The following is a 55931-nucleotide window of genomic DNA, read 5'->3' on the forward strand; positions in this document are numbered from 1 at the left end:
CCTCGAATGACACACTCGGCGTGTGCCCCTGACCTTCGACGATCTTGTGACCCGTGCGCGTTCCCTCGCCGAGCCCGAGAGACGGGCCGTTCTCGGTATCGCCGGCTCCCCCGGCGCGGGCAAGACGACCCTTGCCGAGCATCTGGTGCGGGCGCTGAACGGCCCGGGCGAGCCCTGGGTGGCACACGTCCCCATGGACGGGTTCCACCTGGCCGATGTGGAGCTGGACCGGCTCGGGCTGCGCGACCGCAAGGGGGCGCCCGAGACCTTCGACGCGGCGGGCTACGCGGCCCTGCTGCGGCGGCTGCGCGAGGAGAGGGACGGGGACATCGTGTACGCGCCGGGCTTCGAGCGGGTCCTCGAACAGCCGATCGCCGGGGCGATCCCGGTGCCGCCGACGGCCCGTCTGGTCGTGACGGAGGGGAACTACCTGCTGCTCGGCACGGGCGCGTGGACACGGGTGCGGCCCGCCCTGGACGAGGTGTGGTTCTGCGCGCCGGACGAGGACGAGCGGGTGCGCCGGCTGGTCGCCCGGCACGAGGAGTTCGGCAAGTCCCACGACGAGGCGGTGGCGTGGGTGCTGCGCTCGGACCAGCACAACGCGGAGTTGGTGGCGGCGACGCGGGAGCGGGCCGACCTCGTGGTGCCGGTGTCGGCGCTGCCGCGCGTGGACGGGTGAGGCACGGGGGCGAGGCCCCCGTGCCTCAGCAGGCGGACAGCGTCAGTTCCGGCTCGCCGTGGGCGTCACCCGCCGGGTCGCCGATCCTTGCCGTGAACGCCTCGGTCCGTACGGTCAGTTCGGCGCCGACGCGTGCGAAGGTCGCCGTCAGGGCGGCTCCGGGGCCGTAGCGCACGGCGAAGGCGTGCAGGTCGTCCGGGGCGTCCGGGACGGGGTCCGCCTCCAGGGCCGTGGAGCTGACCAGGTGGCGCCAGCCCTCGTCGGGGTTGCCGTAGCCGCGGGGGTCGGCGGCCAGCGCGAAGGCCGCCTGCTCCTGGGTCGTCTCCGAGCGGGCGTCGAAGTGGTCCACGCCCTCCGCCTCGGGGTGCGTCAGCCGCAGGGCGCCCACCGAGGTCACCTCGCCCTCGGCCGTCCGGCGCACCTTGTCGCCGTCGTCCTCGGCGTACGGCAGCCCGGCCAGGAGGTAGGGCGTGCCGGGGAGGCGTTCCACGGTGACCGTGGTCCACAGGCTGGTGCCGTCGGTGACGTACAGGGACTGGATGTGCCGCAGGACGTGGTCGCGGCCGACGACCGGCTTGGTGACCAGCTTGGCCGCGAGGCCGTCGGCGCGCACGTCACGGACCCGGACCTCGCCCATGGGACGGCACAGCAGGAAGCCGTCGACGACGGGGCCGAAGCCGTGCTGGCGGTTGACGGCCGCGGGCAGGTAGTAGGTGCCTCCGGCCTCGACGACTGCCGGAGTCATCTTCGTGTCGAAGGCCACCGACACCGTGCCCGCACGCAGTTGGTGGCGGGCGATCGCCGTGGACGGTTCCCGGTGCCAGCGGGTGGTGTCCTGGATCTGCCAGACCAGCATCCAGGCGAAGTGACCGTCCACTCCCCCGTCCTCCTTGACCGCGTGCCGGCCCCAGCGGCTGTCGCCCCGGTAGCGGCCCAGGTCGGCGCCGATGCGGGCGCCGAAGTAGCGCAGGCCGAGCACCGACTCGAAGGCGGAGTGCTGCTCGCTGTAGCGCGGGCCGCCGTTGTCGAAGCCGCCGCCCGTCACGCGGGCGTCGATGTAGCGGGCCAGGGTGTCGCCGTCCTCGGCGAAGATCTCCTCCCCGCTGATCCGGTGGGCCTGGGCGAGGAAGGACAGGGAGATCGGGCCGTAGTTGTTGTCGTAGGCGCCGCCGTGCTCGGGCGGCAGGGCCGCGCCGCGGTCGGTGACCCGGTGGGCGCGGATCTCGTCGGTGTACAGCTGGAGTGCCCGCGCGCGGACCGGCTCCCGTTCCCCGTCCGGCAGATGGTTCGCGAGCATCAGACCGCCGACCACACAGCCGATCGCCTGGTTGCCGGCTTCCTGCGGGTTGAAGAAGGTGGCCTCGGTCAGCCAGCGCCAGTACCCGCGCGCCACGTCGAGGAGTTCGGCGCGCTGTCCGTCCTCGACCAGCCCCTCCGCCGCGTCGAGTACGTTCACCGCCTGGAGCAGCGCCCACACCGTGCTGGGCCAGTCGCCGATGGGGTGCGCGCCCGGCGCCAGGGTGTAACGGGCGTACGCCAGGCCCGAGTTGCGCACCTTCAGGTTCGGGTAGCCCGGGTTGTCGTCGGTGTAGACCCGCTCGCGCAGATGGAAGGTGAGGCTGCGGCTCACCGCCTCCGGCAGCCTCGGGTCCTTGGCGCGCTGCCAGGCGAACGCGAGCAGGGAGGTGATGCCGAGGGAGGTGTCGCCGATGTCGTGGACGCAGTCGGGGTGTTCGAGGCTGCCCTCGGGCGTGAGGCGCGCGAGGGCCTGCTCGGTGACGTCGGCGAGGACGGCGTCGTAGGCCTCCGGAGTGTCCGGCAGGTCGTGCAGCGGCCCGAGCTGGCGTGGGAGGTGCAAGGAGATCAGCCCTTCATGCCTGAGATGTGGCGCGCAGTGTGAGGGTCAGTGCCTGCGGTCCGTGCCCACCGAGGTAGACCCGGTTCCCGGTCGTCGCGTCGGTGCCGCCGACCACGGTGTGGTCCTGCCCCGGGTCGTAGCGCAGGACGTCGCTCCGGTCCGGTCCGGCGAGCGGTTCGCCCGTCTCGACGGCGGCCTCGACCCGGATCTCGTCGTCGCCGACGCGGTAGGTCAACGGCTCGGTCGTCAGACACCAGCTTCCGTCGCCGAGCGGTACGGCGCCCTGCGGCTCGCCGCCCGGCCGGAAGGTCAGTTCGAGGGCCCAGGGCACCGGTGGGCCGCTGATGTCGATCCGCAGGTCGGCCCCGTCCTCCCGCACGTCGACCTCTACTCGGGTCATGTGGGAGACCTCGTCCTGAGGGCGGTCGGGGAAGGCCATCGCCGCGGAGAAGCGGCCCTCGTCCACCAGGCGGTAGGCGCCGTCGTCGCGCCTTTGGTCCTTCGGTAGCGGCTGGTAGTAGGCGGTGGTGAGGGTGTGGGTGAGCCGGTACCGGTGGCTGGCGAGCTGTTCCATGTCTGCGGCACGGAACGGGCCCAGGTCGAAGAACGCCCGCGAGAGGCGGACCGCGTCGAGGACGGCGGCACCGGCGAACAGGCGCAAGAAGGTGGGGTTGCAGGCGAGGCCCGAGCGGATGCGCCGGTGCTCGGGCACGTCGGAGCCGCCGTACACCACGGTGTGCGCGGTGGCCGAGACGTGTGCGGCGAGACGTGCGGTGGGGAGGTACCGGTCGCGCGGGAGCTTCTCCGCGTCCGGGGCCGGCAGGGCGCGGCACAGATCCGGGGTGAGGAGGGTCTGGGCGAGCAGGTCGGGGTCGTCGATGCCGTCGGTGGCCGCCAGACGGGCGGCGCGGGCGAAGTCGCCCCGGCCGGTGCGGATCGCGAGCAGCCGGTAGTGCGGCAGGTAGGGCCACAGCGGGAACGAGAGCTTCTGGTCCTGGCGGCGCGAGTGGAGGGTCTCCACCGTGCCGTCCGGCCTGATCAGGTCCAGGGTCGTGGCGAGGTTGCGTTCGACGGCGTCCTGCAGGTCGGTACGCCCGAGCACCTCGGCCAGCAACAGCAGCGACGGGTTGGTCACGAGGGACGCGTAGACGGCACTGCGTTCCGAGTACAGGCCCTCCGCGTCGATGTCGACGCCCTCGGCGAGCCATTCCGCGGCGCGGTCGAGGAGACGGTCGTCGGGGAAGGACCGGTGCAGCCTGGCCAGCGCCGCGCTCAGCTCCCAGCGGTGGTTCGGGGTGTGTACCCCGCCGGTCAGGAGACTGCCGGTGGCGGCGCCGGCGATCTGGGCGAGCGCGGCCGTCACCTCGCGCAGTTCCGGCCCCGCGCCGGCGGCGAGGACGTGGGCGTCGCACACGTCGTTGACGGTGAACGCGGAGTCCGGTGGTGACTGCACGTTGTCGCCGCCGGCGAACAGCCCGGAGGGCGTCTGCGCGGCCCGCAGGGCGCGCAGCTGGGTCGCGGCGGCGGCGACGGCCCGCTCGCTGCCGTGCAGTTCCGAGTCCGGGGAACGGTACGCCGCGACCAGGGTCTTCACCCGCCGCGCCAGACCCCGGTGCGGCACACCGGCGGGTTCCTCGTCGGGGCCGTCCGCCAGGGGGACAGCCGTCCGGTCGGCGGCGCGGGCCACCGACCGGACGAACTCGTGGTCGAGCGGGCTGGACAAGGTCAGTCCTTCAGTCCGGCGTTGATGTCGGCGTTCATGACGTACCGCTGGAACACCAGGAAGACGAGGATCAACGGGATCATCGAGATGACGGAACCACCGAGCAGCACCGACCAGTTGATGTTCTGCGCGCCGACGAGGCTCTGGATGCCGATCTGCACGGTGAACTTGTCGGGGTCGTTGAGCATCAGCAGCGGCCAGATGTAGTCGTTCCACCGCCACTGGAACGACAGGATGGCGAGCGTCAGCATGATGGGCCGGGAGATCGGCACCATGATCCGCAGGAAGATCGACAGCTCGCGGGCGCCGTCGATACGGGCGGCCTCGATCAGTTCGTCGGGAACCGTCAGGAAGAACTGGCGGAACATGAAGCATCCGGTCGCGGTGAGGACGGCCGGGAGGATGATGCCCGCGAACGAGTTGTAGAGCCCGAGGTTGCGGACCACCAGGAACTCCGGGGCGAGCATGACCTCGGACGGCAGCATCGTGGTGGCCAGGATGCAGAGGAAGAACGCCTTGAGCCACTTGTTGTCGTACTTGGCCAGCGCGTACCCGGTGCAGCAGCTGACTCCCACCGTGAGGATCGTCGTGATCACGCACACGAGGGCGGTGTTGATGAAGTACTGGGAGAAGTTGGCGCTGTCCCACGCCGCCGTGTAACCCGACAGGGTGGGGTTGTGCGGAAGCACCGTCAGTGGAAGGGAGAACAGGTCTCCCGCCGGCTTGAAGGAGCTGAGGACGAACCACAGCACCGGCAGCCCGTACAGGCACGCCAGGACCCACAGCAGCGTCGTCGCGGACACCGCCGACCGAAGCCCGCCGTTGCCCGCTCTGCGGGGCCGCTTCTTGGAGACGGCTCGTCCGCTACCGGCGTCGACCGGGCGGGGAAGGTCTGTGGTGGTCATCGGTTCTCCATCCGCCGGTTGACGATCAGCTGGATGATCGCGACGGCCATCAGGATGAGCATGAGCACGAACGACGCGGCGCTCGCGTAGCCGATCTGGCCCGTTTTGAAGCCGGTTTGGTAGATGTACTGGACGAGCAGGTTGTTCGAGGTGCCCGGTCCGCCGTTGTTGAGGGCGAGGAAGAGCGGGTATTCCTTCATCGCGTTGATCGTGTTGAGCAGGATGACGATGAAGGAGGTGGGCGCGATGCTCGGCAGGGTGATGCTCATGAACTGGCGCCAGGGGCCCGCGCCGTCGAGCGAGGCCGCCTCGTAGTACGACACCGGTACGTTCTTGATCGCCGCGATGAACAGCAGCATCGAGAAGGCCGTTCCCCACCAGGCGCCCGCCATGACCACCACGCCCAGCGACAGGTCGGCGTTCGACTGCCAGGCGATCGCGTTCCCGCCGAGCTTCTCTATGACGTAGTTGATCAGTCCGAAGTTCTCACCGAACAGCCAGCGCCACAGGACACCCACGACGATGGGCGAGATGAGCCACGGGACGAAGAAGACGACACGGGCGATCGACGCGCCCTTGGCCTGCTTGCTGACCACCAGGTTGGCGACGAGCAGCGAGAGCACGAAGTTCAGCGGGACGACGAGCACGGTGTACAGCAGCGTCCGGGACAGCGCGTCGTAGAACGTGGAGTCCCCGAACAGGTGCTGGTAGTTGTCCAGGCCGACGAACTGGAACGCCCCCACACCCGTGTAGTTCGTGAAGGAGTAGACGAGCCCGATCACCGCCGGCCAGACGAAGAACAGCGAGAAGAGCACGACATTGGCCGCGATGAGGACGAGCGGCGCAAGGGTGTACTTACTGCGTCTCCTGGGCGGGCTCACGGACACGTCCGAGGCGCGTTTTGTCATCTTCCTGACTCCGTGCTGGTGGAATGGATTGCGGTGGGCTCACCCCATGAGCCCGGCATTCACATGGGCGGCCGGGGCCGGGCGGCGGGGTGGAGGCACCGCCGCCCGGCACTGTGGCCTACGATCAGCCGCCGACCTGCTGGTTGTAGCCGTCCACGATGTTCTGCAGGGCCTTGTCGGCCGACTGCTGGCCGTTGATCGCCTTGCCGAGCTCCGTCTTGGTCGGGTCCTCTGTGAGGCTCTTGCCCTTCAGCACCCAGTTCGTCTGCGCGGTGTTGAAGTAGCCGGAGATCGGGGCGTAGAGCGGGATCGACTCGTTGTACAGCTTGAACGCCGCCTGTGCCGCCTCGGACTTGAAGGGGTACTTCGGGTTCAGACCGCTCTCGACCGGCAGGAACCCGGACGCCTCGCACAGCGCCTGGTAGTGGGCCGGCTCGTACAGCCAGGACAGGAACTTCGTCGCGGCCTTGGCCGCGTCGCCGTTGTTGTTGAAGCCCACCGTCAGACCGCCGCTGTTGACGTCGCTGGCCTGCACCGGCTGGGCGGGGGTCGGGACGCTCGCCCACTCGAACTTCTTGATGCTGTCCGCGAAGGCGGGCACCTGCCACACACCGGACCAGTAGGCGACGACGTCACCGCTCTGGAACATCGCGGACGGGTCAGCGCCGCTGGTCCACACCGACTTCGGCATGGTCTTGTCGTCGTTCCAGCCGACGAAGGTGTTCACGGCCTTCTTGGTCGCCGCGTCCGCCGAGAACTTGCCGGAGGAGTCCGCGTGGACGTACTTGCCGCCCATCTCGTACACCATGGCGCGCAGCCGGGACGGCGACTGGTCGAAGGTCAGGGAGTACTTGGCGCCGGTCTTCTCGCGGACCTTGTTCGCCGCGGCGATGAAGTCGGTCCAGGTCCAGGTCTTCGACGGCGAGGCCGGGAAGGAGACGCCGGCCTTCTCGAACAGCGACTTGTTGATGAACAGGCCGGACGCGGTGACGTCCGAGGGGATGGCCAGCACCTTCCCGGACGAGTCCTTGGCGACGAAGTTGCCGTTGATCTTGTTGGTCTTGTTGTCGGCGATGGACTTGAGGTCGATCAGCTTGCTCGACCAGATCGGGTCCAGCGCCGGCACGGTCGCCACGTCGGGCAGGGAGTTCGCCTGTGCGGCGTTGTGCAGCTTCGTGGAGTAGCCGTCGTAGGGGATGTTGACGAGCTTGACGTTGACGCCGGTTTCCTTCTTGTACTGCGCCACCATCTTCTTCCAGCCCGCGTCCTGCCCCGGAACCGTGGAGATCCAGAACGTCAGGGACTTGGAGGTCCCGCCGGAGTCGCCACCGCCCCCGCAGGCGGTGAGCAGCAGGGCACCCGCCGAGGCGGCGGCAGCGAGGGAAACCAGGCGGCGCATGCCGCCGCGGCCGAGACGGCTAGAGCGCCGCACACCCACAGTGGTCATCTTCGATCCCTTTTTTTCGTCGTAGGGGACGGAGCACGGCGCCGACCGAGGCGGCACGGGTGCATTTTGCAGGAAGGTTTGCTTTCCGAGGGCGCGGCCTCGCCCGGCCGCGTCATCCTGACGGGCGAGGGTCCCCGGCCGCTGTGGCCGTCACCGCACGGGCACGCCCTCGTGCGGCTGCCGTACGTCGAGTACGGGCGGGACGCTCACCCAAGTCGGCGTCCCGGCCGACTTAGAAAGCGCTTGTCCGGACATTGGCAGACCGAGTCCGAAACCGTCAATCCTTCGTCCGCGCCGCCTGGGTCACGGTTTGGACTCCTCTTGCGACCGCAAGGCGGGCGGCGCCCACGACGGTACCCAGATCACCGACCTGGCTGCTGACCACCTCGGTGGGCCAGCTGAGCCGCTCCAGTTCGGCCCGCACACCGGGCAGGAGCTGCGGAAACGCGCCGGTGCTACCGCCGAGCACGAGCAGTCCCGGGTCGAGTACGGCCGTCACTGCGGCGGCCAGCCGGCCCACGTCGACGGCGTGTCTGGCGACGACCTCGCGGGCCGTGGCGCTGCCCTGTCCGGCGAGGGCGAAGAGCCGCTCGGCGGTGCGGGGGCAGGCGCCGTCGGATTCCGGCCAGGCCGCCGCGGCCCGGCGCAGCAGGGAGCGGGATCCGATGTACTCCTCCAGGGCCTCGTGGCGGGGCTCCAGGTCGTCGTCCCAGGGGTAGGGCAGCCTGGCGAGCTCTCCGGCGGCGCCGTTGGCCCCGGCCAGCACCTGGCCTCCCACGACGATGCCGAGACCGATACCGACGCCGATCCGCAGGTAGCCGAAGGTGTGCCGGCCGCGGGCCGCGCCCTCGTGCAGTTCGGCGAGGGCGGCGCAGTTGACGTTGTTCTCCAGGTGGACGGGGACTCCGGGCGGCAGCGCGACGGTCACCGCGTCGAAGACGGGTCCGGCCTTGGCCGTGGCGGGGCGCATCCGCTGCGGCGCGGTGACGTCACCGACGGCCACGACGATGGTGCGCAGCGGGGCGTCGGGGGGCAGCGCGGAGAGGGCGTCGCGCACCACGTCGGCGGCGTCTTCCCGGGGGCCGGTGGCCTCGGCGAGCAGGGTCCCGTCCAGGGCGCAGCCGCGGACCCGGGTGAGGGCGGGGCCTAGGTCGACGGCGAGCACGGCACCCGCGGCCGGGCCGAGGCGGTAGACGGCGGCGCTGCGGCCCGTGGCGCCGGAGGAGGTGCCGGAGTGGGCCGCGAGATGGACGCCCTCCAGTTCGGCGACGGCGGAGGAGACCGTCGGCTTGGACAACCGCGCGAGGCTCGCCAGCTGCGGCCGGGTCGCGGTGCCCGCCTGGGCCAGCACGGCGAATACGGCGCTCGCGCTCTCGGTCAGACGGGGGGCTCTCGCCACGTCGTGTTCCACACTTCCCCCAGGTCACAGGCCACGCTCCTGCGCCGAGCGACTCGGCGGGAGGCGGCGATGGGTTGCTCCGGCGTCGCGCGTTCCGTCCCGGGACGGGGGGCCCGGGAAGTCGAGTGCGTGACGCCTATTGACACGCACTGTACTTCGTTAGTTAACTTCCTAACGAACGTCACGGTACTCGCCTGCCGTGGTCCGTCAGAGGCCCGTCCCGGGGCTTCGCTAGTTCTCCAACTGCCTTGCCCTACGGCACGGTTCGCCCACCGTCGCAGCACACAGCGCAACGACGAAAGAGGTTCCGTGCAGGACACCGCACCCCTGGTTGTCGGCATCGACGTGGGCGGCACCAAGACTCAGCTCCGCGCGTTCGCGGGCGACACCCTTGTCGCCGATCACGTCCGCCCCAGCAGTGGCTGGCGGCCCCACGACCCGGTGGCCGCCGCCGGCTGGCTGGCCGCACTGGCCGCCGACGCGCTTCCCGTGGGCGCCCGCCCGTCCGCCCTCGCCGTCGGCGGGCACGCCTGCGAGACCCCGCGCCAGTGCGCGCAGATCCGCACCGCTCTCCAACTGCACTTCGACGCGCCCGCGCTGGTCGTGGGAGACGCCGAACTCCTCGTGCCCGCAGCGGGATTGGACAAGGGGGTCGGCCTGGTCGCCGGCACCGGCTCGGTCGCCGTGGGCCGGTTCGCCGACGGCACACCGGTCCAGGTCGGCGGCTGGGGCGCGCTCCTCGGCGACGAGGGCGGTGCCGCCGGCCTGGTCCGCGAGGCCGTACGTGCCGTATGGGCGGCGCACGACCGCGGCGAGGAGCCCGAAGCGCTGGCGCTCGGCCTGCTCGCCGGATTCGACGTCCCCGAAGTACCCGCGCTCGGTGCCGCGCTGGAGCACACCACGGCCGCCTCCGCCGACTGGGGCCGCCACGCCCCGGCCGTCTTCACCGCCGCCGAGGCCGGATCCCCGCTCGCCCGCACCGTCATCGCCGAGGCGGGCCGCGCCCTGGCCGCACTCGTCGAACGGCTCGCCGCCCGCGGGGTGGTGGTCGACGACGTCGTGGTCGCGGGCAGCACCGTCCTCGCCCAGCCGTCGCTGTACGACGCCTTCGTGTCGGCACTGGCCGACGGCGTGCCGTCGGCACGGCCGCGTCCCCTGCGGGCACCGCCGGTGGACGGAGCGGTGGCGATGGCCCGTTCACTTCTGTGACATCCGCCGGACGCCGAGTCTCCTGCGGTCCGACATGACTCACCCGTAAGTCTTCGCTCGTACGACTTCAGAAAGCGCATTCGCCGCACAGGCCGTCCAGCGCATCATGAGTCGCATCCGCACCACCTCCCCGGCCGTACGGCCGCAGAACTCCAGAGAGGCAGACCCATGCCGTCAAACGCCGGGCAGCACTCCCCCGCGCCGCTCACCGAACGCGCCATGAGGCGAAGGGGCTTCCTCAAGACGTCCCTGGGCGCCTCGGCCGGCATCCTGGCCGCGCCGACCTTCGCCTCCTGGCTGGGCGCCGCGGACGCCAAGGCCGCCACCGCCCCCGTCGCGTTCGTGGACGACTACAAGTCCAACGTCATGGCGAACCTGACGCCCGAGACCAACGCGGTGGTGCGGGCCCTCGGCGGCTTCGCCCGGGTGTGGAAGACCGGCGACGCCTGGAACACCGGCACCCCGCTGCGGCCCGAGATACTGCGGGCCAACATGCGCTACTGCGCACGCGTCACCAAGGCGCGCACCGAGGCGCAGGCCAAGGAGGCCTTCCTCTACGACCGCCAGCACCAGAGCTACGCCATGATCGGCGCCCTCGGCCCGCTCGCCGGCCTCTACCGGTCCGGCGCCAAGGCGGTCACCTCGATCACCAGCGCTCCCGACACCACCCCGGCGACCACGATCAGCGACGCCGTCCCGGCCGACGCCCCCGCGGGCTCCGCGCTCGGCGCCGGTTCCTACGACTCCTCGCTCGGCCTGGTGGCCAAGCTGGTCGACACCGTGCGCGGGCCGTACGCCTCCGGCAACCCCGGCAAGTACGCCTTCCAGTACCCGCGGCCGTGGCGCATGAACGAGGACAGCGAGGTCGTCGACACGGGCGCCAAGGACGCGCTCGGCTACCCGGTCTACGACTCCGAGGTCGTCGTCGCCCCCCAGCTGCTGCGCCAGCGCAGCACCTCGCCGGTCGACGACGGCGGCTTCCCCAGCGGCCACACCAACGCCTTCCACCTGGCGGGCCTGGCCTTCGCGTACGCGGTACCGGAGCGCTTCCAGGAACTGGTCACCCGCGCCTTCGAGCTGAGCCACACCCGGATCATGTCCGGCATGCACTCGACGGTCGACGTCATGGGCGGCCGCATCATGGCCACCGCGCTGGCCGCCGCCACGCTGGCCGACCCCGCGAACGCCGACCTCAAGGCCGCCGCACGGGCGCAGGCGCTGCGGTTCTTCACGCAGCAGACCGGCACCACGGCCGACACCCTGTTCGCCTACGCCCACTCGGACGCCGCCGACGCGTACGCGGACCACGACGCCAACGCCCGCTCGGTCAAGCCCCGGTTGACCTACGTACTGCACCGGGACGGCGGCAACGAGCCGTTCACCGTGCCGAAGGGCGCGGAGGTGCTGCTGGAGACGCGACTGCCCTACCTGGACGCGGCGCAGCGCCGTGAGGTGCTGCGGACCACCGGGCTGCCCTCGGGCTATGTCCTGCTGGACGGCTTCGAGCAGTGGGGCCGGATCGACCTGTTCGCCGCGGCGGACGGTTACGGCTCCTTCGACTCCGACGTCACCGTCACCCTGGACGCGGCCGCGGGCGGCTTCCACGCGGCCGACACCTGGCACAACGACATCGACGGCTGCGGCGGTCTGACCAAGCGGGGCAGCGGCACCCTCACCCTGACGGGGCACAACCGGTACACCGGCGGGACGGTGCTCAAGGAGGGCGCCCTGGTCGCGGGTTCGGCGCACGGGCTCGGCCACGGCGACGTGCGGGTGCAGGGCGGGAAGCTGACGCTGGACGGCAAGTCGCTCCAGGTCCACGGCACGTACAGCCAGGAGGCCGGCGCACTGGAACTGACGCTGCGCTCGGGCCAGGAGCCGGTCCTGGAGGTGACCCGGCGCGCGGTGCTCGGCGCGGGCAGCGTGCTGTCGCTGAAGCTCGACGCGCACAAGCCGCCGAAGGCCGGACAGACGGTCCGGGTCCTCGGCTGCCAGGGACTGCGCGGCCAGTTCGACCGCGTCGAACTGAACTCCGACACCCTGCGAGCCGTACCCGTCTACACGGCGGAAGGTCTGTCGGTACGACTCCTGAAGCGGTGACGCCCACGGGGCGGGAGCTGATGCGAGAGTGACCCTCATGAGGTGGCTCCGGATCGCTCCCGCCACCGCCCGGCCGGTCTCACCGCGGGGCGGATGATGGCGAACGAGCAGCAGACGGTCCTGGCCCCGGCTCCCGGGTCCGGGGCCAGCGACGACGAGGTACGGCAGCCGCGACCGGTCCGGCGGTGGCTGCTGCCACTCCTCGTCGTCGTGCTGCTCGCGCAGATGGCCGCCGTCATGGTGACGACCGCCGTGCAGCAGACCCCCACGATCGACGAGCCGGTCTACGTGGCCACGGCCGCCGAGTACCTGCACGGCCAAGGCATCCGCTACAACCCGGAACACCCGCCGCTCGGCAAACTGGTGATCGCCGTCGGGGTGGCGATCGCCGATCCGCACGTGGACACGGCGTTCCACGGGCCCCAGATCGACCTGGGCCCCCATCTGCTGTACCAGTCGGGCAACGACCCCTGGCGGCTGATGTTCTGGGCCCGGCTCCCGGTGATCGTGCTGACGCTGCTGTTCGGCCTGGTCGTGTTCGCCTTCGCCCGGGAACTCGCCGGACGGGCGGCGGGCCTTACGGCACTCGCCCTGTACGCCTTCTCCCCCGACGTCGTCGCGCACGGTTCGCTGGCGACGCTCGACGTGCCCATGGCCGGTTTCCTGCTCACCTCGGTGTGGCTGCTGTGGCGGGCCCGCGTACGGCCACGGCTGTACGTGCCGCTCGCCGGTCTGGCGCTCGGGGCGGCCCTGGCGACGAAGATGAGCGCGCTGCCGGCCGTGCCGGTCCTGCTGGGACTGGCCGCCTTCTCGGTGTGGAGCGCGTCGCGTGACGAGGAGACGCGCAGGCGGCTGCTCCACGCGCTCGCAGGGGCCGCGGTCCTGACTCTGGCCGCCGTCGCCGTCGTATGGGTGTCGTATCTGGTGGTCGATCCGCGGCTGCGGTGGACGTCCCAGGACCCGGTGCCGGTGGTGCGCGGGCTGCGGGGAACCCTCGTCGATCTGCTGCCCTTCCCCCAGGCCTACGCGGACGGGATGCGCATCCAGTTCCATTTCGAGAACTACCCGTGGGAGGGCTTCCTGTTCGGGCGGGTGTACACCGGGCACCTCTGGTACTACCTGCCGGCCGCGCTCCTGGTGAAGACCCCGCTGGGGCTGCTCGCGCTGTGGGCCGCCGGTGCCGTCACGCTCCTGGCGGTACGGCGACTGCGGCCCGCCGCACCGTATCTGCTCGTGCCCGCCGGGGTGCTGCTCGCCTCGGCCATGACGGGGTCACGCGACTTCGGCACGCGGTACGCGCTCTTTTTGCCCATGTTCCTGACGGTGGCCGCCGGGTGTGTCCTCGCGGTACGCCGGCGCTGGGCGACGGTCGCGACCGGGGCGCTGGTGCTGTTCGTCGCGGTCAGCTCGCTGTGGACGTTTCCCTACTATCTGCCGTACTCCAACGAGGCGTTCGGCGGACCGGCCCGCACCCATCTGCGGCTGCACGACTCCAACGTCGACTGGGGCCAGGACCTCGGCCGGCTCGCCGACCGGCTGCGCGAGCGCTACCCCGACGAACGTATCTGGCTCGTCTACAAGGGCAGCGGCATGCCGTCCGCCTACGGCATCGAGGCGTCCGATCCGCGCGAGGTACCGGTGGACGACGTGCGCGGACTGCTGGTCGTGTCGGACTCGTCGGTCGCCAAGGCGAAGGGCCGGCTGGCCGAGTTGATCGGCGGCAGCCGTCCGGTCGACGAGGTCGGTCACTCGATCACGATCTACCGCCGATGACCCCCGCGGCGGGCCGGGCCCGCGTCCGCTCAGCGGACCGCCTGCTGGAACCCCTGGGCGCTCACGTGCTGCATCGCCCCGCTCGTCACGCGGTAACGGCCGTTGGGCACCTGGTCGGACCTGGTGATGTGCACGGTGAGGGGGCCCGCCCATTCGTAGCCCTGCCGCTCGCCGTGCCGGGCCAGGCTGTCCGTGAGCACCTGGCCCACACTGCTGCCCCGGCGCACCAGTTCGTCGTAGGCGAAGTCCGCGAGTTCGACGTCGTACGCGTTCGGGACGACCACCCTGTTCTCACTGCACACGACCACGTTGTTGTCGCACTCGCGCCGCAGCGCGTCGAGGAGTTCGACGGGCTCCCGGTCGACGACCCGCGCCCACAGCGCCTCCCACCCGTGCTCCATTGCCTGTTCCAGCGCGCTCAGCGCACCCATTGCGTCTCTCCTGCCGGTAGCTCCGGTTTGACGTGCGGGGTCATTCCTGGGCGAAGTCGTCGGGTTCCACCCGTGCTTCCTCGAACGCCTCGCGCAGGGTGCGTCCGCTGCCACCGGGGGCCTCGGGTGTGTCCGGGTCGCCGGTCCGCGGCTCGGGCCGGTCCTTGTCGGGGACGGTCATACGGGGCTGCTCCTCGGATGTCGTCGAAGGGGGTGCGCAGAGGCGGGTTCCCGTCCGGCGGCCACGTATCCGTCCTTCTGGGCGGTCGCCGGATGCTTTCGTACAAGCCCTGGTCACCGGGGGGTGTGGGCTATGTTGACTCCCCGTGGCAGACAAAGGAGGCACCCCGGTGTCATCGCCGCAGCAGGCACGCGCACAGGCATCCGCGATCACCTCGGGCAAGACCGCACCGGAGACGGAGGCAGCCCCGGCCTCCCAGCTCAGGACGCTCTTCGACAGGCCCCGGCTCTCCCCCGGGCAGCGGCGCATCGCGCAGTACCTGATCGAGCACATCACCGAGGCGGCGTTCCTCTCCATCACCGATCTCGCCGAGCGTGTGGGCGTGAGCCAGCCCTCGGTGACGCGGTTCGCCGCGGCCGTGGGCTTCAGCGGCTACCCCGCCCTGCGGGAGAAGCTCCAGTCGATCGCGCTCGGCACGCTCGCCGGCGGACCGGTCGCCGACGACGAGTCGCGCGGCAACGAACTCCAGGCCGCGGTCGACGCGGAGATCGAGAACCTGGAGAACCTGCGCCGCGACTTCGCCGACCCCGACCAGGTGATCGAACTGGGCCGCAAGCTCTCGGAGTCGACCCCGCTGACCATCCTGGGCCTGCGCATCTCGGCGTCGCTGGCCGAGTACTTCGCCTACGCGGCACGCCGTATCCATCCCGACGTACGGCTGGTCACCCGCGGCGGCAGCGTCGCCTACGACGCTCTCCTGCAGTCGCGCGAGGCGGGTGGCACCTGGGTGCTCGCGTTCTCGATGCCGCGGCACGCCCAGGAGACCCTCACCGCCCTGCGGGTCGCCCGCAGCGCCGGACTGAAGATCGCCCTCGTCACCGACCTGGCGCTCGGGCACGTGGCCGACGAGGCGGACGTCCTCTTCTCCACCGGTACGGGCTCCCGGCTGGTCTTCGACTCCTACGCGGCACCCGGTGTGATCGCCGCGGCCCTGCTCCAGGCCATGACCGACGCCGACCCCGAGCGCACCCAGGCGCGGCTCGAGGAGTACGAGCAGATCTCCGACCAGCACCAGTTCTTCCTCAGGGACTGACCCCTCCCACCCCCGGTCATACGCCTTCACAACGGGGCCATCCGTAATAAATCGAGCATGAATGTTTTCATACGCCTTGCCAAGCGGACGGCATATATAAATACTGCTCACGGATCACCCCCGGGACCCCTCCGGGACCGTCCGCACCCCTGTCCCCGTCCCCACCCCCACACCGCCCGAGAGGGCTCCACTGCGGACATCCCGAGCCGTCGTCACCTACCCGCGTCGGCGCCCGGGGTGTTCGGTAGGGCCTCGCCTGCACGCGAGCCCATGGCGGTCCCGGTCATCCCCTAGACCGGGGCCGCCCAACCCGTCGGAACACCCGCACGACGCCGCACACCCGGAAGCGATTCACCATGCCCCTGACGACCACGCGGACCACCACCCGTACCGGCCCGGACTGGCCCTGCCAGGTCAAGACGCCCGGCAGCTACGACTGGGAGCGATCCGCGGCCAAGTGGCTGCGTGAGCTGGTGCCGGCGCGGTACGCGAGCTACCCGGCGCTGATGCGGCACACCGTGCTCCTCGCCCGGCACGCGCAGATCCAGGTCCAGCACGAGATCCGGGTCGCCCGCACCGCGCTGCAAACCGCCCGGGCGGACCTGCCCTCGCTCGGCCTGCCGGAGTCGGTCATCGAGCACACGATCAAGCTGTACGCGGCCGAGGTCCTCCAGCTCCAGCACATCGCCCGCAGCATCCGCGCCGTCACCCAGGCCCTGGTCGACCACCACCACGGACGCTGACCCACCTCGGGGGGCATGACCCACGCCGTACGTGGGACCCGTGGTGAGCATGAGCACCACCGAAGTACGGCGCGGCGATCCGGTCACCACGGTCCTCACGTGGGAGGTGCGTCCCGGCCGGGAGCGGGACTTCGAGCAGTGGACGCGGGGGATCACCCGCTGCGCCAGACGGTTCCCCGGCAACGAGGGCGTCTCCTGGCTGCGTCCCGAGGACGGCCACCGCTTCCACGCGGTGCTGCGCTGGTCCGACGCGCACCGGCTCACCGCCTGGCTGCAGTCCGACGAGCGGGCGGCCTGGCATGCGCGGATCGACGACATCGCCACGGAACTCGGCAGCGAACGGCAGTCGACGACCGGACTCGAGACCTGGTTCAGTCTGCCCGGCACCACCGTGCGGCCCCCGGTCCGCTGGAAGATGGTGCTCACCACGTTCCTCGGGGCCTTCCCGTGCACGTTGCTGATCCAGTGGCTGGTGGCGCCCCGCACGGCCGCCTGGCCTCTGCCGCTGCGGGCGGCGGTGTTCCCGGTGGTGCTGCTGCCGGTGCTCACGTATCTGGTGATGCCGTTGCTGAGCCGGGTGCTGCGAAGGTGGCTGTACCCGCCGCCCGACCACTGACCCCGCCGCGAACGGGGCCCCCGGCCGGTTTCGTCAACCCGCGGGGTCACCGGTGTGTGGGATGCGTTTGACAAGAGCGCGATCGGCACCTGGCGCATGTGCGATGCTCAACGCGTGACGAGCGAGTCGACCGGCCCCGCGCACGCCGGTACCGCACCCGACATGGCCGCGCTGGCCAAGGTCGTGGCCAGACAACGGGCCGAGATGGACCGGTTGCGGGACCAGGCCGCCACCTCGGCGGTGCTGGAGCGGGCCAAGGGCGTGATCATGGCACTGACCGGGTGCACCCCGGACGCGGCCGGGGAGGATCTGCTCCAGCGCGCCAAGGCCGGCAACCGCACACTGCTGGAGGAGTGCTGGATCGCCCTCGGCTCCCTGCCCCCGCTCGGCTCGGCCACGGAGTCCCGCGTCGGCGACGACGTTCCCGGCGCACCCCTGCCCGCGATTCCCCACCCGACCGGCCCGCGGGCCGTCCGTCCGGGTACCACCGAACCCGCCGGGCGGGACACCTGCGAGCCGGACGACGGCTTCACGGCGCTCGGCCGCCTCGGCAAGGCCCTCGTCCATGTGGCCACCCCCCAGGACCTGGCCGGCTGTCTGCTGGAGGAGCTCACGGCGGACGTCGACGCCGACGCACTCCTGCTCTTCCGGTCGCTGCCGGCCGGAGGGCTCGAACTGATCGGCCATGCCGGCATCGACGCCGGCCTGGCCTCCCAGTGGGCACAGGTTCCCCCGCTGGCCGGAATCGCCGCGCTCGAAGCGCTCCGGGCGCGGGAGCCTCGCTGGCTGGAGGACTTCGCGACGGACCGGGAGCGGCACCTGCTCATAGGAAATCCGCCCGAGCGCTGGCTGTCCCGCGCCTGGCTGCCGGTGCCGGCCGGCGACGGGGCCGAGGTCTGCGTCGGGATCCTGCGCACGCGGAGCGGACCGTTCTCACCGCAGGACCGGCAGCTCCTGCGGTCCGTCGTCCGGCTGTGTGCCGGCTGGCTGCGGTCCTTCGGCGCCCGGACCCAGCACAGTGCCGCCGCCTCGGCCGTCGCCCAGCCCGTGTTCGACTCGCTGCCCGGCCCCGCCATGCTGCTCACGCCGCTGCGCGGCCCCTCCGGTGAGGTCGAGGACTACCGCATCGACGCCGCCACCGAGCAGACGGTCGATGTCGCGGGCCGCACCGGCAAGCAGCTGCTCGGCCGGCGGATCCTGGAGTGCTTCCCGAGCATCGCGGGCGAGGCGGTGTGGCACGGCTGTCTGCGCACGCTGACCACCGGCGTGCCGTTCGAGGGCGAGCCGTTCGCCTACCAGGAGGTCGTGGACGGCACCCCCGAACTGTGCACGTACGCGGTGCACGCGGCCCGTCTCGGCGGCGCCCTGGTCGTCACCTGGGTCCGCCACGACTCCTCCGACCGGCAGGAACAGCGCCTGGCGGACGTGCAGCGGCTGGGGAACCTGGGCTGGGCGAACTGGAACCTGGTCACCGGCGAGGGCAGCTGGTCCTCCCAGACCTTCCAGGTCATGAACCGGGACCCGGCGCTCGGACCGGTCCGGCTCGCCGACCTTCCCGGGCTCGCGCTGCCCGAGGACGCACCGGTGCTGGCCCACGCCGTGCAGGAACTCGTGCGCTCGGGGCTCCAGTTCGACGTCCCGTTCCGGATCCGGGCCGGGGACGAGATCCGCCATCTGCGGATGGTCGCCGAGGTGGTGACGGACACCGAGGACGAACCCGTCGAGGTGCACGGCTTCGTCCAGGACCTCACCGCGCAGCGCAGCGCCGAACTGGCCCTCGTCGAGAGCGAGCAGGCGATCGTGACGCAGCACGGGGTGCTGCACGCCGAGCGGACCCTGGCCGCCCGCCTCCAGCACGCGCTGCTGCCCCTGCCCACCCGGCCGGTCGACCTCGCCGGACTGCGGGTCGAAGTGGCCTACCTGCCCGCCCAGTCGGGCATCCACGTCGGCGGCGACTGGTTCAGCGCCATCGAACTGCCCGACGGCGACGCCCTGTTCGTGGTCGGTGACGTCGCCGGACACGGCATCGACGCCGTGGCCACGATGGCCCAACTGCGCTTCACCGCCAAGGGCATGGTCATCACGGGCTCCTCGCTGACCGGGGCGCTCGCCCGTCTCAACACCCTGCTGCTGCACTCGCGCGACTCCCACGGCACCGCGACCATGGTCCTGGCCCGCTACGACCCCGGCGAGCACTGCCTGGTGTGGGCCCAGGCCGGCCATCCGCCACCGCTGCTGGTGCGCGACGGAGAAGTGCGCTATCTGGAACGCCCCTTCGGCATGCTGCTGGGGGCGTGCTCCGATCCGGACTTCCAGGAGGCGCACTGCCTCCTGGAGCCGGGTGATCGCGTCCTGCTCTACACCGACGGCCTGGTCGAGAGGCCCCCGGAGGGCATCGACCACGGTCTGGACCGGCTCGCCGCGGCCGTCGCGGCCCACCACACGGACGAGCCCGGCTCCCTGGCCCCGATCCTGGCCTCGGTGCTGGACGGCGAGCGGCGCGACGACGTCTGCGTCGTGGACATCCGGGTGCCGTCCGGGCCGGAGTGAGCCACCGGGACGTCCGCGGTGTCCCCAACCCGGCTCAGTCCGCCGGGTGGCCGGGCGAGATGGACATCGCGTCGGACAGCCGCAGCAGCTTGGCGCCCGCGGTGTCCTCGCGCGCGCCCCACGCCTGCGGTTCCAGGACGAACCCGACGTGGTCACCACCCTCGACGCGCAGCACGACCGTGCCGACGAACCAGGCCGCCGCCTCCTCCAGTACGACGGCCCCGCCCACCTCCCGCCGGCGGACCCGGGCGAACTTGTCCGTCTGGTCCCCCGTCTCCCCGCCGAACAGCTCGGCGAGGCCGTGCTGTTCGCGGGTGAGCAGATGGACGGCGAGACGGTCCGCGGTGCGGGCCACCCGATAGGTGCGGTTGGCCTTCGACAGCCACACCACGTACCGCAGGGGTTCGATCGAGCACTGTGAGGCGAATCCGACGAGACAGCCCGCGCGGTCGCCGTCCGCAGCGGCGGTCACGACGCACATGTCGGGGTCGAGCCGGTCGATGAAGGCGTCCATGCCCGCCATCCTCTTCGATCAGCCGCCACCGGTGCGAGACTCCAGGTCCCGCCGTGTGTCGTCGCCGTACACGCCGTCCTCGTCGCCGCGGATGCCGTACCAGAGCTGGAAGCGGGCCACGGCGGCGGTCAGGGTGGTGTCGTAGGTGCCCTCGGTGGACCCGTTGTCGTAGACGTTCGGGATGCGTCGCAGGCGTTCCTGCAGGTCGCTCACCTCGGGGCCGCTGTCTCCCTGGCGGAGGGTGCCGGAACCGTCGGGGTCGGGGGCCCCGGAGGTCGTCGGGGTGGGCGTCGCGGAGGAAGTCGGGAGGGGCCGCGGGGCCGCCGCGGCGGTGCTCTCCCCCCGGCCGGGAAGCAGGAGCGCGCAGCCGAAGCCGATCACCGCGGCCGCGGTCACGGCCGCCGCGATCACCGTGCGGCGCAGTCCCGGCACCCGCCCGCGCGGGATGTCACGGGAACGCCGGGGGCGGTCGTCCCTGACGGGCGGCAGTTCCTCGGTCGCGTCCTCGGTTCCCGACGGCGGCCCGGGCAGCACGAAGGACTCGTACCGGACGGCCGCTCGGGGCGGCATGTCCTTCATCAACTCCGCGAGCGCGTCGGTGCGGCGCGGACGCAGCACCCGGATGGGTTCGATCGGCGGCCCGCCCCCGGGCACCCCTCGGTCGGACGGTGTCGGCATCCTGGTCTCCTTCCGCCCCGCGCACGGGTCTGCGCCGTCCCCCGGGGAGTGATACGGCGCCACGGGCCCGGGAGTTCAGCGCTACCGCTCTGTTCCCGGCCCGCCCCTCACCGGGGAGAGGAGGCGAGAAACTCGTGCAGGGATGCCTTCATGGCCGCGACGAAGGCGTCCCTGCCCTCGTCGTCCAGGGCGTCCAGCGAGAGGTACGGATTGAGGTCCTCGAGCTCCACCAGCAGGAGTTCGCCGCCCGGAACCCGGCAGGCGTCCACGCGCTGGATGCCGTGGCCGAGGGCGTTCCAGTCGATGAAGCGCCGGGCGAACTCCAGGTCGTCGGGGGTGGGCCGGTACGGCTCCAGGGCCCAGCGCCGGTCGGCGTGCGGGGCGTAGAGGGCGTACTGGAAGGCGTGGTCGACGAAGTAGAAGGACACCTCGTAGGCGAAGTCGACGCACGGCTGGACGAGGACCTGTCCGTCGACGAGGTCGCGCACCTGGTCGGCGGACACGATCCGCAGACCTATGGAGTCGGCGCCGAGCCTGGGCTTGACCACGTACCGGTCCGTCGCGGGCAGCCGGTCGAGGTCCCCGGCACGGTCGACGGTCGGGATGACGGGGTACCCCGCGGCCGTGAGGTCGAGCAGGTACTGCTTGCCTGCCATGTCGGCCTTGCCGGACAGGGGGTTGTACACGCGCGTCCCGTCCCGCAGCGCCCGCTCGCGGAACGCGTCGTACGCCTCCTGGTACGCCAGGACCGGCCCGCTGTTGCGGACGACAACCGCCTCGAAGCCGTTCATCAGCGCGGCGGCGTCCCGGGGATGGCACAGGGCGAGGTCGAAGTCCTCCCTCAGGCGTGAGGTGAGGAGGATGTCCTCGTCGCAGTAGCGGCGCCCACGGGCCTGGTAGGCCAGGTCGGTCACGTACAGGAGGGCGGGGCGGCGGGACATGCGGGACTCCTCGGCGGACGGGCGCCGATCGTATGCGGCGGACCATCCACCGGACAACACGAGAAAAGCACTCAGTTCCCTCTTGATGCTGCACCCAGTGCCACTCGAGTGCTTCAGGTGCTACGTTCGCGACCATGAGCTCCACCAAGCCCGCCATGCGGGACGCGCTGGTCGCGGCCGCCTTCCAGTTGTTCCTGGAACGGGGTTACGAGCAGACCACCGTCGACGACATCGTCGCGCTCGCCGGAGTCGGACGCCGCTCGTTCTTCCGGTACTTCCCGTCCAAGGAGGACGTGGTCTTCCCCGACCACGAGCGCTGCCTGGCGGACATGACGGCGTTCCTGGCCGCGAGCGACCCGGGGTGCGACCCGCTGGAGCGGGTCTGCGAGGCGGTGCGCCTGGTGCTGCGCATGTACACCGAGAACCCGACCTTCTCGGTGCAGCGCTACCGACTCACCAAGCAGGTGCCCGGACTGCGCGCCTACGAGCTGTCCGTGGTGTGGCGCTACGAGCGCTCCTTCGCCGAGTATCTGCGCGGGCGCCTGAAGGGGCTGCACGACGGGACGCTCCGGGCCGACGTGATCGCCGCCGCCGTGGCCGCGGCGCACAACAACGCCCTGCGCTCGTGGCTGCGCTCGGACGGGCACGGCGACGCCGAGGAGGCGGTGGAGCACGCGCTGGGCTATGTGCAGGCCGCCTTCGGGGCGCCCGGCGCGCCGTCCGCCGACGAGCCGCCCGAGGACGTGGTGGTGATCGTCTCCCGCCGCGGCGCGCCGCTGTGGCGGGTGGTCCAGGAGATCGAGTCCACGCTCGACCGGGACTGAGCCGCACCCGCCGTACGACGGAGCGGCCCCGCCGCCCGCTCAGTGACCGGTCAGGTCTGGCACTGCGCCGTGCCGGCGGTGGACCACCCGCTCCAGGCGGCCCCGTCGGCACGGGCGTGCACGCGGATCTCGACCTTCACGGGCCCGCACACCCGGGTCGAGCCGCCCACCTCCGTGGGCTCGACGGTCCCGCCCGCCGGGACATAGGTGCGACCGCTGCCCAGCTTCACCCAGTGACCACCGTCGACGACACGGAAGAACGCCTCGTAGGAGAGGTTCACCGCCCCCGGCCCCGTGTTGCGCGCCTTGACGTACGCCGTGATCTCGCGGGTGTAGATCCGGCCTTCCCGTCCGCGCTGGGCGCTGATGCAGCCGTTGACGGCCACCCTGCCGGTCGACACACCACCGCCGCAGGCGACCGCCGCCGCGTGAGCGTTCGCCGGAACGGCGAGCGCGGCGAGCGCGGCAGCGCTCAGGATGGATCCGATACGCCTCACATGCACAACCCTGCTCCCTTCGACCCTGTTTGCCTCAGAGGAACCTTGACGGGTCGAGACGTGGCGGGAAGCGGATCATCGAGTTCTTCACTCCAACGGAAGATGAGGGTACCGAGTACCTTTACGGTTGACACTCAGTGCCATACGCTGACCGTGTGCACGGCGGCACAGGAGCCGCGCACGTCCGTGCACGGTTACCCGAGCACGTGGGATTCCGGCCGAGCGCAGGGAGTTGACCAGCGTGTACCACCACTCAGGCATTGCTCGTCAGGCAGCCGGCTCCGGGACGGGCGTACTCGAGCCCGCCGCCCCGGCCACGGACGCGATCCTCTTCCAGCGCTGCACCTGGTGCGGTACGGCGATGTACCACCGGCTGCTGTGTCCGGTCTGCCAAGGCGGTGACCTGCGCACGGAGCGCAGCGAGGGCGTGGGCACGGTCCGCCACTCCACCGTGGTCCACCGCAACACCCCCGCCGCCCGCAACGTGTCGCTGATCGAACTGGCCGAGGGATTCGTCGTCCGGGGCCGGGTCATGGGGCCGCCCGCGGCGATCCACAGCGGCGACCGGGTACGGATGTCCACGGCCAAGGACCCGGTCCGCGGCGAGCCCGTCTTCCAGCTGGTCGACGAGCCCTACCGCGCCTGGAGCTGACACTTCGTCAACCACGGGCGGTGTCACGGGCTTTCCGGAGTCACCATGTCCCGGGGATCAGATCACGCACCCGCACCGGCTGCCCCGTCTCGAAGCACCGGTTGGCGGCGATGCCCACGCCCAGCGCCAGGGCACCGTCCCGTTCGGTGGCCGTCGGATGCGTCGCGGCGCCTAAGTCCTCGTTCACCAGCCCGGCACCGGGGTCCACGGGCCCGAAGAGGGCGTCGAGCATGCGCGGGTCTCCCCCGCCGTGCGCGTCGTGGGCGGTGACGAGCGGCACGTCGACCGGGGGCCGCCACAGGGGACGCAGGGTGAGACGCGCGCCGCCCGCGTGGTCGGCCGCGGTGTCCCCGTGCAGCGCGCCGCTCGCCGAGGTGATCCTGGTCCGGGGCGCCTGCCAGCGGCTCTCCTCGACCTCCAGTTCCAGCCGGCCCGCGCTGCCGTTGACCATGACCCGGTAGCCCTCCCACGGGGAGTAGGCGGTGAGGTGGTAGGTCATCGTCGCGCCCCGGGCGTGGCGGACCAGGAGCGCCATGTCGTCCTCGATGCTGACGGGCCCGTCGAAGACGTTGCGGTCGCGCAGGTATCCGTCGTCCTGCTCCGCGTCGAGGTACAGCGAACGCAGGGTGTCGTCGGCCGCGAGGTCGAGGGCGAAGGGGTCGTCGGCCGCCGGTCCCGCCCCGTGGGCCCGGGTGTAGTCGCGGCGCAGGCCGTGGCGTTCGCCCGCCGCACGGCCGTAGAACCCGAGCCGCCCGTAGCCGAAGACCTCCTGCGGCTCGTCGGCGAGCCACCAGTTGACCAGGTCGAAGTGGTGGCTCGCCTTGTGCACCATCAGGCCGCCGCTGTGCCGCTTCTCGCGGTGCCAGCGGCGGAAGTAGTCCGCTCCGTGCCGAGTGTCGAGGAGCCACTCGAAATGCACCGAGAGGATCTCGCCGATCGCGCCGTCGGCGAGCAGGGCGCGGACCTTCTCGTGCACGGGGTTGAAGCGGTAGTTGAAGGCGACGGTGAGGGAGTTGCCGGTGGCCTTGACCGTGTCCAGGATGCGGGCGCAGCGGTCCGCGTCGACGGTCATCGGCTTCTCGGTGACCACCCGGCAGCCGGCCTGGAGTGCGGGAACGATGTAGCGGTCGTGTTCGGCGTCGACGGTGGTGACGACGACCTCGTCGATGTCCTCCTCGGCGAGCAGGTCCGCGAAGTGTTCGGGATCCCACTGGGCGGCGGCGGGTTCGCCGGCCTCGGCGAGCAGGCGGTTGTGGAAGGCCATTCGGGTGGGGCTGGGATCGCACAGGGCGGCGACCCGGTGGCCGGGGCGTGCGGCGAGGGCCCGGGTGAACAGCTGGGCACGATGGCCGGTGCCGACGACGGCTGCGCGCAGGTGGGGAGTTCGGCTCATGGAAAGCGCTTCCCCGCTGCGGTGATCCGCTAGTCCCCGCGAGCTCTCTGGCTTGATCGCATCGCTCGTCCGCGAACTACGGCTCCGCACAGACAACCCACAGACACCCCTCCCCCGTCCTATGTGACGCGAGAGGCGCCCGGGACCGACGGGACGTCTGCGCACGGGGTTTTGAGGAGAGAACCATTGAACCCTGCCCGGCGAATATGCGTGACCGCCGTGGCGGTACTGGCGGCCCTGGCGGGCTCGCCCGGACTGGCACAGGCTCAACAGCCGTCCCACGCGGGATCGTTGAGCGCGACGGACGACAACGGACTTCCGCCGGGATGGCGGATCGACGGGGCGCGCGGGGCGCGTGAGCTGGTCTGGCGCGCGCCGAAGACCGTGCCCATGGGGGACGCACGCGTCGAGTTCCGCACCGGGAACCGGCTGCTCGGAGTGCCGAAGCCGGCGAAGGACGGGCGGACCTTCCGGCTCACCCTCGACAAGGCCGCTACCACCGAGCTGACCAATCTCCAGGTCACCGCCGCGGGACGCCGGTTGGACGCGGCGGCCGACGAACCACGCGAGTCCGACGCACAAGGGGCGCGGCTCCCCGCGCAGGCACCGGCGAACGGCGTCGATCCCGGAAAGCCCGGCTCGTACCGCACGGTCACCGGCGAGTACGACCTCGACCCGGTACGCCTGCCGGGGTTCGCCACCCCGGTCGAGATGCGCGCCCAGGTGGTGGCGCCGAAGGGGGCCACCGGCAGCCGGCCGCTCGCCCTGTTCCTGCACGGCCGTCACGCGACCTGTTACAAGCCGGGCAGCGAGGACGACGTGAACATCGACTGGCCCTGCACGGACGGCTACAAGCCGATCCCCAGCGACAAGGGTTATCTGCGCGACCAGAAACTCCTGGCCTCCCAGGGCTATGTGACGGTGTCGATCTCGGCCAACGGCATCAACGCCCAGGACTGGCAGCCCGAGGACGCCGGCGCGCAGGCGCGTTCCTCGCTGGTACGGCAGCATCTCGCCCGCTGGGCCGACTGGACCGCCCACCGCTCCACCGCCCCGGCCGTCGTGCGCGAGGCGGCCAAGGCGGACCTGTCCCGGGTCCTGCTCGTCGGCCACTCGCGCGGCGGCGAGGGCGTCAACCGGGCCGCCATGGACAGCCTCTACCCGCCGCCCGCCGCTGAGGACGGCTACCGGGGACCGGTGCGCTGGAAGGTGCGCGGGACCGTGCTCATCGGACCGACGATCTTCGGCCAGAATCCGGTCGCCGACGTGCCGTCCGTGACTCTGCTGCCGGGCTGCGACGGCGATGTGTCGGACCTCCAGGGCGAGGACTTCGTCGACGGCACCCGCGGCGTCAGCAAGGGCACCGCGCTGCACAGCGCGGTCTACATGGTCGGCGCCAACCACAACTACTTCAACAGCGAGTGGACCCCGGGCCAGGCCGAGGCGCCGGCCTCGGACGACTTCTGGACCGACCCCGAGGAGCGGGACCCGGTGTGCACGCCGGGTGCCGCGACCCGGCTGACCGCCGCCCAGCAGCACAAGGCGGGCTCCACCTACATCGCCGCGGCGGCCCGGCTCTTCCTCGCCGATGACGACCGGGTGCTTCCGCTGCTCGACGGTTCCGGCAGGCGGGCCCCGTCCGCCGACCCGGCCCGGGTGCTGACCCACGCGGTCGGCGGTCGCCGCAGCGGCGGCTTCCTGCCGGACGCCGGGGCCAAGGTGACCGGCGCCCGGTTGTGTTCGGCGATCGACCCGAACCCGGCCGTGGCCTGTCTGGACCCGGAGACTCCCGGCTCGTCACCGCACTTCGCGGGATGGGAGACGGAGAAGGAGACCGGCCGCAGCGCGGTGGCCCTGAAGTGGTCCGCTCCGGGCAGGGCCGCGCGCGTCACTCCGGCCAAGCCGCTCTCGCTCCACGGCTCGCAGAAGCTCGCGCTGCGGGTCTTCGTACCGCCGAACACGACCGGCACCAAGTTCGACGTGTCCATCACCGACTCCAAGGGCCGCCGGGCGACGCTGGGCCGGGCCGCGGTGGCGGGTCTGCCGGGCTCCGCGAGGACCGCGTCCTACTGGGCGCAGGAACTGCGTGTCCCGCTGACGGCGGCGACCCGGGCCCGGCTGGATCTGCGGCACGTCAAGTCCCTTGAGCTGACGCCCCGTTCACGCTCCGGGCGGGCCTGGCTGATGGACGCCTGGGGCTGGGCCCCGGGCACGCCCGCTGTCAAGGCGGCCGCCCTGCCCCGCGTCGACGTGGGCCGCACGATCGTCAAGGAGGGCGACTCGGGTACCCGCACCTACCGCATCCCGGTGAAGGTCTCCGGGCACGGCAGCGGTCAGGTCCGCGTGTACGTCATCGAACCGGACAGCGGCCGGGCCAAGAGCAGGCTGGTGACCGTACGGCCCGGCAGCCACGCGATCGACGTACCGGTCGAGGTGAAGGGCGACACGAACTACGGCGAGGACGTGGAGCACGACATCGCCGTCAAGGCCGTCCACAACGCCGTCGTCGGCCAGCACCGGGGCGGGGTCACCGTCGAGAACGACGACCCCGCCCCGGTGATCACCCTGTCGCCGGTCGCGGACCGGGTGACCGAGGGGGAGACGCTGACCTGGCGGCTGTCCATCGACGCGCCCACGGCAGTGGACCTCTGGGAGCCGGTGCGGGTACTTCCGGTCACCGAGGGCACCGAACTGTCCACCAAGGACGTGGACCCGCAGTGGCTCAAGGAGTGGTCCGGTGACGTGCCCGACCCCGACCGGCCGCTGTCCGACGCGCACCTGTGGGTGTGGCTGAACATCCCGCCCGGGAGCACCAGCGTGGACTTCGTCGTACCGACCGTCCAGGACCGGGTGGCCGAGCCGACCGAGTCGATGCGCCTCGCGCTGACCGACCCCAACGCCGAGCCGCTGCCCGACCGGCCGGTACTGACGGGGACGGTGCTCGACCGGCCGTGAGCGCGATGCCGTACGACGGCACGTGAGCGTCCTGTTGTGCGGGGTCCGGTCCGTCCGGCCCCGCACTTCCGTCCGGCCCCGCACTTCCGTCCGGCCCCGCACTTCACAAGGTCACGCGGATCCCGACCGTCCCGTCCAGCCCCCGGCGCAGCCTGCTGCCGAGGAGCGAGAGCCGGCCGAGGACGCCGTACTTCCGGGCCAGGAGCTGCCGATAGCGGGCGGTGGTCGCCGCGTCGCAGATCTCCGCCGTGGCCGGGATCTGGTCGCCGGTCGGGTTGCCCCGCACGTCGCAGGGGCCGACCAGGACGTCCGCGCGAGCCCGGATCCGCTTCACCTTCCACGCGTCGGCGGCCGACCACACGCCGAGCGCGTCCCCGTCCCGGACCACCCACACAGGGGTGGCGACCGGCGTGCCGTTATTGCGGAAGCTGGTGAGCAGCAGGTACTTCCCCGCGCCGAGCCGCTCCAGCGGCGTGTCGTCCATGACGGAAGTCTAGGCGGACACGTTCGACCGGGCGCGGGTGCGGTGCGCGTAGGGAGCGGCGGCGACACCGGTCGGTGCGGGCGTGGCCGCGTCGTCCGGCGCATCAGCCCGGTCCCGCCGTTTGGACGTCTCCCGTGACCTTGCCGACAAGGCGTCCTCCGTCGTGGACCGTGCCGACGGGTGGCAAGGCGTCCTCACGACGGCCCCAGCCATTGCGCGTCCGGGTCGGCGACCGTCCTTCCGCCCTTGTGAAGGCGCTCATCCGTGGGGTCGACGTCCTACGCCGCGCACATGGGCGTAGGACTGTGCCGGCAATTTTCGGGCGGCCGACGGAGGACTGACAGGCGCAGGGCGCGGCCCTGGGCCCACCGTCGGCGGGCCGGGCCCCGTCCGGCCGGTGCGCGGCCGGAGCGGAGCGCGGCCGGAGCGGAGCGCATGGACTGGGTCGCAGAGTCGGTCCGGCCGGGTGGGCAGGTCGTGTCCAGGTGCGGCTGCGTGGAGGCCGGGCTGGACCTGCGGGTGCGGTCGGCCCACGTCCAGCCGGATGCGCGACGCCGTGTCGAGAAGGCGGCGGTGTGAAGACCCGTCCGGACCCCGGGCGCGGTCGGCCCACGTCCAGCCGGATGTGTGAAGGCAGGCCGGACCCCCGGGTGCGGTCGGCCCACGTCCTCGTCGGCGGCGTCCGCGGGGGCGCCTCCGGAGGACTGAGCGGTCGCGTCGGCACCGGCACACCGCCCTGGAATCCGTGCGGGCGATGCGCCGAGCTCGGCCCTCATGCGTGGAGGTCCGTCCAACTCGCGTCCACGCGTGGCTGATTGAGACGCCTCATCGGGATCCCGCGGCACACGAACACCCGCTGTCGTGAACGCGCACCGCCCGGGCTCCGTATTGCAAGGAGGGCACTCAACGACCGGAGGGCCCTGCGGTGCAGACACCGCATTTTCGGGTTCGGGAGCCATGCATGAGGCACGCACGACGACGGGTCGTCCGGCGAGTGACACGGCTGGCGGCAGTCGGCGGACTCCTCCTGGGAGGTGTGATGGTCACGCGGGCCGTCGCGAGCGAGACTCCCGCGACCACCGCCGTGCCGCACACCTACGCCATGAAGGCAGGGCAGACGGGGGCGGAGCTCGTGTCACGGCTCGGCAGCTCCCGTACGGCCGGCACGTGGATCGGCGCCGACGGCAAGCCGGTCGTAGCGGTCACCGACGAGCAGGCGGCCGCCGAGGTGCGGGAGGCGGGCGCCAGGGCGAAGGTCGTCGGGCACAGCATGGACGACCTCAAGTCGGCGGCGAGGACGCTGCGTTCCGCGCCCCGGGTCGCCGGGACCGCCTGGTCCATGGACTACCGGACCAACGAGGTGGTGGTGCAGGGCGACAGCACCGTCTCGGCGTCCGACTGGGCCGCGATGACCAAGGTCGCGGACGGCATCGGCGGCTTCGTCCGCATGGAGCGCACCGAGGGCACCTTCACTCCCCGCCTGAACGGAGCGCAGCCGATCCTGTCGACCGGCGGACGCTGTTCGGCGGGCTTCAACGTGACCAACGGCCAGAGCGACTTCATCCTCACCGCCGGGCACTGCGGTCCCACCGGTTCGGTCTGGTTCGCGGACACCGGGGGCACCAACCAGCTCGGCAAGACGGTCAATCAGAGCTTCCCCGGCAACGACTTCTCGCTGGTGCAGTACGCCGACGGGAAGGCGGGCGACGGCGCCGGTGTCGTGTTCATCGGCAACGGCAAGGGCGTGCAGATCACCGGCGCGGGTGATCCGTCGATCGGGCAGCGGGTGTTCCGCAGCGGCAGCACCAGCGGCCTGCGCGACGGTCAGGTGACGGGGGTCAACTCGACGGTGAACTACCCGGAGGGCACGGTCACCGGGCTGATCGAGACGAACGTGTGCGCCGAGCCCGGGGACAGCGGCGGTCCGATGTTCTCCGAGGGGATCGCGCTCGGCATCACCTCGGGCGGCAGCGGTGACTGCACCCAGGGCGGTACGACGTTCTTCCAGCCGGTGACGAAGGCGCTGACCGCGCTCGGCATGCGGTTGATCGTGTCGAACCCGGCCGCCGCCGGTGGGGCCTCTCCCGCACCGTCGGCCACTTCCGCGCAGGGCTCCCTCGCCCCTGGTGCCGCCTCTCCCGGTTCCTCGGCGGCGGTGGAGGGGGCACAGGGCACGCCCCTGCTGAGCCGGCTCACGGACACCCGGAACGTCGGCCCCGGACTGCTGGTCGTCGGGGGAAGCCTGATCGCGCTGGTGGCGACGCGGTACATCCGCTCGGAACAGGACCGCAAGGCGTATCAGCGCTACTACTCGGCGACGTGGGGATGAGAAGCGCGCTTCTCATCCGCTGGGGCGCGGGCTCGTCCTCCGCTGAAAACGCGCTCTTCTCAGCCGAGGCCGAGCAGGACCGTCGCGACCCCGGCCCCCACGAGGCCCACGACCTGCTTCCGGTTCAGCCGTTCGTGCAGCAGGGCGAGTCCGAGGATCACGGGAAGGGCCGGGTAGAGGGAGGCCAGGACGACGGCGACAGCCAGCAACTGCCGTTGGGCGGCGAGCAGATAGAGAATGAGCCCGAGGGCTGCGCCCGCGCCGACGAGCACCGCCTGACCGGCTCGTACAGGTGGCAGGCGCAGGCGCCGAGGGTGTCGTGCCGCCGTGGGCAGCAGCACGAGTACGGCGGCCACCCGTCCCGCGGCCACCGGCCACAGTCCACTGGAGGCACCGGCCTGGGCGAGGGCGATGTACTGGAGCGCGACGCCGGCACTGGCCAGCAGCCCGTCGGGGACGCCCCCGCCGTCTTCCCTGCCGCCGCCGCAGACCATCCAGAGCGCGGGCGCCGAGAGGACGATCCCCAGCCACGCCACGGTGCTTGGCCGGTCACCGAGGATCACTCCGCACACCACGGAGAGGACGACCCCGGTGACGGCGCTGACGGGTACGACCACGCTCATCGCGCCGTGGCTGAGGCCGCGGTTGAGGAAGTGCATGGCGGCGCCGCTTCCGACACCGGACAGCGCGCCCCACAGGAGGTCAACGGGACGTACTGCCTCGGCAGGGAGGAGAAGTGCGGCGGTGGTCGCGAGGAGCAGGCCGCCGATCTGGCCGAGGAAGGTGACGGCGGCGAAGTGGGCGCGGCGGGACAGCAGGCCGCCGGTGAAGTCGACGATGCCGTAGCAGACCGCTGAGGCCAGTGCGAGGAGAGGACCCATCCCATGGGGGGTGCCCCGGGAAGGCGGCGTGAGTCCCGCCGAACGGGACTGTCAGGCCGCCCGGACCGGCTGCGGAGCGGCGGCGGCCCACTCCAGGACGAGGCGCTGGTACTCCTCGCGCTGCTCGCCGCTCAGTGTCCCGCCCGCCCGGCGCCACAGGGCCCGGATCTCCTCGTTGACCTCGTCGGCCGATCGATCGGTCACGGGTTCAACGGTGGTGGACATGGTGTGAAGCATACGGCTCCGGAAGTGAAGGCGCCGTGAGTAATCACATCAGAAAAGGATATATCGGACCGTGTTACTGATCACGTCCATCTGTCAGGAGGACATCTGTCAAGAGGCGTGACCCGCTTCACACTTCGGCCACACCCAGGACCAGCACCTGGATCGCCAGCACGGCGGCTCCGCGGGCCCAGTCGTGGAAGTCGGACACCCGGGTCTCCAGGTCGATCGGGGTGGCCAGGGGGTGGCGGTGGGAGCGGATCGTGTCCTCCACCCTCTTCCCGGCCACCTCCATCAGTCCGACCCCCTCACCCGCGAGCATGATCTTCTGCGGCATGGCGAAGTTGGCGATCTGGGCGACCAGGACACCGAGGGCGCGCCCGGCCTCGTCGATGACGCGGGCGAGCATGGGGTCGCCTGCCGCGGCGAGGGCGAGGATCTCCTCGTAGGTGTGATCGCGGCCGGTCGCGGCCTGCACCTGGTAGCGGATGTTGGGGATGGTGAGCAGGGAGACGGCGCTGCCGCGGTTGCCGTCGGGGGTGAGGGGCCCGTTGGGGTCGATGATCCAGTGCCGCCCGAAGCCCCGGTCCTCCTCGGCGTAGCGGACGCGCCGGCCGCCGAGCACCAGGCCGTAGCCGATGCCGGCGCCGATGGTGAGGACGACGAAGCGGTCGAGGCCGCGTCCCGCCCCGAACCACGTCTCCGCCTCGACGAGGGCGGCGACGTCGTTCTCGACGACCACCGGCAACCCCGTGCGTTCCTCGACGAGTTCACCGAGGGGGACGTCCCGCCAGTTCAGGAACGGCGATTCCCCGACCACGGCGCGCTCCTGGACGAAGCCGCCGACCCCGATGCCGATGCCCGCGAGCCGCGGGTACGCGCGGGCCAGTTCGCTCGTCATCTCCGCGAGCAGGTCGGCGACCTCGGCGGGGTCGTGACCGGCGAGGGGCCGGTCGTGGCGGGCGACGATCTCGCTCCTGAGGGTGGTGACGACGCCGTAGACCATGTCCTCGGTGATCTTGAAGCCGATGAAGGACCGGGACTCGGCGACGACGTCGAGGGGCTGCGAGGGGCGCCCCTGGCGCGCCTCGGCCGGGGCGCCGGCCTCGGGGACCTCGATCAGCAGGCCGGACTCGATGAGCGGTTTGGTCAGCCGGGTGAGGCTGCCCGCGGAGAGGTCGAGGCGACGGGCGAGTTCGGTGCGCGACAGCGGGCCGTGGACGAGTACCTCGATCGCCACCGAGCGCTCACCGGCGCTCAGCGGTAGCCAGCTGGCGGCAACTGCGGTCATGAAGGTCAGACTCCCACATGATTTTTTTCGTGGTGAAAGCAACATGACCAGGTTAGGGCAGTGGAGGTGGCCCTGAAAAGATGTTTGCAGGCCTCTTGACGCCTGGATTCTTTCGCGACAAAAGTAAGTGGTCGAGGACGAGCCACCGCAGACGAGGGAGTCTCCCGATGACCATCGCCTCCAGCAGCCCCCCGTCGCGTCTGCCGCTCAGCGGCTCCGAGGGGGCACGGACCGAACCGAGCACGGACCGGGGCTCAAGCGGGTCGAGCGGGGGCGACGGGCGCCTGGCCGCGGTGTTCATCGCCCCGGCCCTGATCGGCTTCGTGATCTTCCTGCTCTGGCCCACACTCCGGGGGATCTACCTGAGCTTCACCCGCTTCAACCTGCTGACCCCGGCGGAGTGGGTGGGCCTGGCCAACTACGACCGGATGATCCACGACCCCATCTTCTGGGAGTCGCTGAAGGTCACCGTGGAGTACGTGGTCATCAACATCGGCGTCCAGACGGTGTCCGCCCTGGCCATCGCCGTGCTGCTGCAGCGCCTGACGCAGTCCCCGCTGCTGCGCGGGATCGTGCTCACGCCGTATCTGATGTCGAACGTCGTCGCTGGTCTGGTCTGGCTGTGGATCCTCGACAACCAGCTCGGCATCGGCAACGAGATCATCGCCGGGCTCGGCTTCGACCGCATCCCCTTCCTCGCCGACGAGACCTGGGCGATCCCGACGATCGCCCTGATCAACGTGTGGCGGCACGTCGGCTACACCGCGCTGCTGCTGTTCGCGGGGCTCATGGCCATCCCGAACGACATGTACGAGGCGGCGAAGGTGGACGGGGCGAGCGAGTGGCGGATGTTCTGGCGCATCACCATGCCGCTGCTCAGGCCGGTCCTGGCGGTCGTCCTGATCATGACGGTGATCGGTTCGTTCCAGGTGTTCGACACGGTCGCCGTGACGACCGCGGGCGGTCCGGCGAACGCGACCAACGTGCTCCAGTTCTACATCTACCAATCGGCCTTCGGCCGCTTCCAGTTCGGCTACGCATCGGCCATGTCCGTCGCCCTCCTGGTCGTGCTGAGCGCGATCACCGTCCTGCAGTACCGGCTCACCCGGGCCGGCCAGACCGACCTCGGCTGAACCGGAAGGAGTCGACATGGCTGCCCTGACCACCACCACGACGACACGCATACGGCCCACCGGGCGCCGTTCCCTCTCCCCCGGCCGGGTCCTGGCCTGGACGGCGATGGGTGCGATCCTGCTCGTGACGTTGCTGCCGTTCTACTGGATCCTGCGCACCGCGCTGTCCACCAACTCGGGACTGGCGGCCCACGCCTCCGACCCGCTGCCGGTGGACCTGACCGGCACCGGATTCGCCCGCGCCCTGGGCCTGGAGTCCACGAAGGAGGCGATCGCGCAGGGCGGCGCGGGCGGCGGGCTGAAGTTCTGGCGTTATCTGCTCAACTCGGTGATCGTCTCGACCCTGGTGACCGTCTGCCAGATCTTCTTCTCCGCGATGGCCGCGTACGCCTTCGCCCGGCTGCGCTGGCGGGGCCGGGACAAGGTGTTCGCCCTGTTCCTGGCCGGGCTCATGGTGCCGACCATCTTCACCCTGCTGCCGAACTTCGTGCTCATCAAGGAACTCGGCCTGATCGACAACCTGTTGGGCATCGCGCTGCCGACGATGTTCATGACGCCGTTCGCGGTGTTCTTCCTGAGGCAGTTCTTCATGAACGTGCCCCGCGAGGTCGAGGAGGCGGCCCTGCTGGACGGCGCCGGGAAGGTGCGGATCTTCTTCCGGGTGCTGCTGCCGATGGCGTCCGCACCCGTCCTGACCCTGGCCGTGCTGACATACATCACGTCCTGGAACGACTACTTCTGGCCACTGATGGTGTCCTACAGCGACAGTTCGCGCGTGCTGCCGGTCGCGCTGGCCATCTTCCGCGCCCAGACCCCGCAGTCCGGCGTCGACTGGTCGGGCCTCATGGCGGCGACGCTCATCGCCGCGCTGCCGATGCTGCTGCTGTTCGGGTTCTTCGCGCGCCGCATCGTGTCCACCATCAGCTTCACCGGGATCAAGTGAGGGACTCGTGACGCGACTTCGTACGCTGACCGCACTGGCCGGCGCACTGGCCCTCTGTCTGACGGGCTGTGCGCGCGGCGGCTCCGCCGGGTCCTCCTCGAACACGGTGACGTACTGGCTGTGGGACTCCAACCAGCAGCCCGCCTACCAGGCCTGCGCCAAGGACTTCGAGAAGCAGAACCCCGGACTGCACGTCAGGATCACCCAGTTGGGCTGGGACGACTACTGGACCAAACTCACCGCGAGCTTCATCGCGGGCACCGAGCCCGACGTGTTCACCGACCACATCCAGAAGTTCGGTCAGTTCGCCGACCTGAAGGTCCTCGAACCGCTCGACGACCTGGGCATCGACGAGTCCGCCTACCAGCCCGGGCTGGCGGCCAACTGGATGGGCCAGGACGGCCACCGCTACGGCGCCCCGAAGGACTGGGACACCGTCGCCCTCTTCTACAACAAGAAGATGACCGACGCGGCCGGGCTCACCGCGGACCGGCTGAACGACCTCGCCTGGAACCCCGAGGACGGCGGCACCTTCGAGAAGGCCATCGCCCACCTCACCGTCGACAAGAACGGCAAGCGGGGCGACGAGCCGGGCTTCGACAAGAACAACGTCAAGGTGTACGGCCTCGCCACCAACGGCGGCGGCGACGGCGACGGCCAGACCCAGTGGAGCACCTTCGCGGCCTCGGCGGGCTGGAGCTACACCGACAAGAAGCGGTGGGGCACGAAGTACCGGTACGACAGCCCCGCCTTCCAGTCGAGCATCAAGTGGTACTTCGGACTGGCGAAGAAGGGCTACATGGCGCCCTTCACCGACTACAACTCCCAGTCCAACCAGGCCAACACCCAGGTCGCGGCCGACAAGGCGGCGACCGCCTTCGACGGCGCCTGGATGATCTCCACGTACGCCGGCTTCAAGGGCCTCGACATGCGCACCGCCGTCACCCCCGAGGGCCCCACCGGCAAGCGCGCCACCATGATGAACGGCCTCGCCGACTCCATCACCAAGAACGCCCGCAACAAGGAAGGCGCCCGCAAGTGGGTGAAGTACCTGTCCTCCGACGAGTGCCAGAAGACGGTGGGCGGTTACGGCATCGTCTTCCCCGCCACCCCTGACGGCACCGCCGCCGCCGTGGCCGCCTACAAGAAGAAGGGCATCGACGTCACGGCGTTCACGAAGCCGGTCGCCGACAAGGAGGACTTCGCGACCTTCTCCTACCCCATCACCAACTACGCGGCGGACGTCTACGCCTTGATGCACCCCGCCATGCAGGACATCTTCGGCAACGGCAAGTCCGTGACCGGCCTCGACCGGACCAACGACCAGATCAACCTGATCCTCTCGCAGTGATCCCGCGACCAGTGAAGGACACACCCCGCATGACGTTCTCCCTCGGCATCGTCGGCGCCGGCCAGTTCTCCGGCCAGTTCGCCACGCTGTTCCAGGCCCACCCCGGTGTCGGCGACGTGTACGTCACCGATCTGCTGCCCGAACGGGCCGAGCAGCTCGCCGGGGCGCAGGGGCTCGCCGGCACCTTCCCCACGTACGAGGCCATGCTGGAGTCGAAGGAGGTCGACGCGGTCGCGATCTTCACCCAGCGCTGGACGCACGGCCCCCTGGTGCTCCAGGGCCTGAACGCCGGCAAGCACGTGTACTCCGCCGTGCCCATGGCCATCACCGCCGAGGAAATCTCGGCGATCATCGACGCGGTCCGGGCGACCGGGCTGACGTACATGATGGGCGAGACCAGCCAGTACAACCCGGCGACCGTGCACGCCCGCAACCAGATCGCCGAGGGCGCCTTCGGACGGCTCTTCTACGCCGAGGGCGACTACGTCCACGACATGGATCTGGGGTTCTACGAGGCGTACCAGTACAGCGGCGGCGAGAAGTGGAAGGAGACCGCCAGCTATCCCCCCCTGCTCTACCCCACGCACTCGGTGGGCGGGGTGCTGGGGGCCTGGCAGACGCACGCGGTGAGCGTGTCGGCGATCGGTGTGGTCGACGACCGCGGGGACGGCGTGTTCGACAAGGAGGTCAGCCGGTTCGGCAACGACTTCTCCAACGCGACGGCGCTGTTCGAGGTGGCGGGCGGCGGGTCGTTCCGTACGAACGAGTTCCGGCGGGTGGGCTACCCCTCGCACATCCGGGAGTCGCGTTTCCGGTTCTTCGGGACCGAGGCGAGCATGGAGCAGCTGGCCACTGTCGCCTTCTGGCAGGACAAGAAGGGCGTGAAGGACATCAGCGAGCTCCTCGAGCCCAAGCCCACCATGTCTCCTGACGACCCGTCACTTCAGCACATCGCGCCGGACCTGCGGGCCGCCTTCACGTCCGGGTCGGCGCCGGTGCACGACCGGGCCCGGCTGCCGCGCGCGTTCGACAACCTGCACAACGGCCACGAGGGCAGCCACCACTTCCTGGTGGACGACTTCGTGACCGCGGTGAACACCCGCACCCTGCCGACGGTGAACGCCTGGGTGGCGGCCCGCTACACCCTGCCGGGCATCGTCGCGCACGACTCCGCGCGGCAGGGTGGGGCGAGGCTGGAGATCCCGGACTTCGGGGACGCGCCCGAGGCGTGAGTCGTGTCGTCGCGCCGGGCGCCTGGTGTCTCAGGTGCCCGGCTTGCGGCCGTACACGAAGACGTCGTCGCCCTTCTTCAGCAGCGACCAGTACTTCTTGGCGTCCTTGGGCGTCATGTTGGTGCAGCCGTGGGAGCCGGGCGGGTTCCACATGCTGAGGTTCACCGAGTGGAAGGCCTGGCCGCCGTCGAAGAACTGGCTGTACGGCATGGGAACGTTGTAGATCGACGAGACGTGGTCGATGTCACGCCAGTAGATCTTCTTCAGGCCGGTGCGGGTCTCGTAGCCGTCGCGGCCGGTGCGGACCGGGACCGGGCCGTAGACGAGCCTGCTGCCGTCCTGGATCCAGCTCAGCTGGAGGGTGAGGTTCACGCAGGCGATGCGGCCCTTGTTGGTCGGGCACTTGCCGTCCCTGTTCGGGTTGCTGCCGACGGCCTTCTGCTTGTTCATCAGGTCCATCACACCCCAGGTGACGGAGCCCGCGTAGCCGATGTTCGGTGTGATGCCGTGCTTGGTCTGGAAGGCCTTGATCGCCTTGCAGTCGGCGGTGGACTGCCTGCCGTCGACCGGGCGGCCGAGGAACTTCTCCACCTTCTTCTGGTACGGCCCCGCCTGCGTGGTACAGCTGGCCGCCTGCGCGGGCGCGGCGCCCAGCGCGACGGTCAGCGGTACGACGAGTCCGGTGATCCCGAGTGCGACGGCACCCCGTCTGCGTATGTCCCCCATGGCCCTGTCCCCTTCATAGGTCCTGCGATCTCTTACCTCTAGACAGGTCTTCGAGCCACTTCGTTGTACCGCAGGGCGTGCTGGGACGGAACGGTGACAAAGCTCACGACGGAGCCCCGCGGTCCGGATGGACCGCCGCGTGGAAGCCCGTGTTGACCGCGGTGAGGCCGCCGTCGACGACCAGTGCGGTGCCGGTGATCCACGCCGCGTCACGGGAGGCGAGGAAAGCGACGGCCGCGGCGATGTCCTCGGGTTCACCGACCCGGCCGAGAGGGTACAGCCGCCGCATCTCGGTGAGCTCGCTCTCGCGCCCTTCCCAGGCGGAGGTGCGGACCGTGCCCGGGACGACCAGGTTGACGCGTACCCCGCGGGCGGCCGCGTGCCCGGCGAGGGTACGGGTCAGCGAGCCGAGGCCCGCCTTGGCGGCGCTGTAGGCGTGGTTGCCGAAGTCCTGGAGGCCGTTGACGGAACCGATGTTGACGATCGCGCCCCGACCCGAGGCGACCAGGTGCGGGAGCGCGGCGCGCGAGCAGCGGTACGGCCCGCTGAGGGTGATGTCCAGGTCACGCGCCCACTCGTCGTCGGAGTCGTCCTCGAAGAGCGGGGTCTGCGGGGTGCACCGGGCGGCGCAGTTGACCAGGACGTCGAGCGAGCCGAACGCCGCCACGGCGTGGGCGACGGCCGCCTCGACGGCCGCACGGTCCGCCACGTCGCACTCCAGCGCCTGGGCGGTCAGACCCTGCTCACGCAGGCGCGCGGCCGTCTCCTCGACCACGCGCCCGTCGCGGTCGGTCAGCAGCACCCGCGCCCCCTCCTCGGCGAGCCTGCGGGCGACCGCCGCGCCGATTCCGCGGGCGGCACCCGTGACCAGTGCCGCGTGTCCCTCGAAGCGCTCGGTGTGGGTCATGGGCCGAAGATAGCCCCTCGGTGATCAACGGGGCAGATACCGTGCGTCCCTGTCCGCGTTCCTTCAGCAACTCCCCGCACTCATCGGCGTCGTCATCGGCGCGCTCGGTTCGTATGCGGCGGTCGTGCGGGGCGACCGGGTGCGGTTCCAGCGGGAGCGGGCGGCCCGTTGGGAGGAGCGCAAGTTCGCGGTGTACGCCGAATACGCGCGGGCGTTGAAGAAATCCGTCACGCTGACCTACCGGGTCGCCGCCCACTTCGGCAACGATCCGCACCCGCACCCCTTGACGCCTCAGGAGGCCGAGCCACAACTGGCCGAGGCGACGACCGCACGGGATCCGGCCGGAGAGGCGCTGATCCTGCTCGGCAGCCCCACGGTGGTGGAGCGGGCCCGGACCTGGGTCGTCTCCGTGATGGAAATGGAAGCCTTCCTGCGCGCGGAGACGCGTGACCCGGCCGCGTGGCAGGCCCTGATGGAGCGGCAGCGCGCCGGCCGCGAGGGGTACTACCGGGCCGTGCGGGAGGATCTCGCGCTGCCGCCGGGCCATTCGGCGCGCTGGGCCCTGCCGTCGAGCGGCACGCCGCCTCAGCGGTAACCGGTCACGTCCGCCGGCTTTCCCGCGTCCTGGACCTCGACCAGGTAGCGCCAGGCGTCGGGGCGGCTGCCGTCGAGGTCCGTGAAACCGTACGTCCGCGCGAGCGAGCCGCTGTCGAGGGACTGGCCGTTCCAGCGGGCCACGTCGGCGTCGGCGGCCAGCGCGGCGACGGCACGGCCCACGTAGTGCGGGGTCTCCGAGATGGCGAAGTGGGGCACGCGATCGAGGGCGTCGCGCCAGTTGTCCTCTCGGACGCCGAAGTGGTCGAGCATCATCTCCGAGCGCAGCCAGCCCGGGGTGAGCGCTACGGCGGTGGCGCCGCGCGGTCCGAGTTCGTGGCCGAGGGCGAACGCCATGCGGATGACGGAGGACTTGGCGAGGTCGTAGAAGAAGGAGACCCGGTAGTTCGCGCGGTTGTAGGCGTCGGTTCCGTCGGTCATCTCGACGACCAGGCCGCCGGGCCGGCGCAGCAGCAGGGGCAGGGCGTGGTGGCTGGTGATCGCGTGGGTGTCGATCGCGAGCCTGAGCAGCCGCAGGCCGTTGTCGAGGTCGTGCTCCCACACCGGGCTGTCCCACGCGAAGAGGTGCTCGCCGCCCCAGATGTCGTTGACGAGGACGTCGAGGCGGCCCTGCTCGTCGGCGATCCGGTCGACAAGGGTGCGGACCTGCGCGGGGTCCAGATGGTCGGTGGGTACGGCGATGCCGTGGCCGCCGGCCGCGGTGACGAGGTCGGCGGTGTCCTCGATGGTCTCGGGGCGGTCGTACTCGGAGCGGCGGGCGCGGGTGCTGCGTCCGGTGACGTAGACGGTGGCGCCCGCCGTCCCGAGTTCCACGGCGATCCCGCGTCCCGCTCCGCGTGTGGCCCCGGCGACCAGCGCGACCTTGCCTTCCAACGGCTGTGACATGTCCGACCTCCCGTTGTGCACGATGTCTCGTCGAGCATGGCCGGGAAGCCGGACAACCTCTGTCGTGATTTACGGGAGGGTCACCCGGTCGCGCCAAGTTTCTCGTCCAGGGTGTCCAGATCCGGCAGGAACCAGATGTGGCCGCCCTGGTTCGTCTCGTGGACGAAGTCCCTGAGGGCGGTGCTGTCGTCGAGGTGACGGGTGACGTCACCGACGACCGCCAGCCGGACCCGGTAGGTCACGAACTTCTGCATCACCGCGCCCGCGACACCCGACCGCAGCCGGAAGAAGTCCTGGGCGACCCGTGCCACGGGTACGACGACCACCTGGGCGTCGCGGCCCATCGCGTCGCCGATCAGGTCGAGGGCCGCCCGTTCGCCGTCCAGCGGCGGTCCGTCGGGGGCGCAGTGCAGGACGTTCACACCGTTCAGGTGCACGACGTCGTCAGTGGCCACGGTCGATCCATTCCTGGAGGTGCGGGGCCTCGGCGCCGATCGTCGTGGGGTCACCGTGGCCGGTGAGGACCTTCGTCTCGGGCGGCAGGGCCAGCAGCCGCTCGCGGATCGAGTCGATGATCGTCGGGAAGTGCGAGTAGGAACGGCCGGTGGCACCGGGGCCGCCCTGGAAGAGGGTGTCGCCGGTGAAGACGGTACCGAGGCCGGGGTCGTAGAGGCAGACCGCGCCCGGGGCGTGGCCGGGGGTGTGCAGCACCTGGAGGTCGATGCCCGCGGCCTCGATGACCTGGCCGTCTCGCAGGTGGGCGTCCGGGTCGCGGTCGGGGTGGGTCTGCTTCCACAGCGGCAGGTCGTCGGGGTGCAGCCAGATCGTGGCGCCGGTGCGGTCGGCGAGGGCGGGCGCGGCGTCGATGTGGTCGTTGTGAGCGTGGGTGCAGACGATCGCGGTCAGCCTGCGGTCGCCCACGGCCTCGAGGATGGCGTCTGCGTCGTGGGCGGCGTCGATGACGATCACCTCGTGGTCGTCGCCGACGATCCAGACGTTGTTGTCGACGTCCCAGGTGCCGCCGTCGAGGCTGAACTGCCCGGAGGTGACGAGGCGTTCGATGCGGGCGGCCATCAGAGCACCACCACCGAGCGCAGGACGTCGCCGTGGTGCATGCGCTCGAACGCCTTCTCCACCTCGTCGAGTTGGATGGTCTCGGTCACGAACGCCTCCAGGTCCAGGCGGCCTTGCAGATGCAGGTCGATCAGCATGGGGAAGTCGCGGGAGGGCAGACAGTCGCCGTACCAGGACGACTTGAGCGAGCCGCCGCGCCCGAAGACGTCGAGGAGCGGCAGCTCCAGCTTCATCTCGGGGGTGGGCACCCCGACGAGGACGACGGTGCCGGCGAGGTCGCGGGCGTAGAAGGCCTGCTGGTACGTCTCGGGGCGACCGACCGCCTCGATGACGACGTCGGCGCCGAAACCGCCGGTCAGTTCACGGATCGCCTCGACCGGGTCCGCGTCCTTCGAGTTGACGGTGTGGGTCGCGCCCATGGTGCGGGCCTTCTCCAGCTTCCGGTCGTCGATGTCCACGGCGATGATCTTCGCGGCGCCCGCGAGGTTCGATCCGGCGATGGCCGCGTCGCCGACGCCGCCGCAGCCGATGACGGCGACGGTGTCGCCCCGGCCGACGTTCCCCGTGTTGATCGCGGCGCCGATGCCGGCCATCACGCCACAGCCGAGGAGTCCCGCGACCGCGGCCGACACCGAGGGGTCGACCTTGGTGCACTGTCCGGCGGCGACCAGCGTCTTCTCGGCGAAGGCGCCGATGCCCAGGGCGGGCGAGAGCTCCTGTCCGGTCGAGGCGAGGGTCATCCTCTGCTCGGCGTTGTGGGTGTTGAAGCAGTACCAGGGCCGCCCGCGCAGGCAGGCCCGGCAATTGCCGCACACGGCACGCCAGTTGAGGATCACGAAGTCGCCGGGCGCGACGTCGGTCACCCCCTCGCCGACCGACTCCACGACACCGGCGGCCTCGTGACCGAGCAGGAAGGGGAAGTCGTCGTTGATCCCGCCCTGCTTGTAGTGCAGGTCGGTGTGGCAGACCCCGCAGGCCTGCACCTGCACGACGGCCTCCCCCGGCCCCGGGTCCGGCACCAGGATCGTCTCCACCCGCACCGGCTCGTCCTTGCCGGGTGCGATCACTCCGCGTACCTCCTGCGCCATGGCCCTGACCCCTTCTGTCGCCCGGTGTACGTCCCTCCGACCCTACGCGTGACTGATCAGTAACGGCACCGATTCCCGCACGGCAAAATACCCCCGGGGGTAACTGAGCCCCGGTTTCGCGAGCAGAGGAGTCGCGCGGTCACGGACGGAGAGGGTGCCCACGACGAGCCCGGCGCACGGCGGGCGCCCGGCCGCCAAGGTGTCGCCAGGCGCACTCCAGCGGACCTTCGCCGTGGCGCTCCCGGCCGTGGCCGTGCTCATGCCGGGCGACGCCGTCCTGTGACGGTCACGCCAGTGACAGGAACAGCTTCTCCAGCCGGGCCTTCATCTGCTCCGTCGTCTCGCCGTCGCCCCGGTTGCGCTCGGGATCGGTCAGGCACTGCTGAAGCCCCGTCGCGATGATCGCGAAGCCGGCCCGGTCGAGGGCGCGGGAGGCGGCGGCGAGCTGGGTGACCACGTCCTCGCAGTCCCGGCCCTCCTCGATCATCCTGACCACTCCGGAGATCTGCCCCTGTGCCCGGCGCAGCCGGTTCAGCACGGACTTGAGCTCATCGCCCTCGAACTGAAGCTCCACCATCACTCCTCTGCATACCCGTGGGGGTATTTTACCGTCTCCGGGTCACCACGCGGGTCACGTCGTACGCCCACCGCTCTCGACGCCACGCAGGCAGGCGTCCGCCCGGACGAACTGACGGTCGTCCGCCCCCCTGGACCAGCCAGACGGGCCCAGCCCGCGCTGCGCGAGGTTCGCGGCGACCTGCTCGTCGTCTGTGCCTCCGGCACGCGTTCACGGAGCGCCTGCGAGGTCCCCGCCGAGCACGGCAGACGGGCCGTCACCCTGACCGGCGGCACGCAGGGCCGGGCGGCGGCCGGGCGACGGCTCGACCGGCCGGCGCCGGGTAGCTCTCGGCAGGCATTGCGGGCGGCCCCGTCTACCCCGCGCTCACCGACACCTGCGGCATGGCCGTCCTCCTGCGGAAACGACCGCACAACCGGTCACGGGCCACCGGCCTCGACGCGACCCTGGCCGCGCTCTCCGGCCGCTGATCCCGGTCACCGCGGGGACGCCTGCGTCCCCGGAACCGGTAAAGCGCCGTGGGAGAGCGCCGACGTAGCCTGAAGGCTCCGCACGCCGTCGGGCCCCAAGGAGCACCGTGAGCAGCACCGAGACCGAGACCGGGCCGCCGACCTGGCGGTTACTCCTCGGATACGTAAGGCCGCACCGCTGGACCCTACTGGCCGGTGCCCTGCTCTCGCTCCTCACCGGGGCCACCGGTCTGCTGCTGCCGCTGGTGGCCCGGGAGTTGATCGACGACCTGTCCCACGACCGCACGATCACGGGCGCGTTGTTCGTCATGTCGGGGCTGGTGATCGCCAACGCGGCGGTGGGCGGGCTGGGTTCGTACGTGCTGCGGCGTACCGCGGAGTCGGTGGTGTTGGGTGCGCGGCGCGCGCTGTCGTCGTATCTGCTGCGCCTGCGCATCACGGCCGTGGACCGCACGGAACCCGGCGACCTGATGGCCCGGATCACCTCGGACACCACCCTGCTGCGCGAGGTCACCACCGACTCGCTCGTGGGGCTCGGGACCGGTGGGCTCACGCTGGTCGCGACCGTGGTGATGATGGGCCTGGTCGATCCCGTGCTGCTGGGCGTGACGCTGGCGGTGATCCTGGTGGCGGGCACGGTCCTCGGGGTGATCGTGCCGCGCATCAACCGGGCGAGCCGTCAGGCGCAGGACGCGGTCGGCGTGATGGGCGCCTCGCTGGAACGCATCCTCGGCGCGCTGCGCACGGTCAAGGCGTCCGGCGCCGAGCACCGGGAGGAGAAGACGCTGCACGCGGCGGCCGAGGAGTCGTGGCGGCAGAGTGTGCGGGCCGCCAAGTGGTCGGCGGCGGCGGGCAATACGGCGGGACTCGCGATGCAGATCGCGTTCATCACGGTGCTCGCGGTGGGCGGCGCGCGGGTCGCCACCGGTGCCATCGATGTCGGCACGCTGGTCGCGTTCCTGCTGTACGTCTTCTATCTGATGTCGCCGATCCAGCAGGTCGTCGGGGCGATCACGCAGTACCAGACCGGGGCGGCGGCTCTCGCCCGTATCCAGGAGGCGCTGCGGCTGCCCGCCGAACCGGCCGCTCTGCCCGCGCCGTTGCCCGCCGACGGGGCCGCGCCGGCTTCCGTCGCCTTCACGGACGTGCGCTTCCGGTATGCCGACGATCTGCCGTACGTCCATCACGGGGTGACGTTCGATGTGCCCGCGCGGGGGATGACGGCGTTCGTCGGGCCGTCAGGGGCGGGGAAGACGACGGTGTTCTCGTTGATCGAGCGGTTCTACGATCCCGAGGCCGGGGTGGTGACGCTGGACGGGCGGGACCTCGCTGAGTGGGATCTGCCCCGACTCCGGTCCGCGATCGGGTATGTGGAGCAGGACGCGCCCGTCCTGTCGGGGTCTCTGCGGGAGAATCTGCTGCTCGGGAACCCGGAGGCGGACGAGGACGCGGTGGCACGCGTGCTGAAGACGACCCGGCTCGACACTCTGGTGGCCAAGCTGCCCGCCGGGCTGGAGACGCTGGTCGGGCACCGGGGGACCAAGTTGTCGGGTGGGGAGCGGCAGCGGGTGGCGATCGCCCGTGCGTTGCTGCGACGGCCCCGGCTGTTGCTGCTGGACGAGGCCACGTCCCAGCTGGACGCGGTGAACGAGGCGGCCCTGCGGGACACGGTGGCGGATGTGGCGCGTACGACCACGGTGCTGGTCGTCGCGCACCGGTTGTCCACGGTGACGATGGCCGACCGGATCGTGGTCATGGACGGGGGTCAAGTGCGCGCGGTGGGGACGCATCGGGAACTGGTCGCGGGAGACCCGTTGTACGCGGAGCTGGCCGCCACGCAGTTCCTGGCGACCGCCGGTTGAGACAGCTCGCACCACGATTTCCGGATGCGCCCGCGGCCCGGATTCCACTTCCCGGACGAGGGGACCTGCGGCGAGGGCCGCCCGGTGATCCGGGCGGCCCTCGGTCTCCGTGCGGGAGGCTCAGTCGACGGCCGGCACCAGCCCGGTGACGGGGGCGACGAGGCCGGTGAGCTGTTCCAGCTGGCCCAGCTGGTTGAGGCCGGCCAGTTGCCGGGAGACCGGCGGGATCTCGTCCTTGTGCTCCGCGGGGATCTTGCTCGTCGCGAGCGAGTCGATCACGGCGATCGGATTGAGCTGCCCGGTGTCCGGGCCGGCCGCGTCGGCCGCGTTCGCGAGGGGGGCGGTGAGGCCGGTGACGCCGACGGCGAGACCGACGGCGGCAACGATACGTCGAGTTGAGATCATGTTTTCAGCAACGCGGGCGGGCCTTCCACGGAAACGGCCGCCCGATGCCCCTCACCCGTCAGGCCCAGCGCCCGGTCTGCGCTTGCCGTGGCCGCCGGGGCGGAGGAGTCTCGAAGAAACAAGCCCTCCGCGGTCCGCTCCTCGTCGGACCGCGGTCCTCGAAGGAGGTCCCCATGGGCACCGCGGCAAGCTCCGGCTTCACCACCGAAACCCTCCGCAGCGGCATCGAAGGAACGTCTGCGGCGAATCTTCTGTCGCTCTACGCGGACGACGCCGAGATACGCGTCGTGGACCGCAATACCCAGCCCAGCCACCCCATGGTCCTGCACGGCAGGGACGAGATCAGCGCGATGCTCGACGACGTCTACAGCCGCGACATGACGCACAAGCTGGAACAGTGCGTGGTCGAAGGCGACCGTGTCGCCTTCAGCGAGTCCTGCCGGTACTCCGACGGGGTACGCGTCCTGTCCGAGTCGATGCTGACGCTCCGGGACGGCAAGATCACCGAACAGACCATGATCCAGGCCTGGGACGAGTAACGAGAAAGGCGCCGAAGGTCCAGATCACGATCCGGCCGACCTGGGCCTTCCCGGCGCGGGCGCCGTCTGCCCGGCCGGGTCCGTCTCGGCGGCCACGACCAGTTTCCGTAGCAGGTCGGCAAGGGTTCGCCGCTCTGCCGGGGTGAGTGCGCGAAGCAGCGCGAGCTCGCCCGCCTCCTCCGAGGCGACCTGCTGTTCGAACGCGGCGTGCCCGGCCTCGGTGAGCCGGACCCGCACCCGTCGCCGGTCGTCGTCCTCGTGCGTCCGGACGATCAGCCCGGCATCCTCCAACGGCGCCAGCCGGGCCGACAGGGCTCCCCTGGTCAGTCCGAGGTGGTCGGCGAGAAGCGACGGGCTGCCGGTGTACGGCGGCCCGAGCCTCCGCAGGGTGAGCAGCACCTTGTACTGCCAGTTCCGCAGTCCGTCGGAGTCGAGGGTGTTCCCGCGGCCCTGGGACGCGTACCGGGCCAGGATGGCCAGTCGCGCGAAGATCGCCTCGCGGTCCTGGCCCGGGACACCGGCGACGAGGCCGGGGCAACCGTCCTGGCCCGAGAGATCGCTCGCTGGGCCGGGGCGATCGGCGCCGACCAGGTCCGCGCCCAGGCGCTCGGCCTGCTCTCGGGGGCCGATCAGCAGAGCGGGTCCTGACCGTCGTAGCGCGTCGGTTAATGTGATGTCCGGGCCGTGACTGGCGCTGAGGTGGAGCACCACCGTGGAGCGGCCCGCACACTCGACGCCGTGCGCCTGGGCGATTCCTTCGATCGGCTCAGGAGTGGATCATGGACCAGGCACGGATCATGGACGGCACCGCGCTCGCCCGGCGCATCGTCGAGGCGACCGCGAAGCGGGCGGCCGACCTCACCGGGCGCACCGGACAGGCGCCCTGCCTCGCGACGGTGCTGGTCGGCGAGGACCCCGCCTCCGTCACCTACGTCCGTATGAAGCGCAACCGCTGCCGCCAGGCCGGCATCGAGTCGCGGCAGGTGGAGCTGCCCGCGGCCACCACCACCGAGGAACTGGTCGGCACGCTGCGCGCCCTCTCGGACGACCCCACCGTGCACGGCATCCTGCTCCAGCATCCGATGGGCCCGCACATCGACGAGCGGGCCGCGTTCGAGGCGATCGCGCCGGAGAAGGACGTCGACGGGGTCACGTTCGCCTCGTTCGCGACGATGAGCTTCGGGCTGCCGGGCTTCGTGTCGTGCACACCCGGCGGGATCATGCGGCTGCTCGACGAGTACGACGTCGACCCGGCCGGCAAGCGGGCCGTGGTCGTGGGCCGCAGCGCGATTCTCGGCAAGCCGGCCGGCATGCTGCTGCTCGCCCGGGACGCCACGGTGACCTACTGCCACTCCCGTACGGCGGACCTGTCGGCGGCCGTAAGGGAGGCGGACATCGTGGTCGCCGCGGTGGGCCGGCCCCGGCTGATCCGGGGCCAGGACATCAAGCCCGGCGCGGTCGTGGTCGACGCCGGGTACAACGCGGGGAACGTGGGTGACGTCGACTTCGACTCCGCGGCGGAGCGGGCCTCGCTGATCACGCCGGTGCCGGGCGGGGTCGGTCCGATGACCATCGCCACGTTGCTGGAGCAGACCGTCCAAGCAGCGGAGGCGGCCGCCCGGCAGGGCTAGATCAGCTCAGCGTCCACTTCTGGTTGCTCTGTCCGTTGCACGACCACAACACCATCTGGGTGCCGTTGGCCGTGCCGACCCCATGGGCGTCCAGGCAGAGACCGGCGTTGAGGTTGGTGACCGTGCCGTCGCTGTTGACGTTCCACTTCTGGTTGTTCTGGCCGTTGCAGTCCCAGATCACGACCTTGGTGCCGTTGGTCGTGCCGAGGTTGTAGGCGTCCAGGCACTTGTTGCCGTACACCACGAGTTCCTTGCGGGAGGTGTACGTCCACTGCTGGTTCTGGCCGCCGTTGCAGTCCCACAGCTCTGCCTGGGTGCCGTTCCCGATGGTGTTGTCGTAGACGTCCAGGCAGCGGCCGGACTGGGTGCCGACGGCGAGGGTGCCGTTGGTGCCGGGCAGCGGGTGGACCGTGATGTCGGCGAGTGTCGGGGCGCCCGTGAAGGTCAGTGTGTTCGCGGCGCCCTTGGACAGGCCGACCTGGACCGAGACGGTGCCCTGGGAGGAGCCGGTGGGCGGGAAGGAGACCGTGGTCGCGCCCTGGCCGTTGACCTTGAGCGTCGCGGTGCGGGCCGCCGAGGTGTTGTTGGTGTAGGCGACGTCGACGGTCTTGATCCCGGTGTTCCCGGCGACCACGCCGGAGAAGCTCGCCGTGCCCGCGTAGGTGCTGCTCGCGGCCTCGGTGCCGCCGGTGACCGTGAGCATCACCGAACCGCCCGCCGGAACGCCGGTGGTGTAACCCGTGCCGTACGAGCCGATGGTGGAGCGCGTCCACAGGTCACGGACGGTCGCGCTCGCGTTGGTGAGGCCCAGGTCGGACCAGCGGACGGTGATGTTCTGGGCGGAGGAGGTGCGGTTGAGGAGGACGACGGCACGGTTGCCGGTGCCGGACAGGACCTTGCCGTAGACCTGGAGTCCGGTGGTGTCCTCGGCGACCTTGACGCCCTGGAGCCCGCGCGGGTCCTGGTCGACGGCGATGACCTCGGGGTTCTTGAGGATGTTCGCGGTCTCGGTGGTCATGGTGGCCAGGTTGTTGCCGGCGAGCAGCGGGGCGCCGGAGACGGCCCACAGGTTCATGTGGGTGCGGTTCTGGGCGGCGGTGAAGCCGTCCATGCCGACCATCAGCATGTCCGGGTCGTTGTAGTAGCCGGTGTGCTGGGCGGTGGGGTGCAGGTTCCGGTCGTAGTTGGTCAGCAGGTTGGTCATGGACGGCTTGTTGCCGTAGAGGATGATGTCGTCGTTGGTCCGCCACATCGCGCCCTGCCCCGGGGCCCAGTTCCACGGGTTCTGCCTGCCCCAGTTGCACAGCGACAGGGTCATCGGGCGGCCGGTGGTGGCGGTGGCCCTGGTGATCGCGTCGCTGATCGACCGGTACGTCGTCCTCGCGTCGAGTCCCTCCGCGTCACCGCCGCACCAGTCGACCTTCACGAAGTCGAAGCCCCACCGGGAGAACTGGAGCATGTCCTGGTCGTAGTGGCCCTCACCGCCGGAGCCGGGGGCGGCCGGGCGGCCCGTCGGGTAGTAGTAGCCGCAGCCGTCCTTGCCGGCGTCGGTGTAGATACCGGCCTTGAGGCCCTTGCCGTGGATGTAGTCGGCGATGGCCTTCATGCCGCCGGGCCACTCGGACTCGTCGACGGTGATGTTCCCGGCACTGTCGCGAGTGCCCTGCCACCAGCCCTCGTCGATGTTGACGTACTTGTATCCCGCCGCCGGGAGACCGGACGCGACGAACGCGTCGACCTGCGCCTTGATCACGCTGTAGTCGATCTTCGCGGCGAAGCTGTTCCAGGACGCCCAGCCCATCGGTGCCGAGGGCACTGGTATCTGCCGGGCCGTCGCGGCCTGCGCGGGGGTCGGCTGGGCGAAGAGCAGCGCGGCGGTGGCGGTCAGGGCGAGGACGAGGGCGCGGACGGCCGCGGCTCGGAAACGTCCTGCGAGAGTTCTGCGGGTCGTTCGCGGCGGGGGGTACATGCGGCTCCTTCTAGCGGGGGGAAGGACCAGATCTGATCGACATGTCGAACAAGAGCCGATGTTTCGCACACCGTGCGCGCTGAAGCTAGAGCCACGGGAGGTTGAAGTCAACGGATGCGACGGAGGCGAACTGGCCGATGTGAACAGGCCGTTCGGGCGGGACGGCGGGACTCGGCGCCATACTGTCGGTCGTGAGGGTAGCGATCATGACAGCGGGTTCCCGGGGTGATGTGGCCCCCTTCACCGGTCTGGGGCACGGCCTCGCGTGGGCCGGGCACGAGGTCACCCTGGTCACCCACGGCCGCTTCGAGCCGCTCGCGGCGCGGGCCGGCATCGGCTTCCACGCCCTGCCGGTCGATCCCCGCGCCGAATTGGAGTCCTCGCGCGGGCGAGCCCTGCACCGCAGTACGACCGGCGTGGGCAAGCTGGCCCGGGTGGTCGCCATGGCGCGGGCGCTGGCCGTGGAGATGACCGACGACCTGGTGGCCGCCGCCCGGGTGAGCGACGCCCTGCTGCTGTCCGGATCGGTGGCCCCGCTGGGCCACGCCGTCGCCGAGGGGCTGGGACTGCCCAGCCTGGGCCTCAACCTCCAACCCCTCGCGGCCACCCGGGAGTTCGCGCCGCCCTTGCTGGGCACCGGCTCCTGGGGCCGTCTGGGCAACCGGGTCGCCGGGCTGGGCCTGAACCTGGCCGTGGAACAGGTCTTCGCCGCGGCCCTCCCACCCGTGCGGGCCCGGCTGGGCCTGCCTCCGACGGGCCCGGCCGCCGCACTCCGCACCCGGGAACGACAGGGCTGGCCGATCCTGCACGGTTTCAGCCCACGGGTCATCGCCCGGCCCCGCGACTGGCGGTCCGGACTCGACGTGGCGGGCTACTGGTGGCCGTACGACGGCGACGCACCGCTCCCCGACGAACTGCGGGACTTCCTCGACGCCGGACCGCCCCCGGTCTTCGTGGGCCTCGGCAGCGCGACCGTGCCCGACCCCGCGCGGATCAGCGCCGAGATCGTGCGGGCCCTGCGCCGGGCCGGTCTGCGCGGGGTGATCCAGCGCGGCTGGGCGGACCTCACGGCGTCGGGCGACGACATGCTGACCGTCGGAGAGGTGCCGCACTCCGCGCTCTTCCCGCGGATGGCGGCGGTCGTGCACCACGCGGGCGCGGGCACGACGGCGGCGGGTCTGCGTGCGGGGGTTCCGGCGGTACCGGTTCCGATCCAGTTCGACGAGAGCTTCTGGGCGGCGAGACTGGTGGCGCTGGGCGTGGCGCCGCGTGCCGTACCGCTGAGGCGCCTGACCGCCGACGCTCTGCAGGCGGCCCTGCTCCGGGTCACGCGGGACGCGGAGTACCGGGAGCGGGCGCGGGCGCTCGGGGCGCACATCCGCGAGGAGGACGGCGTGACGCCGGTGCTGGAGGCGGTGGACAGGCTGTGAAGCACGACGGCCGCCGCCCGGGTCACGCCCGGAGCGACTCCCACCCGGGCGGCTGCAGGATCCCCAGCAACTGCCGTACCAGCTCCTCCACCACCTCGTCCAGGGTCGCGTCCACCCACCCGGCGTTCCAGTCGTGCAGCAGCCCGTTCACACTGCCGATGAACCCGGTCGCGGCAAGCCGGTAGTCACGTCGGGCCGCCTCCCCCCGAGCGACGGCCCGGTTCGCCTCGGCGCAGACCAGGTCGACCCAGTGCGCACGACGGGCCAGCCGCTGTTCCTCAAGGCGCGCGCTGACGCCGATGATCTCCACGAACGTGATCCGCACCCGGCGGGGATCGGACGTGACGTTCGCCGCGTACGCACGGAAGATCGCGGCCGCCCGCTCGGCGAGGGGCAGGTGGTCCGCGTCGGCCACCGCGGCCACCACGGCCACCGTCGCCCAGTCGTTGACCTCCAGGTGAAGCGCCGCCAGGACGTCCTCGAGGGTGCGGAACTCCTCGTAGAACTGGCGGGTGGAAAGGCCCGCGGCCTCGCTGAGGGCCGCGACGGTCGTGGCGCGGTAGCCGGGAGCGTCCCCGAAGAGCTGGAGTGCCGCGTCCAGGAAACGGCGGCGCCGCTCGGCCTGCCGCTCCGCGGCCGTCTTGCCGCCGTAGCGACCGGTCGGGGCCTTGAGCCTGCCCGTCACCGCACCTCCCACTCCGGCCGGAGTGTCCGGCCTTCCGTATGAGCGCCAATTTTGTCGTGTACGCAGTCTTGTGGAGAAGGGCCCCCCTTCCTTACTTTGCAGTAAGTTAACTCTGAAAGCACGCGTCTTCAGTTTTGCCGTCTTGGCATGCCCCCGTCATGAGCCGCCCAGAGGGAGACCCGTCATGCCTGTTCTCAAGCCCAGACACCTGTGCGCCATGGCCGCCGCCGTCGTCCTGACCGCCACCGTTCCCGCTACCGCCGCCTCCGCCGCGGACGCCGCCGCCCTGCGCGAGGTGCTGTTCGTGGGCAACAACTGGGACGGCACCGCCGACGTCATCAAGTCCTCCGGCGACCTGGCGAAGATCGGCCGGATCAACGTCGTCCCCGACAAGGACGCGCGGATGGCGGAGATCAACGCCGATCCGATCAAGTGGATCTACTTCATGGCGATCCGCAACAGCGTCGGCGAGGGCCACGACCAGTTCGTCGACGACATGTACTCCACGCCGGACGGCAAGTCGGTGGTGGTCTCCCGGCCGAGCTTCGCGGACGTGGTGTCGATCGACCTGGCCACCGGGAAGATCAACTGGCGCTTCAAGGTCTCGGGTTACCGGGCGGACCACATGGCGGTCTCCCCCGACGGCACCCGGGTCGCGGTGTCCGCCTCCACCGCGAACACCGTGCATGTGCTGAACATCAACACCGGTCAGCAGCTCGGCTCGTTCGCCACCGGCGACAAGCCGCACGAGAACATCTTCAGCAGGGACGGCAAGTACATCTGGAACATGGCGATCGGTGACGTGAACACCGACTCCGACGCCCCCTGGCAGGACTTCACGAAGGGCGACCGGCACATCACGGTGGTCGACGCCACGACCTACAAGCAGGTCAAGATCATCGACATGCGGGACAGGCTGAACGCGATCGGCCTCAAGGACTACTCGGACGCCGTCCGTCCCGCGGTGTTCTCGCCGGACGAGTCGAAGCTGTACTTCCAGGTGTCGTTCTTCAACGGCTTCTTCGAGTACGACGTCGCCACCGACAAGATCACCCGTACGAAGACCCTGCCGAAGAACCCGGCGACCAGCGACGACCGCACCACCATGGTCAACGACTCGCGCCACCACGGTCTTTCGATGAGCCCGGACGGCAGCAAGCTGTGCGTCGCGGGCACGATGGACGACTACGCGACCGTCGTGAACCGCACCACCCTCCAGGAGGGCCCGCTCGTCACCGTCTCGAAGCCCTACTGGGCGACCGTCAGCGGGGACGGCAAGAGCTGTGTCGTGTCCGAGAGCGGTGCCGACCAGGTCACCGCGATCGACTTCGCGACCGGCCAGAAGACGGTGTCCGTGCCGGTGGGCGACCATCCGCAGCGGGTGCGCCTCGGGCATGTGGCCGCGGACTGGACCAGTCCCGCCTCGTAGCGGGAACGTCGGATCTCGCAGCCGGGCCGGTACCGCCCCCTTCTGGGACCGGTACCGGCCCGGCCGTCCGACGAGGGCAGGGTCAGCCGAACTTCTGCGCCGTCCAGGCCGCGAGTTCGGACCTGGCCGCGCCCAGCACGGACGCGGAGGGCGAGGTGGCCCCGTTGGTCACCAGCGCGTAGTGCAGGACGCCGGAGTCGGAGTCGGTGAACAGGAGGCGGCGGCTGCCGGTGCCGCCCGGTTCGACAGCCGCGCCGACCGGGGTGGACGGGGTGTACGCGGGCGGGCCGTGGACCGTGCCCAGGTCGGAGACGACGGTGGTGGTCGCGGCCGGGAAAGAGGCGGGCAGGTGGAGTTCGGTGGGCGCGGAGCCGCTTGCCGAGCGCCACACCAGGACCGAGTACTGGCCCGACCCGACCAGCGACGACACGTTCGGCAGACTGCTCGGCACCGGGTTCCAGGTCAGGGTCGTGGAACCGTCCCGTGAGCGGTCCTCGTAGGTGAAGGCGACCGTGGTGCCGGAGGTGGCGCTCGGGTAGACCCGGTCGAGGAGCCGGGCGTCCTGGCGGAGTACCGCCGTGCCGGAGTCGTCGAGTCTCACGGCCGACAGGTCCTCGTCGTTCCAGGCGTCGCCCGACGTCATGACCTTGTCCGGGTTGTCGTTCATCAGCTCGTGGTGGCGGCCGTTGTAGATGTCCCACTGCCACTGCGTGCCGGAGAGGACCGGTCCCGAACCGGCGGGCGTGGACCACCAGTTGGCGCCCTTCACCCGGGAGTCGAGGGCCTGGTACATGGCCTTGAGGACGGTCGGCGCCTTGCCGGCGGTCGAGCCGTTCAGCGGGTGCCCGAACTCGCTGACCACGGCCGTCGTCCCGGCCGCCGCCGCGCGGTCGCGGACCGTGCCGAAGTCGCCGACGTACTGGCCGTCGGAGGCGTTGCCCCACATCAGGATGCCCGAGATGGCCTTCTGGTCGTAGAAGTGGGTGTTGAAGACGTACCGGGAGCCGAGCGTGCCGGCGTCGAGCAGGCCGCCCTCCTCCTTGCTGACGTTGCCGTTCCAGAAGAGGTTCGGCTCGACCATGGCGGGCTTGTCCGTCCAGCCCGCCGCGTCCATCCGGGCCCGGAACTTCACATAGAAGGGCCACAGCAGGTCGCGTTCCCAGGTGCGGCTGTTCTGCCCGGAGTCGTAGGTGCCGGCGTAGGGCTCGTTGTACGGGTCGAAGCCGACGACCGAGGCGAACTCCTCGCTGCTGAGATTCGCCTTGAGGTACGCCATCGTCTTCTGCGCGGTGTCCAGGAAGAAGTCCTGGAGGCCGTACCGGTTGTGCCAGAAGTCGTACTGGCCGGCCTTCACCGCACCGTTCTGCGTGATGTTCTGCCCCCACATCAGGCAGATTCCGCAGGACTCGGCGGAGTAGTTGCCGAGCGCGACCGCCCATGCGGGGGCGCCGTCGCCGGTGTACCAGCTGCCCGAGTTGAACAGCCAGCGGGAGTACAGGTCCTGGTGGAAGTCGGGGTAGACGCGGATGCCCGCGTCGAGGAACGCGCGCATCTGGGCGGTGGCGTTCGCCAGGTACATGGTGTCGACCTGACCTTTCACCGGTTCCGCGTAGGCCCAGGACAGCAGGAAGCGCACGGAGTTGCCGCCGCCGAGGGCTCTCAGCGCGGTCGCCGACTTCCTGGCGTCGGCGACCGAGGCGAAGG

53 protein-coding genes, 1 pseudogene and 1 riboswitch (1 of these 55 cut by a window edge) are annotated in these 55931 nt (G+C 70.9%); of the genes and pseudogenes, 25 read left to right on the plus strand and 29 right to left on the minus strand.

Translation table 11 applies throughout. The features are described from left to right. Nucleotides 1–22 precede the first annotated feature (22 nt). Nucleotides 23–679, plus strand: a complete 657-nt coding sequence (locus tag ABZT02_RS19275; protein WP_356019145.1) for a nucleoside/nucleotide kinase family protein — start codon at nucleotides 23–25, stop codon at nucleotides 677–679. Between the two features lie 25 nt (nucleotides 680–704). Here ABZT02_RS19275 and ABZT02_RS19280 read toward each other — a convergent pair whose 3' ends face one another. From ABZT02_RS19280 to ABZT02_RS19305, 6 genes are all read right to left on the minus strand, one after another. Next, the gene (locus ABZT02_RS19280; RefSeq protein WP_356019147.1) at nucleotides 705–2537 is read right to left on the minus strand and encodes a hypothetical protein; all 1833 of its coding nucleotides are present in this window, start codon (nucleotides 2535–2537) and stop codon (nucleotides 705–707) included. A gap of 13 nt (nucleotides 2538–2550) precedes the next feature. Beyond that, nucleotides 2551–4260: a hypothetical protein gene (locus ABZT02_RS19285; protein ID WP_356019149.1), complete on the minus strand. Its 1710-nt coding sequence runs from the start codon at nucleotides 4258–4260 to the stop codon at nucleotides 2551–2553. A gap of 2 nt (nucleotides 4261–4262) precedes the next feature. Next, the gene (locus tag ABZT02_RS19290) at nucleotides 4263–5165 is read right to left on the minus strand and encodes a carbohydrate ABC transporter permease (RefSeq protein WP_356019150.1); all 903 of its coding nucleotides are present in this window, start codon (nucleotides 5163–5165) and stop codon (nucleotides 4263–4265) included. Beyond that, nucleotides 5162–6073, minus strand: a complete 912-nt coding sequence (locus ABZT02_RS19295) for a sugar ABC transporter permease (protein ID WP_356019151.1) — start codon at nucleotides 6071–6073, stop codon at nucleotides 5162–5164. The genes ABZT02_RS19290 and ABZT02_RS19295 overlap by 4 nt, the downstream gene beginning before the upstream one ends. A 124-nt stretch (nucleotides 6074–6197) precedes the next feature. After that, nucleotides 6198–7520: an extracellular solute-binding protein gene (locus ABZT02_RS19300; RefSeq protein WP_356019152.1), complete on the minus strand. Its 1323-nt coding sequence runs from the start codon at nucleotides 7518–7520 to the stop codon at nucleotides 6198–6200. Nucleotides 7521–7797: 277 nt separating this feature from the next. Next, the gene (locus ABZT02_RS19305) at nucleotides 7798–8919 is read right to left on the minus strand and encodes an ROK family protein (RefSeq protein WP_356019154.1); all 1122 of its coding nucleotides are present in this window, start codon (nucleotides 8917–8919) and stop codon (nucleotides 7798–7800) included. Between the two features lie 309 nt (nucleotides 8920–9228). On the opposite strand from ABZT02_RS19305, the gene ABZT02_RS19310 reads away from it, so the two are divergent. The 3 genes from ABZT02_RS19310 (at nucleotide 9229) to ABZT02_RS19320 (ending at nucleotide 14001) form a co-directional block, all read left to right on the plus strand. Further along, the gene (locus ABZT02_RS19310) at nucleotides 9229–10128 is read left to right on the plus strand and encodes a BadF/BadG/BcrA/BcrD ATPase family protein (RefSeq protein ID WP_356019155.1); all 900 of its coding nucleotides are present in this window, start codon (nucleotides 9229–9231) and stop codon (nucleotides 10126–10128) included. 168 nt (nucleotides 10129–10296) lie between these two features. Continuing rightward, nucleotides 10297–12228: a phosphatase PAP2 family protein gene (locus ABZT02_RS19315; RefSeq protein ID WP_356019156.1), complete on the plus strand. Its 1932-nt coding sequence runs from the start codon at nucleotides 10297–10299 to the stop codon at nucleotides 12226–12228. Nucleotides 12229–12321: 93 nt separating this feature from the next. Further along, nucleotides 12322–14001 (plus strand): phospholipid carrier-dependent glycosyltransferase, encoded by a 1680-nt coding sequence (locus ABZT02_RS19320; RefSeq protein WP_356019350.1) that lies wholly within the window; start codon nucleotides 12322–12324, stop codon nucleotides 13999–14001. A 29-nt stretch (nucleotides 14002–14030) separates the two neighbouring features. Here ABZT02_RS19320 and ABZT02_RS19325 read toward each other — a convergent pair whose 3' ends face one another. Together ABZT02_RS19325 and ABZT02_RS19330 are read right to left on the minus strand one after the other, a co-directional pair. Next, nucleotides 14031–14432 (minus strand): DUF3662 domain-containing protein, encoded by a 402-nt coding sequence (locus ABZT02_RS19325; protein ID WP_356019157.1) that lies wholly within the window; start codon nucleotides 14430–14432, stop codon nucleotides 14031–14033. 40 nt (nucleotides 14433–14472) lie between these two features. Next, a complete protein-coding gene (locus ABZT02_RS19330; RefSeq protein WP_356019158.1) occupies nucleotides 14473–14613 on the minus strand; it encodes a hypothetical protein in 141 nt (46 codons plus the stop codon). 169 nt (nucleotides 14614–14782) lie between these two features. On the opposite strand from ABZT02_RS19330, the gene ABZT02_RS19335 reads away from it, so the two are divergent. From ABZT02_RS19335 to ABZT02_RS19350, 4 genes are all read left to right on the plus strand, one after another. After that, nucleotides 14783–15706, plus strand: coding sequence for a MurR/RpiR family transcriptional regulator (locus ABZT02_RS19335; protein ID WP_356019160.1), 924 nt, complete (start codon nucleotides 14783–14785; stop codon nucleotides 15704–15706). Between the two features lie 356 nt (nucleotides 15707–16062). Continuing rightward, complete coding sequence (locus tag ABZT02_RS19340) at nucleotides 16063–16449, plus strand: hypothetical protein (RefSeq protein ID WP_266555816.1); 387 nt, start codon at nucleotides 16063–16065, stop codon at nucleotides 16447–16449. A 49-nt stretch (nucleotides 16450–16498) separates the two neighbouring features. Then, a complete protein-coding gene (locus tag ABZT02_RS19345) occupies nucleotides 16499–17065 on the plus strand; it encodes an antibiotic biosynthesis monooxygenase (protein WP_356019161.1) in 567 nt (188 codons plus the stop codon). Nucleotides 17066–17227: 162 nt separating this feature from the next. Further along, nucleotides 17228–19615, plus strand: a complete 2388-nt coding sequence (locus ABZT02_RS19350; protein WP_356019351.1) for a SpoIIE family protein phosphatase — start codon at nucleotides 17228–17230, stop codon at nucleotides 19613–19615. A gap of 34 nt (nucleotides 19616–19649) precedes the next feature. On the opposite strand, the gene ABZT02_RS19355 is transcribed toward ABZT02_RS19350, so the two are convergent. The 3 genes from ABZT02_RS19355 to ABZT02_RS19365 form a co-directional block, all read right to left on the minus strand. Further along, nucleotides 19650–20138 carry a flavin reductase family protein gene (locus tag ABZT02_RS19355; protein ID WP_356019162.1) on the minus strand — a complete coding sequence of 163 codons (489 nt, stop codon included), beginning with the start codon at nucleotides 20136–20138 and terminating at the stop codon, nucleotides 19650–19652. A gap of 9 nt (nucleotides 20139–20147) precedes the next feature. Then, nucleotides 20148–20807, minus strand: a complete 660-nt coding sequence (locus tag ABZT02_RS19360) for a peptidoglycan-binding domain-containing protein (RefSeq protein ID WP_356019163.1) — start codon at nucleotides 20805–20807, stop codon at nucleotides 20148–20150. Nucleotides 20808–20914: 107 nt separating this feature from the next. Next, nucleotides 20915–21748 (minus strand): hypothetical protein, encoded by an 834-nt coding sequence (locus ABZT02_RS19365; protein ID WP_356019165.1) that lies wholly within the window; start codon nucleotides 21746–21748, stop codon nucleotides 20915–20917. Nucleotides 21749–21903: 155 nt separating this feature from the next. Between ABZT02_RS19365 and ABZT02_RS19370 the strand changes: the two genes are divergently transcribed. Then, nucleotides 21904–22572: a TetR family transcriptional regulator gene (locus ABZT02_RS19370; RefSeq protein ID WP_356019352.1), complete on the plus strand. Its 669-nt coding sequence runs from the start codon at nucleotides 21904–21906 to the stop codon at nucleotides 22570–22572. Between the two features lie 50 nt (nucleotides 22573–22622). Here ABZT02_RS19370 and ABZT02_RS19375 read toward each other — a convergent pair whose 3' ends face one another. After that, nucleotides 22623–23069 (minus strand): hypothetical protein, encoded by a 447-nt coding sequence (locus ABZT02_RS19375; RefSeq protein WP_356019166.1) that lies wholly within the window; start codon nucleotides 23067–23069, stop codon nucleotides 22623–22625. A 241-nt stretch (nucleotides 23070–23310) separates the two neighbouring features. On the opposite strand from ABZT02_RS19375, the gene ABZT02_RS19380 reads away from it, so the two are divergent. Continuing rightward, nucleotides 23311–23721: an OB-fold domain-containing protein gene (locus ABZT02_RS19380; protein WP_356019167.1), complete on the plus strand. Its 411-nt coding sequence runs from the start codon at nucleotides 23311–23313 to the stop codon at nucleotides 23719–23721. A gap of 40 nt (nucleotides 23722–23761) precedes the next feature. On the opposite strand, the gene ABZT02_RS19385 is transcribed toward ABZT02_RS19380, so the two are convergent. Next, complete coding sequence (locus tag ABZT02_RS19385) at nucleotides 23762–25114, minus strand: Gfo/Idh/MocA family oxidoreductase (RefSeq protein ID WP_356019168.1); 1353 nt, start codon at nucleotides 25112–25114, stop codon at nucleotides 23762–23764. A 210-nt stretch (nucleotides 25115–25324) separates the two neighbouring features. Between ABZT02_RS19385 and ABZT02_RS19390 the strand changes: the two genes are divergently transcribed. Continuing rightward, nucleotides 25325–28069, plus strand: coding sequence for a hypothetical protein (locus ABZT02_RS19390; RefSeq protein WP_356019169.1), 2745 nt, complete (start codon nucleotides 25325–25327; stop codon nucleotides 28067–28069). A gap of 103 nt (nucleotides 28070–28172) precedes the next feature. On the opposite strand, the gene ABZT02_RS19395 is transcribed toward ABZT02_RS19390, so the two are convergent. Continuing rightward, complete coding sequence (locus ABZT02_RS19395; protein ID WP_356019170.1) at nucleotides 28173–28553, minus strand: PPOX class F420-dependent oxidoreductase; 381 nt, start codon at nucleotides 28551–28553, stop codon at nucleotides 28173–28175. 435 nt (nucleotides 28554–28988) lie between these two features. On the opposite strand from ABZT02_RS19395, the gene ABZT02_RS19400 reads away from it, so the two are divergent. Beyond that, nucleotides 28989–29132: a hypothetical protein gene (locus tag ABZT02_RS19400; RefSeq protein WP_356019172.1), complete on the plus strand. Its 144-nt coding sequence runs from the start codon at nucleotides 28989–28991 to the stop codon at nucleotides 29130–29132. 382 nt (nucleotides 29133–29514) lie between these two features. After that, complete coding sequence (locus ABZT02_RS19405) at nucleotides 29515–30882, plus strand: S1 family peptidase (protein ID WP_356019173.1); 1368 nt, start codon at nucleotides 29515–29517, stop codon at nucleotides 30880–30882. Between the two features lie 59 nt (nucleotides 30883–30941). Here ABZT02_RS19405 and ABZT02_RS19410 read toward each other — a convergent pair whose 3' ends face one another. The 3 genes from ABZT02_RS19410 to ABZT02_RS19420 form a co-directional block, all read right to left on the minus strand. Then, a complete protein-coding gene (locus tag ABZT02_RS19410) occupies nucleotides 30942–31763 on the minus strand; it encodes an EamA family transporter (RefSeq protein WP_356019174.1) in 822 nt (273 codons plus the stop codon). 51 nt (nucleotides 31764–31814) lie between these two features. Then, nucleotides 31815–32000 (minus strand): hypothetical protein, encoded by a 186-nt coding sequence (locus tag ABZT02_RS19415; protein WP_007386663.1) that lies wholly within the window; start codon nucleotides 31998–32000, stop codon nucleotides 31815–31817. Between the two features lie 115 nt (nucleotides 32001–32115). Then, complete coding sequence (locus tag ABZT02_RS19420; RefSeq protein WP_356019175.1) at nucleotides 32116–33276, minus strand: ROK family transcriptional regulator; 1161 nt, start codon at nucleotides 33274–33276, stop codon at nucleotides 32116–32118. A gap of 167 nt (nucleotides 33277–33443) precedes the next feature. On the opposite strand from ABZT02_RS19420, the gene ABZT02_RS19425 reads away from it, so the two are divergent. The 4 genes from ABZT02_RS19425 to ABZT02_RS19440 are packed head-to-tail and all read left to right on the plus strand — an operon-like array spanning nucleotide 33444 to nucleotide 37935. Next, nucleotides 33444–34409, plus strand: a complete 966-nt coding sequence (locus ABZT02_RS19425; RefSeq protein WP_356019176.1) for a sugar ABC transporter permease — start codon at nucleotides 33444–33446, stop codon at nucleotides 34407–34409. Nucleotides 34410–34425: 16 nt separating this feature from the next. Then, nucleotides 34426–35352: a carbohydrate ABC transporter permease gene (locus ABZT02_RS19430; RefSeq protein ID WP_356019178.1), complete on the plus strand. Its 927-nt coding sequence runs from the start codon at nucleotides 34426–34428 to the stop codon at nucleotides 35350–35352. A 7-nt stretch (nucleotides 35353–35359) separates the two neighbouring features. After that, nucleotides 35360–36703: a sugar ABC transporter substrate-binding protein gene (locus ABZT02_RS19435; RefSeq protein ID WP_356019179.1), complete on the plus strand. Its 1344-nt coding sequence runs from the start codon at nucleotides 35360–35362 to the stop codon at nucleotides 36701–36703. A 29-nt stretch (nucleotides 36704–36732) separates the two neighbouring features. Then, nucleotides 36733–37935 (plus strand): Gfo/Idh/MocA family oxidoreductase, encoded by a 1203-nt coding sequence (locus tag ABZT02_RS19440; protein WP_356019180.1) that lies wholly within the window; start codon nucleotides 36733–36735, stop codon nucleotides 37933–37935. Nucleotides 37936–37965: 30 nt separating this feature from the next. Here the strand turns inward: ABZT02_RS19440 and ABZT02_RS19445 are convergent, their stop codons facing one another. Continuing rightward, nucleotides 37966–38661: a L,D-transpeptidase family protein gene (locus ABZT02_RS19445; RefSeq protein WP_356019181.1), complete on the minus strand. Its 696-nt coding sequence runs from the start codon at nucleotides 38659–38661 to the stop codon at nucleotides 37966–37968. Nucleotides 38662–38764: 103 nt separating this feature from the next. Continuing rightward, nucleotides 38765–39568, minus strand: coding sequence for an SDR family NAD(P)-dependent oxidoreductase (locus ABZT02_RS19450; protein ID WP_356019182.1), 804 nt, complete (start codon nucleotides 39566–39568; stop codon nucleotides 38765–38767). Nucleotides 39569–39617: 49 nt separating this feature from the next. Here ABZT02_RS19450 and ABZT02_RS19455 point away from each other — a divergent pair, with 49 nt between their 5' ends. After that, nucleotides 39618–40163: a hypothetical protein gene (locus tag ABZT02_RS19455; RefSeq protein ID WP_356019353.1), complete on the plus strand. Its 546-nt coding sequence runs from the start codon at nucleotides 39618–39620 to the stop codon at nucleotides 40161–40163. Here ABZT02_RS19455 and ABZT02_RS19460 read toward each other — a convergent pair. The 4 genes from ABZT02_RS19460 to ABZT02_RS19475 all read right to left on the minus strand — a co-directional run bounded on the left by ABZT02_RS19460 (nucleotide 40154) and on the right by ABZT02_RS19475 (nucleotide 43230). Beyond that, nucleotides 40154–41068: an SDR family oxidoreductase gene (locus ABZT02_RS19460; protein ID WP_356019183.1), complete on the minus strand. Its 915-nt coding sequence runs from the start codon at nucleotides 41066–41068 to the stop codon at nucleotides 40154–40156. The genes ABZT02_RS19455 and ABZT02_RS19460 overlap by 10 nt on opposite strands. Nucleotides 41069–41148: 80 nt before the next feature. Continuing rightward, nucleotides 41149–41523, minus strand: coding sequence for a DUF4180 domain-containing protein (locus ABZT02_RS19465; protein ID WP_356019184.1), 375 nt, complete (start codon nucleotides 41521–41523; stop codon nucleotides 41149–41151). Further along, nucleotides 41513–42142: an MBL fold metallo-hydrolase gene (locus ABZT02_RS19470; RefSeq protein WP_356019185.1), complete on the minus strand. Its 630-nt coding sequence runs from the start codon at nucleotides 42140–42142 to the stop codon at nucleotides 41513–41515. Before ABZT02_RS19470 ends, ABZT02_RS19465 begins: the two co-directional genes overlap by 11 nt. Next, complete coding sequence (locus ABZT02_RS19475) at nucleotides 42142–43230, minus strand: S-(hydroxymethyl)mycothiol dehydrogenase (protein ID WP_356019186.1); 1089 nt, start codon at nucleotides 43228–43230, stop codon at nucleotides 42142–42144. The genes ABZT02_RS19470 and ABZT02_RS19475 overlap by 1 nt, the downstream gene beginning before the upstream one ends. Nucleotides 43231–43384: 154 nt before the next feature. On the opposite strand from ABZT02_RS19475, the gene ABZT02_RS19480 reads away from it, so the two are divergent. Next, nucleotides 43385–43513, plus strand: coding sequence for a hypothetical protein (locus ABZT02_RS19480; RefSeq protein WP_356019187.1), 129 nt, complete (start codon nucleotides 43385–43387; stop codon nucleotides 43511–43513). Between the two features lie 3 nt (nucleotides 43514–43516). Here ABZT02_RS19480 and ABZT02_RS19485 read toward each other — a convergent pair whose 3' ends face one another. After that, the gene (locus tag ABZT02_RS19485) at nucleotides 43517–43804 is read right to left on the minus strand and encodes a metal-sensitive transcriptional regulator (RefSeq protein WP_356019354.1); all 288 of its coding nucleotides are present in this window, start codon (nucleotides 43802–43804) and stop codon (nucleotides 43517–43519) included. A gap of 114 nt (nucleotides 43805–43918) precedes the next feature. Here ABZT02_RS19485 and ABZT02_RS19490 point away from each other — a divergent pair. Both ABZT02_RS19490 and ABZT02_RS19495 read left to right on the plus strand, forming a co-directional pair. After that, a pseudogene (locus ABZT02_RS19490) lies at nucleotides 43919–44277 on the plus strand (hypothetical protein). Between the two features lie 107 nt (nucleotides 44278–44384). Continuing rightward, nucleotides 44385–46139 (plus strand): ABC transporter ATP-binding protein, encoded by a 1755-nt coding sequence (locus tag ABZT02_RS19495; protein ID WP_356019189.1) that lies wholly within the window; start codon nucleotides 44385–44387, stop codon nucleotides 46137–46139. Between the two features lie 120 nt (nucleotides 46140–46259). On the opposite strand, the gene ABZT02_RS19500 is transcribed toward ABZT02_RS19495, so the two are convergent. Then, on the minus strand, nucleotides 46260–46544 hold the full coding sequence (locus ABZT02_RS19500; protein ID WP_356019190.1) for a hypothetical protein: 285 nt from the start codon (nucleotides 46542–46544) through the stop codon (nucleotides 46260–46262). Nucleotides 46545–46717: 173 nt separating this feature from the next. Between ABZT02_RS19500 and ABZT02_RS19505 the strand changes: the two genes are divergently transcribed. After that, nucleotides 46718–47083 carry a nuclear transport factor 2 family protein gene (locus ABZT02_RS19505; RefSeq protein WP_356019191.1) on the plus strand — a complete coding sequence of 122 codons (366 nt, stop codon included), beginning with the start codon at nucleotides 46718–46720 and terminating at the stop codon, nucleotides 47081–47083. 24 nt (nucleotides 47084–47107) lie between these two features. On the opposite strand, the gene ABZT02_RS19510 is transcribed toward ABZT02_RS19505, so the two are convergent. Next, nucleotides 47108–47791 carry a MarR family winged helix-turn-helix transcriptional regulator gene (locus ABZT02_RS19510; protein WP_356019193.1) on the minus strand — a complete coding sequence of 228 codons (684 nt, stop codon included), beginning with the start codon at nucleotides 47789–47791 and terminating at the stop codon, nucleotides 47108–47110. Then, nucleotides 47758–47840, plus strand: a riboswitch (ZMP/ZTP riboswitch). It overlaps the preceding gene by 34 nt. 22 nt (nucleotides 47841–47862) lie before the next feature. Between ABZT02_RS19510 and ABZT02_RS19515 the strand changes: the two genes are divergently transcribed. Then, complete coding sequence (locus ABZT02_RS19515; RefSeq protein ID WP_356019194.1) at nucleotides 47863–48714, plus strand: bifunctional 5,10-methylenetetrahydrofolate dehydrogenase/5,10-methenyltetrahydrofolate cyclohydrolase; 852 nt, start codon at nucleotides 47863–47865, stop codon at nucleotides 48712–48714. A 1-nt stretch (nucleotide 48715) separates the two neighbouring features. Here the strand turns inward: ABZT02_RS19515 and ABZT02_RS19520 are convergent, their stop codons facing one another. Next, complete coding sequence (locus ABZT02_RS19520) at nucleotides 48716–50683, minus strand: ricin-type beta-trefoil lectin domain protein (RefSeq protein ID WP_356019196.1); 1968 nt, start codon at nucleotides 50681–50683, stop codon at nucleotides 48716–48718. Nucleotides 50684–50889: 206 nt separating this feature from the next. On the opposite strand from ABZT02_RS19520, the gene ABZT02_RS19525 reads away from it, so the two are divergent. Continuing rightward, nucleotides 50890–52113 carry a glycosyltransferase gene (locus ABZT02_RS19525; protein ID WP_356019197.1) on the plus strand — a complete coding sequence of 408 codons (1224 nt, stop codon included), beginning with the start codon at nucleotides 50890–50892 and terminating at the stop codon, nucleotides 52111–52113. Between the two features lie 22 nt (nucleotides 52114–52135). Here ABZT02_RS19525 and ABZT02_RS19530 read toward each other — a convergent pair whose 3' ends face one another. Further along, complete coding sequence (locus ABZT02_RS19530) at nucleotides 52136–52798, minus strand: helix-turn-helix domain-containing protein (protein WP_356019199.1); 663 nt, start codon at nucleotides 52796–52798, stop codon at nucleotides 52136–52138. A 184-nt stretch (nucleotides 52799–52982) separates the two neighbouring features. On the opposite strand from ABZT02_RS19530, the gene ABZT02_RS19535 reads away from it, so the two are divergent. Beyond that, the gene (locus ABZT02_RS19535; protein ID WP_356019200.1) at nucleotides 52983–54227 is read left to right on the plus strand and encodes a YncE family protein; all 1245 of its coding nucleotides are present in this window, start codon (nucleotides 52983–52985) and stop codon (nucleotides 54225–54227) included. Nucleotides 54228–54309: 82 nt separating this feature from the next. Here ABZT02_RS19535 and ABZT02_RS19540 read toward each other — a convergent pair whose 3' ends face one another. Then, nucleotides 54310–55931 carry the 3' portion of an endoglycosylceramidase gene (locus ABZT02_RS19540; protein ID WP_356019201.1) on the minus strand. Its footprint extends 232 nt past the window's final position, so only the last 1622 of its 1854 coding nucleotides appear in the window; its start codon lies off the right edge, out of view; the stop codon is at nucleotides 54310–54312.

It is taken from the genome of Streptomyces sp. NPDC005402 (assembly GCF_040606575.1).
Classification (GTDB): Bacteria; Actinomycetota; Actinomycetes; order Streptomycetales; family Streptomycetaceae; genus Streptomyces.

Coding starts and splice junctions, on each gene's coding strand:
- ABZT02_RS19425 (WP_356019176.1), top strand. CDS start 33,444: ATGACCATCGCCTCCAGCAGCCCCCCGTCGCGTCTGCCGCTCAGCGGC.
- ABZT02_RS19415 (WP_007386663.1), bottom strand. CDS start 32,000: ATGCTTCACACCATGTCCACCACCGTTGAACCCGTGACCGATCGATCG.
- ABZT02_RS19475 (WP_356019186.1), bottom strand. CDS start 43,230: ATGGCGCAGGAGGTACGCGGAGTGATCGCACCCGGCAAGGACGAGCCG.
- ABZT02_RS19320 (WP_356019350.1), top strand. CDS start 12,322: ATGATGGCGAACGAGCAGCAGACGGTCCTGGCCCCGGCTCCCGGGTCC.
- ABZT02_RS19325 (WP_356019157.1), bottom strand. CDS start 14,432: ATGGGTGCGCTGAGCGCGCTGGAACAGGCAATGGAGCACGGGTGGGAG.
- ABZT02_RS19470 (WP_356019185.1), bottom strand. CDS start 42,142: ATGGCCGCCCGCATCGAACGCCTCGTCACCTCCGGGCAGTTCAGCCTC.
- ABZT02_RS19330 (WP_356019158.1), bottom strand. CDS start 14,613: ATGACCGTCCCCGACAAGGACCGGCCCGAGCCGCGGACCGGCGACCCG.
- ABZT02_RS19460 (WP_356019183.1), bottom strand. CDS start 41,068: ATGTCACAGCCGTTGGAAGGCAAGGTCGCGCTGGTCGCCGGGGCCACA.
- ABZT02_RS19410 (WP_356019174.1), bottom strand. CDS start 31,763: ATGGGTCCTCTCCTCGCACTGGCCTCAGCGGTCTGCTACGGCATCGTC.
- ABZT02_RS19520 (WP_356019196.1), bottom strand. CDS start 50,683: ATGTACCCCCCGCCGCGAACGACCCGCAGAACTCTCGCAGGACGTTTC.
- ABZT02_RS19340 (WP_266555816.1), top strand. CDS start 16,063: ATGCCCCTGACGACCACGCGGACCACCACCCGTACCGGCCCGGACTGG.
- ABZT02_RS19450 (WP_356019182.1), bottom strand. CDS start 39,568: ATGACCCACACCGAGCGCTTCGAGGGACACGCGGCACTGGTCACGGGT.
- ABZT02_RS19440 (WP_356019180.1), top strand. CDS start 36,733: ATGACGTTCTCCCTCGGCATCGTCGGCGCCGGCCAGTTCTCCGGCCAG.
- ABZT02_RS19290 (WP_356019150.1), bottom strand. CDS start 5,165: ATGACCACCACAGACCTTCCCCGCCCGGTCGACGCCGGTAGCGGACGA.
- ABZT02_RS19355 (WP_356019162.1), bottom strand. CDS start 20,138: ATGGCGGGCATGGACGCCTTCATCGACCGGCTCGACCCCGACATGTGC.
- ABZT02_RS19525 (WP_356019197.1), top strand. CDS start 50,890: ATGACAGCGGGTTCCCGGGGTGATGTGGCCCCCTTCACCGGTCTGGGG.
- ABZT02_RS19500 (WP_356019190.1), bottom strand. CDS start 46,544: ATGATCTCAACTCGACGTATCGTTGCCGCCGTCGGTCTCGCCGTCGGC.
- ABZT02_RS19300 (WP_356019152.1), bottom strand. CDS start 7,520: ATGACCACTGTGGGTGTGCGGCGCTCTAGCCGTCTCGGCCGCGGCGGC.
- ABZT02_RS19505 (WP_356019191.1), top strand. CDS start 46,718: ATGGGCACCGCGGCAAGCTCCGGCTTCACCACCGAAACCCTCCGCAGC.
- ABZT02_RS19395 (WP_356019170.1), bottom strand. CDS start 28,553: ATGGACGACACGCCGCTGGAGCGGCTCGGCGCGGGGAAGTACCTGCTG.
- ABZT02_RS19445 (WP_356019181.1), bottom strand. CDS start 38,661: ATGGGGGACATACGCAGACGGGGTGCCGTCGCACTCGGGATCACCGGA.
- ABZT02_RS19405 (WP_356019173.1), top strand. CDS start 29,515: ATGAGGCACGCACGACGACGGGTCGTCCGGCGAGTGACACGGCTGGCG.
- ABZT02_RS19420 (WP_356019175.1), bottom strand. CDS start 33,276: ATGACCGCAGTTGCCGCCAGCTGGCTACCGCTGAGCGCCGGTGAGCGC.
- ABZT02_RS19400 (WP_356019172.1), top strand. CDS start 28,989: ATGGACTGGGTCGCAGAGTCGGTCCGGCCGGGTGGGCAGGTCGTGTCC.
- ABZT02_RS19360 (WP_356019163.1), bottom strand. CDS start 20,807: ATGCCGACACCGTCCGACCGAGGGGTGCCCGGGGGCGGGCCGCCGATC.
- ABZT02_RS19365 (WP_356019165.1), bottom strand. CDS start 21,748: ATGTCCCGCCGCCCCGCCCTCCTGTACGTGACCGACCTGGCCTACCAG.
- ABZT02_RS19315 (WP_356019156.1), top strand. CDS start 10,297: ATGCCGTCAAACGCCGGGCAGCACTCCCCCGCGCCGCTCACCGAACGC.
- ABZT02_RS19515 (WP_356019194.1), top strand. CDS start 47,863: ATGGACCAGGCACGGATCATGGACGGCACCGCGCTCGCCCGGCGCATC.
- ABZT02_RS19535 (WP_356019200.1), top strand. CDS start 52,983: ATGCCTGTTCTCAAGCCCAGACACCTGTGCGCCATGGCCGCCGCCGTC.
- ABZT02_RS19370 (WP_356019352.1), top strand. CDS start 21,904: ATGCGGGACGCGCTGGTCGCGGCCGCCTTCCAGTTGTTCCTGGAACGG.
- ABZT02_RS19350 (WP_356019351.1), top strand. CDS start 17,228: ATGGCCGCGCTGGCCAAGGTCGTGGCCAGACAACGGGCCGAGATGGAC.
- ABZT02_RS19430 (WP_356019178.1), top strand. CDS start 34,426: ATGGCTGCCCTGACCACCACCACGACGACACGCATACGGCCCACCGGG.
- ABZT02_RS19295 (WP_356019151.1), bottom strand. CDS start 6,073: ATGACAAAACGCGCCTCGGACGTGTCCGTGAGCCCGCCCAGGAGACGC.
- ABZT02_RS19345 (WP_356019161.1), top strand. CDS start 16,499: ATGAGCACCACCGAAGTACGGCGCGGCGATCCGGTCACCACGGTCCTC.
- ABZT02_RS19385 (WP_356019168.1), bottom strand. CDS start 25,114: ATGAGCCGAACTCCCCACCTGCGCGCAGCCGTCGTCGGCACCGGCCAT.